Raw genomic sequence first — 53745 nt, forward strand, 5'->3', positions numbered from 1 at the left:
ACCGCATCCATGATGTTCGACTTGCCGCAGCCGTTGGGGCCGACGACGCCCACCAGTTGGCCGGGCAGCAGGAAGTTGGTGGGTTCGGCGAAGGACTTGAAGCCGGAGAGCTTGATGGAATTGAGACGCACGACTGGTCGGCCTTAAGCCTGGTTATTTGCCAAGGTGTTGATTTGCAAGGAGAAATTTGCCGGCCCGAAGCTCGAGGACCGGCGGCCACCCGAGGCGACGATGATAACGTGCGAGCCATGAGCGATTTCCCCGTTTCCCCCCGCGCCGGGCTTCGTGTATGGCTGCTGGGCAGCACCGTGGCCTTGATGGGCCTGGCCGCCTGCGGCACGACCGAGCGCGCCGAACCCTATGCCGGCAACGAGTGGCTCCAGTCCGGCGCCAACCGCATCGCCAACCTGGCGCTGCGCGACAACCTGCAGTCGATCCGGCGCGTGCAGCTCTCGCTCTACCGCCGCAATCCGCGCGAATGGCGCAAATGGGCCGCGAGCGCGGAAGACGCCATCCAGCGCACCTGGGACGCGATCTCGCAGGAAAGTCCCCTGCCGGGCCTGCAAGGCGCCACCGGCATCGATGCGATCCGGCTGGCTTTCGAAACCAAACCCAAGGCTTACGAAGGCGACCGCGTGGCCGCGCTGGTGGTCGGATGGGCATCGATGCTCAAGCAGGCCAATGGCGGCACCTGGGAGCAGAGCATGCTCGACGCGGTGAACGCGGAAAACAGCTACCGCGCCGCGCGCAACGTCGAGATCTCGCTCTGGCTCATCAGCTCCAAGACGAATCCCGAGGGCCAGCCCCTGCTGCTGGCCACCGAGATCAGCGATCGCGGCCGCAACCTGGTGGTCGATCGCGAGCTTTCGAAGGTGGTTGCGCGGCTCGATCTGATGGCCGCGCAGGCCGACGAGAAGTACCGCCGAGCCGCGCTCGACTTCAGCCAGAACTGGCTGCTCGGCAGTCTGGTGCCCTTCTTCTCGATGATCCAGCGATAGTGAGCTTCTAGTCGAACCACTCGGCGTTCGGATGGCGCTTGCGCCATGACGCAACGCTGGGGTTGGTCTGGATGTATTCGGCCAGCCGCGTTCGGTGTGCGGCAGACAGCGGCAACGCCTTCAACAGGCTCGGCCAGGTCTTCATCGCCTGTTCGACGCAGCTTGCGACGACCTCGCGCAGTTGCTTTTCAGGGATGTCCCAGGCGTTTCCGAGCTCGCGCAGCGTCTTGGGCGTGAGCAGCGTGCGCTGCGTCTGGTTTGGAAAGAACGGCAGCCCATGTCCCGAGCCGCTGAGGTACACGCCGTAGGCGACGATGTCATAGGCCTTGGACAGCTCGGGCCTGGATTGGCCGGGCGAGTACACGAGGCTGAAGTTCTTCAGATGCGCGTCATAGTTGCCCAGCAGCTCCGAGACCTTGATGCGGCGCAGCAGCTCCGCCACGTCGGCTTCGCCCTTGGCCGAGCGCCGCTTGAGCAGGAGGCCGATGGCCGCGTAGGTACCCGAATACTTGTATTCCGACGGTGTCCCCGTGACCTGGGCGAAGTCCTCCATGTGCAGGCGCCTGGTTTCGGTATCGACGTCGCGGTCGAACCTGGAGACCAGCAGGAAACTTCGCTCGTCCTTTTGCAGCGCATAGGGCAACTGGTCGGCGATGGCGGACAAGGGCTCCAGCCGGAATTCGCAGATGTTCACGCCGGCGGCAGCGGCCAGCGTCAGCGAGCTGTACTCCACTTGCGGAAGCCGGTCGTATTCGCCCGTCGGCAGCTTGCCGATGAAATGCTGCTCGTCCGATTGCTTGGACCGCATCACGTAGCGCCCGGGGCCGCCCAGAACCAGCGCCACCTTCGGCTGCACACCCGAGATCGAGGTCTGCTGGGGGGTGGGCACCTGCCCGGAGCTCATTTCGTAGCTGTCCCGGCTCTGGCCGATCAACCGGCCGAGCGCGACCTCGTCGAGCGTTTCGGCGTCCGCCCAGACGTCGCCGGGCAGATCGCCGCCGCAGGCTGCCAGCAAACCGAGTTCGTCATTCGCGTCCAGGCCCAGGTCGCCGACCAATTGCTTGCGCAGCGGCCCTTCCGGAAGCAAATTCTGGAAGAAAGGCGGCAACCCGAAATTGCCGTCGCCGCGGTTGACGTCCAGGGCCGGGTCCAGCAGCTGAGCCACCGTGGCCGCTTCGGCCTCGGCGATCGCCTGGGCCACTCTTTCGGCGCTGCCCGAGGTCGCAGGCGCGACGACATAGAGCTGCGACAGCACCGGCCGTGCCGGGTTCTTCGCATATTCGTCGTCGAATCTGAAATACACCCGCCCGTCGTCGAGCCCGAAGAGCGATCCGACGTTCGTTCTTCCCAGCCGGATCCGCAGCGAGCGTACGACGCTCATCTGCCGCGCCTCGCCGGTTTCGGCATCAAGCTGCTCACTTCATCCTGCAGGCTGGTGGATTTGGTATCGCTGCCGGCCCGGGTCAGGTCCGCGACCACCTGCGGAACGAACTGGAGTTCGAGGCCCAGGCTCTTGAGCAAGGCGAGCAAGGTGTTCAGTTCCACGTTCCCCCGCCCCGCTTCCAGAGCACCCAAGGTGTTTCTGGAGACACCTGCTTTCAGGGCGAGTTCGGAGGCCGTCATGGCGCGATCCTTTCGAGCCTGGCGCAGGAAGCTGCCGACTTCGGCGAGAGTCGTCATGTTCAACTCATTGAGCAAAAATTATATATGCACATCATATTGAGCATGTTCGCCACCAAGGTCAAGCTGATTTGCCCAATATAGTGCTCATATCATTGATTGCATATTTTATTGTGCAAGCACACGGTCAACCATAAGCCAACCCTCTCGCCCTCCCGACGACCCCTAGAATGCTTCGCACTTCTCCATCCCCAGGAACCTCATGAGCTCCCTCAATTTCATCGGCGGCGAAAAGGGCGGTGTCGGCAAATCCGTCACGGCACGGGTCTTGGCGCAGTACTTCATCGATCACAGCCGGCCTTTCGTCGGCTTCGACACCGATCGCTCGCACAGCTCCTTCACCCGCTTCTACGAGGGCTTCGCCTCGCCGGTGGTGGTGGACAGCTACGAAGGCCTCGACACGGTCGTGAACGGCTTCGAGACGAATCCGCAGCAGAGCGTGATCGTCGATCTCGCAGCGCAAACGCTGGCGCCGCTGGCGCGCTGGATCAAGGAGTCCGATCTGTTCGACGTGTTCGCCGAGCTCGGCGTGACCGTCAACTTCTGGCACGTGCTCGATGACGGCAAGGACTCGAGCGACCTGCTCGGCGCGCTGGTCGACACCTTCAGCAACCGGCCGAACTACATCGTGGTGCAGAACTACGGCCGCGGCAGCGACTTCGGCTTGCTGCTCGGTTCGCAATCGCTCGGCAAGGCAACCACGCACGGCGCCCGCGTCATCGCGCTGCCGCGCCTGCACGAGGCCAGCATGCGCAAGATCGATGGGCGCAACACCAGCTTCTGGAAGGCGGTCAACGACCGCGACGGCCAGCACGCGCTCGGGCTGCTGGAGCGCCAGCGCGTCAAGAGCTGGCTGGCGACCTCTTACGCAGCCTTCGACACACTGCCGCTCTGAGCGCTGCGGCGAAACAGCAGCACCAGCAGCAGCAGCCCGAAGACCGTGAACGCGATGAAGGACCAGTTCGCAATCGACAGGCCCAGGAAGGTCCAGTCGATCTGCGTGCAGTCGCCGCCGCCGCGGAAGATCATCGGCAGCGCGCGCTTGAGCGGGAAGGTCTCGATCATCCCGTAGAGGTCGCGCCCGCAGGACACGACCTCCGGCGGATGCCATTGCAGCCAGCTCTGGCGCGCGGCCGTGTAGGCGCCGCCGACCGCCATCACCAGGCCCAGCAGCGCGCCCGTGAGCTGCAGGCCCCGGCTGCGGCTGGCGGCCGCGAGCCCCGCGAAGACCGCCACCAGCACCAGCGCATAGCGCTGCACGATGCACATCGGGCACGGCTCGAGGCCGACCACGTGCTGCAGGTAGAGCCCGAAGGCGAGCATCGCCACGCAGGCGGCGCAGATCAGCGCAAGAGCGCGGCGCGGTGCGCCGAAATACCAATCGATCACGGAGAAACCCAATCTTCGACAAATACCCTGGCCTTGCGCGGCCTGGCGACGACGGTGTCGCCTTCCGCAAGGGCCAGGTCCCGGAACTGTTGCGCAGGGAGTTGCGCTTCGATGATGGTTCCGGAGCCAGGATTGTCTGGATTCGATTCCACCGGTTCGAGTTCCAGCCGCGCGATCGGGCCGACCACGATGGCGCGGCTCAAGGTCGCGACGATGCCGGTGGCGCCCGGGGTGTAGCGTTCGATGTCGAGGTCGTGCGGCCGCACATAGGCCAGCGCCCTGCCGTTGCGCAGCTCGCGGTGCTCGGGCGAATCGATGCGCAGGCCTTCGACATGCACCTCGCCCTCGTGCGCGCGGCCGTGGAACAGGTTGACGTCGCCGAGAAAGCCGTAGACGAAGGGGCTCGCCGGGTGGTCCCACACATCTTGCGGCGATCCGACCTGCTCGACGCGGCCGCTGTTCATCAGCACCACGCGGTCGGCCACTTCGAGCGCTTCTTCCTGGTCGTGGGTGACGAAGATGCTGGTGACGTGCAGTTCGTCGTGCAGCCGGCGCAGCCAGCGGCGCAGCTCCTTGCGCACCTTGGCGTCGAGTGCGCCGAAGGGTTCGTCGAGCAGCAGCACCTTGGGCTCCACCGCGAGCGCGCGGGCCAGCGCGATGCGCTGGCGCTGGCCGCCCGAGAGCTGCGACGGATAGCGGTCGGCCAGCCAGTCGAGCTGCACCAGCTTGAGCAGGTCGTGCACCTTGGTCTTGATCTGCGTTTCGCTCGGGCGCAGTCCGCGCGGCTTGACGCGCAGGCCGAAGGCCACGTTCTCGAACACCGTCATGTGGCGGAACAGCGCGTAATGCTGGAACACGAAGCCGACCTGGCGCTCGCGCACATGCACGTCGGTCGTGTCTTCGCCGGCAAAGAGGATGCTGCCGGTATCGGCGGTCTCCAGCCCCGCGATGATGCGCAGCAAGGTGGTCTTGCCGCAGCCCGAGGGGCCCAGCAGCGCGACCAGTTCGCCCGAATCGACGTCGAGGCTCACGTCGCGCAGGGCGTGGAAGTCGCCGAAGCGTTTGCTGACGTTGCGGATTTCAATGCTCATGATCTTTTCTCCTCAGGCCGCGACGGCGGGTTGCGGCCGTTCCGGCGGCAGTTCGGCGATGGCCTTCATTTCGCGTTCGTGGCGCCATTCGATGACCGACTTGATCACCAGCGTGACCAGCGCCAGGATGGCCAGCAGCGAGGCCACCGCGAAGGCGGCGACCGACTGGTACTCGTTGTAGAGCACTTCGACGTGCAGCGGCATGGTGTTGGTCTGGCCGCGGATGTGGCCCGACACCACCGACACCGCGCCGAACTCGCCCATGGCGCGCGCGTTGCAAAGGATCACGCCGTAGAGCAGCCCCCACTTGATGTTGGGCAGCGTCACGCGCCAGAAGGTCTGCCAGCCCGTCGCGCCGAGCACGATGGCGGCTTGCTCCTCGTCGGTGCCTTGCGCCTGCATCAGCGGAATGAGTTCGCGTGCGATGAAGGGAAAGGTCACGAACACGGTGGCCAGCACAATGCCGGGCACCGCGAAGATGACCTTGACGTCGTGTGCCGCGAGCCACGGGCCGAACCAGCCCTGCGCGCCGAAGATCAGCACGTAGATCAGGCCGGCGACCACCGGCGAGACCGCAAAAGGCAAATCGACCAGCGTGGTGAGAAAGGCCTTGCCCCGGAACTCGAACTTGGCGATGGCCCACGCGGCCGCCACGCCGAAGACCAGGTTCATCGGCACCGCGATCGCGGCCGTGATCAGGGTGAGGCGGATCGCGCTCCAGGCATCGGGTTCCTTGAGCGCTTCGATGTAGGCGTTGATGCCCTTGCGCAGCGCCTCGGTCGCCACAGCGGCCAGCGGCAGCACGAGGAACAGGAACATGAAGGCCAGCGCCAGGCCGATCAGGGTCCAGCGCACCCAGGCCGATTCGGTGGTGCCGGCCTGCGCGCGGCGAATCGTTCTCGATGAAGCCGCGCTCATGCCGATGCCCCCCTGCGGCGCTGCCAGGCCTGCAGGCCGTTGATGACCAGCAGCAGCAGGAACGAAATGACCAGCATCACCAGCGCGACCGCGGTGGCGCCCGCGAAGTCGTACTGCTCCAGCTTGCCGATGATGATCAGCGGCGTGATCTCTGAAATCATCGGCATGTTCCCGGCGATGAAGATCACCGAGCCGTACTCGCCGATCGCACGTGCGAAGGCCATCGCGAAGCCGGTCAGGAGCGCCGGCGTGATCGAAGGCAGGATCACCTTGGTGAAGGTCTGCAGCCGTGTCGCGCCAAGGCTGGTCGCGGCCTCTTCGAGTTCCTTCTCGGTGTCTTCCAGCACCGGCTGCACCGTTCGCACCACGAAAGGCAGCCCGATGAAGATCAGCGCGATCACCACGCCGGCCGGCGTGAAGGCCAGCTTGATGCCCATCGGTTCGAGGAACTGGCCGATCCAGCCGTTGCCGGCGAGCAGCGCGGTCAGCGAAATGCCGGCGACGGCCGTGGGCAGCGCAAAAGGCAGATCGACGAGCGCATCGACAATGCGCTTGCCGGGAAACTTGTAGCGCACCAGCACCCAGGCCACGAGCAGGCCGAACACCAGGTTGACCAGCGCGGCGATCAGCGAGGCGCCGAAGGTGAGCCGGTACGAGGCCATCACGCGCGGCGCGGTCACCGCCACCCAGAACTGCTCCCAACTCAGGGTGAAGGTCTTGAAGACCAGCGCCGACAACGGGATCAGGACGATCAGGCTCAGGTACAGGATCGAGAAGCCGAGCGTGATGTGAAAGCCCGGCAGCACGCGCCGCGAGGCGCCCGTGTTCCCTGCACGCGCAAGCGGCGCCGCCGCGGACGGCAGCGCCGAAGAGATGGCACCGCTCATCGTGCCCCCACGCTCTGCACTAACGTGTCATCGCTGCCCCCCGAGGGGGCTTTCGCTTGCTTGAAGCGGTTCGGCGCGGCGCTCATTTATTTGCCGCCGGGCGTATAGAGCTTGTCGAACTGCCCGCCGTCGTTGAAGTGCACCTTCTGCGCTTCGCTGAGGCTGCCGAACAGCTCCTGCACGGTGAAGAGCTGCAGCGGCTTGAAGGTCGCCGCGTACTTCTTGAGCACCGCATCGGAGCGCGGGCGCAGCGCGTGCTTGGCCGCGATTTCCTGCGCTTCGTCCGAATAGAGGTAGTCGAGGTAGGCCTTGGCCAGTTCGCCGGTGCCCTTCTTCACCACCGTGCGCTCGACCACGGCCACCGGGTTCTCGGCCAGGATGCTGATCGAGGGGTACACCGCATCGACCTTGCCGGCGCCGAACTCGCGGTCGATGGAGACCACTTCCGATTCGAAGGTGATCAGCACGTCGCCGATGTTGCGCTGCAGGAAGGCGGTGGTCGCATCGCGGCCGCCGCGCGCGAGGATGGGCACGTTCTTGAACAGCTTGCCGACGAACTCGGCCGCTTGCGCGTCGCTGCCGCCCTTCTTCTTCACGTAGCCCCAGGCGGCCAGGTAGGCATAGCGGCCGTTGCCGCCGGTCTTGGGGTTCACGATCACGACCTGGGTGCCGGGCTTGACGAGATCGTCCCAGTCCTTGATGCCCTTCGGGTTGCCGTTGCGCGTCAGGAACAGCATGGTGGACGTGGTGGGTGCCGCATTGTTCGGGAAGCGCTTGGCCCAGTCCTTGGCGACCACGCCGGCGTTGGCGAGGAACTCGATGTCGGTGCTGGTGTTCATCGTCACCACGTCGGCCTCCAGCCCGTCGGCCACGGCACGCGCCTGTGCGCTGGAGCCGGCGTGCGACTGGTCGATCTTGACCTCCTTGCCCGTGGTCTTCTTGTAGTTCGCCACGAAGGCGGCGTTGTAGTCCTTGTAGAACTCGCGCGCCACGTCATAGGACACGTTGAGCAGGGTCTGGGCCGAGGTCGCGCCGGCAGCGGCGAGCGCCAGGGCGCCGAGGATCGTCTTGATGGTTCTGGAGGTCATGGTCTTGCTTCGAGTTGGGGACGGCCGGCCATCAGGGGCGTGGGCTCGTCCGTCAGCGATTGGAGCAGAGCCAGGCCCAAAGGCCAGTCGCCATGCCCCGAATCGATGTTGATGTGGCCGGCATTCTGCATGCGAACGAATTCGCTGCCCCAGGCGCGGGCATAGGCGCCGGCCAGGCGCACCGGGCAATAAGGGTCGTTGCTGCTGGCCACCAGGATGCTGCGGTACGGCAGCCTCGCGTAGGGCACGGGCGCGAAATCGGACAGCACGGCGCGGCGCTCCGGGTCGGCCGGCGCCACCAGCAGGGCCCCGCGGATACGCGCGGCCGCCGCCTCGGACAGGTGTGCGGTCGTGATGCAACCCAGGCTGTGCGCGGCGATCACCACCGGGCCCGGGCTTTCCAGCACGAGCTTCTCGAGCGCGGCCACCCAGGCTGTGCGCTTCGGCGTCACCCAGTCGTCCTGCAGCACCCGCACCGCGCCCTGCATGCGTTCCGCCCACAGGCTTTGCCAGTGGCCGGGGCCGGAGTCGCGCCAGCCCGGAACGATGATGATGGTTGGCTTCGTCACGCAGCGCTTTATCTGTTGGGCTGCGGCGTCAGGCGCAGGTACGGCCGGACGGCGTGAAGTTGGGGGCCGTATCGCCGAGTCGCAGGGTCGCCATGGTCGCTCCGTGGATGGATGGGAGCGCCGATTCTGCAAAGCATCGCTTCGATGACAAACGAATATCTACTTGTTTCGATATGGCGTTTGGTGAATAAGAGCTTCTTACACCGTGAGCCTGAAGCCCCCGGCGCCGATGTGCTCGGCGAAGAAGTCGATCAGCTGGCGAATCGCCGGCACCAGCGCCCGGCGCGAAGGAAAGACCGCATGCAGGATGCCCGGCGGCGGCCCCCAGCCGGGCAGCACCTCGACCAGGCGGCCCGCTTCGAGATCTTCCTTGCACATGTAGTCGGGCAGCATGCTGGCGCCGACGCCTTCCACCACCGCGAATTTCAGCGTCAGCAGGTCATCCGCCAGGTAGCGCGGCGTGTGCTGCATCGTGTGCATCGCCCCGCCGGGGCCTTCCAGGCACCAGCTGGCCCGCCCGTCGGCGGCCGACTGGGAGACCGTGTCCAGGCGCCCCAGCTCATCCACCGTCCGTACCGGGCCCTGGCGCCGGAGCTGGTCCGGGCTGGCCACCAGCAAGCCCCGGGCAGTGGCGAACTGCTTGGCCACCAGCGTCGTGCTGTCCTCGATGACCGGCCGTACGCGCAGCGCCAGGTCGATGCCCTCCTCGATCAGGTCGACGGCCCGATTCAGGATGCGCATCTCGATCTGCACCGCCGGATAGCGGAGGATGAACTGCGCCACCAGCACCCCGATGCCGCTCTGCGCCAGCGTGATCGGACAGCTGATGCGCACCACGCCGCGCGGCTCGGTCTGCACCTGCGCGATGGCTTCGGCCGCCGCCTCGGCGGCGTCGCGCATCGCGATGCTGTGGCGCAGGTAGAGCTCACCGGCCGGCGTCAGCGAGAGCCGCCGCGTGCTGCGCTGAAGCAGTTGCACACCCAGCCGCGCCTCGAGATCCGCCACGCGGCGCGACAGCCGCGACTTCGGCACGCCCAGCGCGCGGCCTGCCGCCGCAAAGCCGCCCCGCTCGGCCACCTCGGCAAAGAAAACCATGTCGTTGAGATCTTGCATGGCCACGATTGTCCTACCAACAGGACGATCTGTGTCACTTTTGCCGACTTATCAATCAGTCGACTCAAAAATAGACTATCTCCCATGCCGACCGCTTCCGTGCCGGCGCAAACATCGAAAGAGAGCGATAGATCATGAAACTGCTGCACATCGATTCCAGCGTCCTGGGCGACAACTCCGTCTCGCGTCAATTGACGGCCGAAGTGGTGGCCGAATGGCGCCGCAACCACGCGGGCACCGAAGTCGACTACCTGGACCTGGCGGTTTCCGCCCCCAGCCACCTCGATGCCCACTCCCTGGGCTTCCGGGCGCCGGCAGGCACCGAATTCACCGAACGCCAGCGCAACGAGAACGCCGTCTCCGAAAAGCTGGTGAGCCAGTTTCTCGCGGCCGACGTGGTCGTGATCGGCGCGCCGTTCTACAACTTCTCGATCCCGAGCCAGCTCAAGGCCTGGATCGACCGCATCGCGCAAGTCGGCCGCACCTTCAAGTACACCGAGAAGGGACCTGTGGGCCTGGCCGGCGGCAAGACGGTGATCGTCGCCATCACCCGCGGCGGCATCTACTCGACCAGCGAAGGCGGCCAGGCGATGGAGCACCAGGAAAGCTACCTCAAGGTGGTCCTGGGCTTCCTCGGCGTCACCGACGTGCGCTTCGTGCGCGCCGAAGGTCTGGCCATGGGCGAAGCGCCGAAGGCGGCCGCACTCGGCGCCGCACGCGCCGACATTTCCAACGTGGCGGGCGAAGCCGCCAATCAGGACGTCGCCGCCCTCGCCGCCTGAGGCATTGCAGAAGAACTATGCGTGGCTCTTGATCCAGGCCACGTATTTGCCGACCCAGGTCTGCAGGAACTTCTTGGTGCCGCCCTCGGCGATGTGGCCCTTGTCGTCGAACAGGCCCTCCTTGTTCTGGAAGAAGGCCTCGGGCTGGCCCAGCGTGGGCACGTCGAGGTAGGCCAGCACGTTGCGCAGGTGCTGCTGCGCGACCGCGGTGCCGATGGCGCCGACCGACACCCCGATCACGCCGGCCGGCTTGCCGGCCCAGGCGCTCTGGCCGTAGGGTCGCGAGGCATTGTCGATCGCATTCTTGAGCACGCCGGGCAACGAGCGGTTGTATTCCGGGGTCACGAACAAGAGGCCTTGCGACGCGGCGATTTCCGATTTGAGCCGCTTGACCGCGGGCGCCTGGTTGCCGTCGTCGTCCTGGTTGTAGAGCGGCAGGTCGTCGATGCGCAGGTGCTCGAAATTGAAGTCCGAGGGCGCGAGGTGCGCGATCGCGAGTGCGAGCTTGCGGTTGAACGAATCCTTGCGCAGGCTGCCGACGATGACGGCGATTCGGGTCTGGCTCATGAAAACTCCTTTTGAACGGGGTTGACGGGAAGCGCCAGGAATTATCCGAAGCGCCTATGACCTTTTCCGGAAAGCCCAATCACGGCAGCCGGTGCTGCGGCGCGTTCTGCAGGCTCGCCTGCGTCACGCTGGCGCCGGCCGGCACGTCGTCGATGATCCAGACGTTGCCCCCGATGGTCGCGCCCTTGCCCAAGTTCACGCGGCCCAGGATGGTGGCGCCGGCATAGATCACCACGTCGTCTTCCACGATCGGATGGCGCGGCAGGCCCTTCTGCAGGTTGCCGTCGACATCGGTCGGAAAGCGCTTCGCACCCAGCGTCACGGCCTGGTAGAGGCGCACGCGCTTGCCGATCACCGTGGTCTCGCCGATCACGACGCCCGTGCCGTGGTCGATGAAGAAGCCGGCGTCGATCTGCGCGCCCGGATGGATGTCGATGCCGGTCTGTCCGTGCGCGAGCTCGGCCACGATGCGTGCCAAGAGCGGCAGGCCCAGGTCGTAGAGCTGGTGCGCGAGGCGGTGATGGATCATCGCCAGGATGCCGGGGTAGCACAGCAACACCTCGTCGACGCTGCGCGCGGCCGGGTCGCCCTGGTAGGCGGCGATCACGTCGCCGTCGAGCAGGCGGCGAATGCCGGGCAGCGCGGCTGCGAAAGCGCGCACCGCCTCCCCCGCCTCCGCATCGATCTCGGCCGCATCGCGCGGCTGGTGACGCGCGTTGTAGCGCAGCTCCAGCCGGGCCTGCGTCAACAGCGACTGCAGGGACGAGTCCAGCGTGTGGCCGACGTAGAAGTCCTCGCTCTCGTGCCGCAAGTCGGGCGGCCCAAGCCGCATCGGGAACAGCGCGCCTTTCAGCGATTCGACGATGCTGGCCAGCGCATCACGCGAGGGGAACTCGCGGCTGCCCGGTTCGCGCGAACGCTTCTGGGAATCACGCCATTCGTCGCGCACCTCGTGCAGCGCGCTGACGATTTCACTTACATCGAATCCGGCCATGGCTTGCTCCTTGTTTCCGCACATTGTTGCGGCATCGGGAGCAAACGCGGCGTCGGAAGGGTTTAGAGCTTGGCGATGGACACTTCGGTCGATTTCACCAGCGCGACCACGTCGGAGCCGGGCTTGAGCTGCAGCTCGTCGACCGAGCGCGTGGTGATGACCGAGGTCACGATGCCCCAGGCGGTCTCGACGTCGACTTCGGAGACGACGTCGCCTCGGATGATCTCGCGGACCTTGCCCTTGAACTGGTTGCGCACGTTGATGGCTTGGATGGACATGGAGGGACTCCTGTTGAAAAAGAAGGAAGAAGAAGATCAGACCGCCCAGCGCAGGACGTGCGCCGGCCCGTCGGCCCAGCGCGTGTCGTTGGCCGGCTCGCCATCGGGTTTCTGCAGCACGCGGTCGAGGATGCGTTTCTCGATCGCCGCGAAAGCCGGATCGCCCTGCGAGCGCGGCCGCGCGAGCGCGATGTTTTCGTCCAGCGCGATGCGGCCGTCCTCGATCAGGATCACGCGGTCGGCCAGCGCCACGGCTTCCTGCACGTCGTGCGTGACCAGCAGGGCGGTGAAGCGGTGACGCTGCCACAGGTTCTCGATCAGGCGATGCATCTCGATGCGCGTCAGCGCATCGAGCGCGCCCAGCGGCTCGTCGAGCAGCAGCAGCCGAGGGTGATGCACCAGCGCACGCGCCAGCGAGACCCGCTGGCGCTGCCCGCCCGACAGGCGCGCCGGCCACTCGGCCTTGCGGTCGGCCAGGCCGACCTGCGCGAGCACTTCTTCGCCGCGCACGCGCGCCGCCGTCGGCAGGCCCAGCGTGACGTTCTCGAGCACGCGGCGCCACGGCAGGAGGCGCGCCTCCTGGAACATGATCCGCGTGTCGTCGTGCAGCCCGTCGACGGGCTTGCCGTCGGTGTAGAGGCCGCCTTCGGAGGCTTCCTCGAGGCCCGCGATCAGGCGCAGCAGCGTGCTCTTGCCGCAGCCGCTGCGGCCCACGATGGCGATGAACTGGCCCGGCTCGATCGTGAGCTGCGTGTTGCGCAGCACCTCGCGCGTGCCGTAGCGCTTGTGGAGACCGCGCGCTTCGAGCCGCACGCCGGCAAAGCCTTGCTGGAGGATGGCGCTCATGTTTTTTCAGACTCCGGGGTTGAACAGCGCCACGTCGAGCGCATTGAGTTTCTTGGGCAGGAGCTTCTCGGCGAAGAAGGCATCGGCGATGCGCTGCTGCTCGGCCAGGCCGCCAACCACCACCGGACGCACCGCGTAGCTGCGCCGCGCATTGGCATGCTCGACCGTGGCGGTATCGAGCCCCCACACTGGCGCCAGCAGGGCGGCCGCTTCCGCGGGCTTGTGCTTGACCCAGAGGCCGGCCTTGTGCAGTTCGCCGTAGAGCACGCGCAGCACGTCGGGACGCGCGTTCGCGAACGGCGTTCCGCCCAGGTAGTAGCGCTGGTACGACGCGATGCCGGTGCCGTCCGCCAGCACGCGCAGCTTCGACTGGCGCTGCGCCGCGGAGAGGAACGGGTCCCACACGACCCAGGCATCGATCGCACCGCGCTCGAAGGCGGCTCGGCCGTCGGCCGGCGTGAGGTACGCGGGCTCGATGTCCTTGAACGAGAGGCCGGCCTTGTCGAGCGCGGCGATCAGCAGGTAGTGCACGCCGGCCGCCTTGGCGAAGCCGACCTTCCTGCCCTTGAGATCGGCCACCGACTGGATGGGCGAATCGGCCCGCACGACGATCGCCTGCGCGGCCGGAGACGGCGCCTCCTGCGCGACGAAGGTCAGCTTCGCGCCCGCGGCCTGCGCGAACACCGGCACGGTGTCGGCCACGTCGGCGCTGAAGTCGAGGTTGTCGAGATTGAGCGCTTCGAGCAACGGCAGGCCGCTGGTGAACTCGTGCCAGCTGATCTTGACGCCCAGCGGCGCGAGCTGCCGCTCCAGCGTGCCCTGGGTCTTGAGCACCACGGTCAGCGTCGACGACTTCTGGTAGCCGATGCGGATCGTGGACGGGGCCGCGCCTTGCGCATAGGCCATGCCACCGGCCAGTGAAGCCAATGCGCCGAGCGCGGCGCGCCGAGTGAGAGAAGTCATCTCGCCCTCCTCCTTCATTTCGCCGCCTGGTAGCCCGGATGCCAGCGCAGCCACCAGCGCTCCAGCCCGCGGGCGAACACGTCGGCCAGCTTGCCGAGCAACGCATAGAGCAGGATGCCCACCAGCACGATGTCGGTCTGCAGGAACTCGCGCGCGTTCATCGTGAGATAGCCGATGCCGGCCTGTGCCGAGATGGTTTCGGCCACGATCAGGATCACCCACATGAGGCCGAGCGAGAAGCGCAGGCCCACCAGGATCGAGGACAGCGCACCCGGCAGGATCACCTCCTTGTAGAGCTGCCAGCGCGAGAGCCCGTAGGTGCGGCCCATCTCGATCAGCTGCGGGTCCACGTTGCGAATGCCGTGGAAGGTGTTGAGATAGATCGGAAAGAACACCGACACCGAGATCAGAAACAGCTTGGCCGATTCGTCGATGCCGAACCAAAGGATCACCAGCGGAATGAGCGCCAGCGCCGGGATGTTGCGCACCATCTGGATGGTGGAATCGAGCAGGGTCTCGAAGAACTTGACCGAGCCGGTGAGCAGGCCCAGCGCAAGGCCGAGCCCGCCGCCGATGGCCAGGCCCGACAAGGCCCGGCCGGCGCTGACCCTCACGTGGGTCCACAGTTCGCCCGAGACGGCCAGCGACCACGCGGCCTTGACCACGTCGATCGGCGCCGGCAGCACGCGGGTGGAGAGCCAGCCGAGCGACGAGGCGATCTGCCACGCGACGATCAACCCCACGGGCACGAGCCAGGGCACGAGGCGCTTGGCGACCCCGAGCCCGAAGGCTTGCGCCGAGCCCAGCGAAGGTGCCGCGACCGGCAATGGCTGCACTTGTTCAGTCATGAAGAGAGTCCTTTGCCTTGATCAGCTTTGCGAAACGAGGCGCGAAGGCGCATCGAGATTGGCGACGACCTCGCCGAAGGGACCGGTCAGCGCCCCGCCCGGCAGGCTCGGGCGCCGCTTGCGCGGCAAGAGCGGGAACACCAGCTCGGCAAAGCGGTAGGACTCTTCGAGGTGCGGGTAGCCCGAGAGGATGAAGTTGTCGAGGCCCAGCGCCGCGTACTCCTCGATGCGCGCCGCCACCGTCTTCGCATCGCCCACCAGTGCCGTGCCGGCGCCGCCGCGCACCAGGCCCACGCCGGCCCAGAGGTTGGGCGCGATCTCGAGCTCGGCCCGCGTGCGCCTGGCACCACCAGCGTGCAAGGCGGCCATGCGGCGCTGGCCTTCGGAGTCCATGCGCGCGAAGGCGGCCTGGGCGCGGATCACGGTGGCGTCGTCGACGCGGCTGATCAGCTCTTCGGCAGCCTTCCACGCCGCCTCCTCGGTCTCGCGCACGATCACGTGCAGGCGGATGCCGAACTTCACCGTGCGGCCCTTGCGTGCGGCGCGTTCGCGAACGTCGGCCACTTTCTTTGCCACTTCGGAGGGCGGCTCGCCCCAAGTCAGGTAGGTATCGACCTGTTCCGCCGCGAGCTCGTGCGCCGCCGCCGAGGAGCCGCCGAACCACACCGGCGGATAAGGCTTCTGCGTCGGCGGGTACAGCAGCTTCGCGCCCTTCACGCTCAGATGCTTGCCTTCGTAGTCGAAGCTCTGGCCTTCATGGCTGCGCGCGATGATCTCGCGCCAGATGCGGATGAACTCGGCCGACTGCTCGTAGCGCTCTGCATGGTCGAGAAAGACGCCGTCGCCCTCGAGCTCGGACTGATCGCCGCCGGTCACCAGGTTCACGAGCACGCGCCCGCCCGAGAGCCGGTCGAAGGTCGCGGCCATGCGCGCGGCCAGGCTGGGCTGGTGCAGCCCGGGCCGCACCGCGACCAGGAATTTGAGTTGCCGCGTCGCGCCGATCAGGCTGGCCGCGATCACCCACGGGTCCTCGCAGGAGCGGCCGGTGGGAATCAGCACGCCCTCGTAGCCGAGCTGGTCGGCCGCGCCGGCAACCTGCTGCAGATAGGCCAGGTCGACCGGGCGCGCGCCCTCGGTGGTGCCGAGGTAGCGGCTGTCGCCGTGGGTGGGAAGAAACCAGAAGACTTGCATGGTGTGATCTCGATCAGATGGCGAATAGAAGGCGCCGCAGGCCCCACGCCAGTGCCGTGGTGCGAAGCACCCGCACGGCGCGAAGCCGCAACAGCGCGCTGTCAGGCAATACCGGCGGCCGCTGCATCGAGCACGTTGATCTTCTTGGGGATCAACCCGAGCGAGAAAAATGTGTCGGCGATCTTCTGCTGCTCCGCCAGGACCGCCTTGGTGATCGGCCTCGTGCCGTACTTCGCGCGCCCCACCACGACGTCGACCACCGGCTGCGGAATGCCCCACAGTTGCGAAAGCTCGGCCGCGAACGCGCTCTTGTTGGCCTGGCCCCATTGGTCGACCTTGTCGATCTCCTCAGTCAGGATCCGGATCACGTCGGCGTTCTTCTCTGCATAGCCGAGCGAGGAGAAGTAGTAGGCGCGGTTGCCCACCACATCCGTGGCGTCGGCGAGCACCTTGGCTTCGAGCGTCTTCTCCGCCGCGGCCAGGAACGGGTCCCAGATCACCCAGGCGTCGATCGAACCCTTCTCGAAGGCGGCGCGCGCATCCGAGGGCGGCAGGAAGGCGAGGTTCACGTCGCCGTAGCCGAGGCCGTGCTTCTCCAGCAGCTTGACCAGGAAGTAGTGGACGTTGCTGCCCTTGTTGAGTGCGACCTTTTTACCCTTGAGGTCGGCCACCGAACGGATCGCCGATCCCTTTGGCACCAGCACCGCTTCCGATTGCGGGCGCGGCACGGTCGCCGCCACATAGGCCAGCGGCGCACCCGCGGCCTGCGCGAAGATCGGCGGCGCTTCGCCGACGTCGCCGAAGTCGATCGAGCCGACGTTGAGCGCCTCAAGCTGCACCGGCCCGGCCGTGAACTCGGTCCACTTGAGCGAGACCTTGAGCGGTGCCAGCCGCTTCTCCAACGTGCCGCGGCCCTTGAGCAGGCTCAGCACGCCTTTCTGATGGCCGATGCGCAACTGCCGCGCCGGCGCCTGGGCAAGTGCCGCCAGCGAAGGCAAGGCGATCGCGGCCGCGGCGCCCTGGACCAGTTGGCGGCGCTTCGATGAATGCAATGTCATGGTGATGCTTTCGATGGATGGAGCCAGCGGCTCAGGTGGCGGTAATGAAGCCGACGATCAGCGCAATGGCGGCGACCACGACCACGCTGACGGCGAGGTCGCGCAGCGCGCGCCACAGCGGACGCGGCGGCGCATCGATGGCAAGGTCTTCGGTGCTGACAGGGTTCATGGCGGATGTCTTTCAGGCGTGAGTTGTCCCGCGCCGCGCGCCGGCGGCGAAAAACCAATGTGAAAAAAGAAGGGGGAGGCGCTCTCGCGCCGGGCCGGCCGGCCCGGGCTCAGACGCTACATCGCACGCGCGAGAAGGGCACCGGCTCGAACCCGCTGGTGGCGGGCAGCTTGAGCCCTTCGCTGGCCAGCGTCTCCACCGCATCGTCGAGCCGCTGGGCGAGCTCCTGTTGCAGCTGGTACGCGCCCTCGGGCTGCAGCGTGACCTGGCCGTCGGTCGCATACACGCCGGGCAGGATGTGCCGTGCCGCGAGCGACTGCAGCACGGGCCGCAGCGCGTAGTCGAGCGCCAGCATGTGGTGCGGGCTGCCGCCGGTGGCCAGCGGCAGCACCGTCTTGCCCTTGAGCGCGGACTGCGGCAGCAGATCCAGAAAGACCTTGAGCACGCCGCTGTAGGCCGCCTTGTAGACAGGCGTCGCGATCACGATCACGTCGGCGCGCCGCACCTGTTCGACCGCATGCTGCACGGTGGGATGCGAAGCCTCGCCCAGCAGCAGCGCATGTGCTGCCAACTCGCGGATCGCGAGACGATCGGCCGGCACGTCGCGCAGCGCGAGCCGCGCGGCCACCGCATCGAGCAGCACGGCCGAGCGCGAAGGCGCCGACGGGCTGCCGGCAATCAGGAGAACAGTCACGATTGCTTTCGTTCGAAGGTGGTTCTTTTTCAGGGGGCGGCCGGCCCGCCCCCGGTAGGGGGTTGGCGTACCGACACGAAGTGCGGGGAGCCTGGGGGCGAGCTGGTTACTTCTGCTTCGCCGTGTAGATCTGGTCGAAGGAGCCACCGTCCGCGAAGTGCTCCTTGTCCGCCTTGGCCCAGCCGCCGAAGGCCTGGTCGATGGTGAACAGCGTGAGCTTGGGGAACTGCTTCTCGTACTTGGCCTTGGCCTTGTCGGAGGTCGGGCGGTAGTAGTTGCGGCCGGCGATGTCCTGGCCTTCGTCGGAGTAGAGGTACTTGAGGTATTCCTCGGCCACGGCGCGCGTGCCCTTCTTGTCGACCACCTTGTCGACCACCGTCACCGTGGGCTCGGCCAGGATGCTGACCGAGGGCACGACGATGTCGAACTTGTCGGGGCCGAATTCCTTCAGCGCCAGGAAGGCCTCGTTCTCCCAGGCCAGCAGCACGTCGCCCACGCCGCGCTGCACGAAGGTGATGGTCGAGCCGCGCGCACCCGTGTCGAGCACCGGCACGTTCTTGTAGAGGCTGCCGACGAACTCGCGGGCCTTGGCGTCGCCGCCGTACTTGCGCTTGGCGAACTCCCATGCGGCCAGGTAGTTCCAGCGCGCGCCGCCCGAAGTCTTGGGGTTGGGCGTGATCACCTGCACGCCGGGCTTGGCCAGGTCGTCCCAGTCCTTCAGGCCCTTGGGGTTGCCCTTCTTCACGAGGAAGACGATGGTCGAGGTGTACGGTGCCGAGTTGTGCGGCAGGCGCTTCTGCCAGTCGGCCTTGACCAGGCCGCCATGCTTGACCAGCGCGTCGGTATCGCCGGCCAGCGCCAGCGTGGCGACGTCGGCGTCGATGCCGTCGATGATCGAGCGCGCCTGCTTGCCGGAGCCGCCGTGCGACTGCTTGATGCTCACGTCCTGGCCGGTCTTGCCCTTCCAGTGCTTGGCGAAGGCCTTGTTGTAGTCGACGTAGAGCTCGCGCGTCGGGTCGTAGGACACGTTGAGCAAGGTCACGCTTTGCGCGAACGACGGCAATGCCGTCAGGGCGATGCTGGCGGCAGCGGCGGCGCCGAGGGAAAGCTTGATAAAGTCGCGGCGAAAGCTCATGGTCTTGTGCTCAGGAGGGCATAACAGTGAAGCTGCGAATTCTGAAGAGCGCATAAAGAAACTGGAACGACCGAGTTCTCAGTTCTAAATAGCGAAATCAACTAAGCAACCCACACGAAGGCAATCCAAATGGCACGCATGGTCCAGTGCATCAAGCTCGGCAAAGAGGCCGAAGGGCTCGATTTCCCGCCCTACCCCGGTGAACTCGGCAAACGCCTGTGGGAGAACGTCAGCAAGGAAGCCTGGGCCGCCTGGCTCAAGCAGCAGACCATGCTGGTCAACGAGAACCGGCTGAACCTGGCCGATGCCCGTGCCCGCCAGTACCTGGCGCGCCAGATGGAGAAGCATTTCTTCGGCGAGGGCGCTGACGTCGCGCAGGGCTACGTTCCCCCGACGAACTGATCGCCTGCCCGCGCCATGACCGAGCCGGTCGATTGGCGGGCCGACGGCGTGCCGCAGAGCGCGCGCTTTGGCGATATCTACCACTCCGAAAGCGGCGCGCTGGCGCAGGCCCGGCATGTGTTTCTGGCCGGCTGCGGCTTGCCTGAGGCCTGGGCCGGGCACCCACAATGGCGGATTCTCGAAACCGGCTTTGGTCTCGGCCTCTCTTTTCTGACAGCCTGGCAGGCTTGGCGAGCCGATCCTCAGCGCCCGCGCCTGCTGCATTTCGTCTCGGTCGAAGCGCACCCGGTGTCGCGCGACGATCTGCTGCGCGCCGCCGCGGCCTATCCGGAACTTGCCCCGCTGGCCGCCGAGTTGGGCGCGCAGTGGTGGGGCCTGCTGCCCGGCTTCCATCGACTGGTCTTCGACGAAGGCCGCGTGCTGCTCACGCTGTGCATCGGCGATGTGCAGGCCATGCTGCGCACGCAGCAGCACTTCGAGGCCGACAGCATCTTTCTGGACGGCTTCAGCCCCGAGCGCAATCCGCAGATGTGGTCGCCCGAGACACTCAAGGCCGTGGCACGTTTTGCGCGTCGCGGCACCCGCATCGCGAGCTGGACCATCGCGCGGACGGTGCGCGACGCGCTGGCGCAGCGCGGCTTCCAGCTCCGCAGGGCGCCCGGCCTGCCGCCCAAGCGCGATTGCCTGCAGGGCGTGTTCGAGCCGGCCTGGCAGATTCGACGCCGCGCGCCGCTGCCCGCGCCCATCGCGGCGCCGGGGCGCTGCGCGGTGATCGGTGCGGGACTGGCCGGTGCAGCCGTGGCGGCCAGCCTGGCGCGGCGCGGCTGGCAGGTCACGGTGCTGGATGCCGGCGATCGCCCGTCGGCCGGGGCCTCGGGCCTGCCCGTCGGCGTGCTCGCGCCGCATGTGTCACCCGACGACGCGCTGCTGTCGCGCCTGACCCGCGCCGGCGTGCGAGCCACGTGGCAGCAGCTCGAGGCGCTGCTGGCGGAAGGCAGGGATTGGCGGGCCTGCGGCGTCCTCGAACGGCGCGCCGCGGGCCAGGATCGCCTGCCCGCCGACTGGACGGCCGAAGGCCCCAATGAATCGTGGCACGCCTCGGCCGCGCAGATTCGCGAAACCGGACTGCCGGCCGATGCGCCTGCACTCTGGCATGCGCGCGGCGGCTGGGTGCGGCCGGCGCGGCTGGTTCAGGCCTGGCTGGCGCAGCCCGCCATCGAACTCGCCACCGGACGGCGCGTGGCACGCATCGAAGCGCCGCAACCCGGGCTCGCCTGCTGGACGCTGCACGACGCCCAAGGCGCCCTGCTGGCCGAAGCCGAACGCGTGGTCATCGCCGCCGGCTTCGAAAGCCGTGCGTTCGCGCCCGCGCTGGCGCTGCAGCCCGTGCGCGGCCAAGTCGCCTGGGGGCGCATGGACGACGGCACGCAGCTGCCTCGCGTGCCGATCAACGGCGACGGCCATCTCATTGCGCATGTGCCCGACGCCGATGGCGCGCTCTGGCTCACGGGCGCCACCTTCGACCGCGACAGCAGCGATGCCGCGCCACGCGGCGCCGACACCGAATCGAACCGCGAGCGGCTCGCCAGGCTCCATCCCGATGCTGCGCTGCAGCTCTCGTCGGCGTTCGAGCGCGGCGACGCGAAGGCATGGGCCGGCGTGCGCTGCGCGTCGGGCGACCGCCGGCCGCTGGTCGGCCCACTCGACCCGGCATCGTCGCAGGGCGTGTGGCTCTGCACCGCGATGGGCTCGCGCGGCCTCACATTCGCCGCGCTGTGTGCCGAACTGCTTGCGGCACAGTGGCACGGCGAGCCCTTGCCGCTTTCGGCATCGCAAGCGCGGGCCCTGGATGCGCAGCGTTCCAGCGCTCAGATGTTCGCCAGCGCCAGATAGTCCAACAGCGTCGAGCCGCCCAGCGTGGCGAAAGGCAGCAGCACCGCCTTGACCAGCGGCTGCTGCCAGAACGGGGCGAAGGCGCCCATGCGCAAGCTCTCGATGCGCGACTGCAGCAGTTCGAGCTGCTTGGGTGTGGCCTCGCCGGGCGCGGCCGGCGCCTTGGCGTTCGCCCGCATCAGCGCATCCTTGACCAGGTCGAGCGCATGCCGGCGCGAGGCCTCGGCAGCAAGGCGCAGCGCCAGCGCGCAGCCCAGCGCGACGACCGCCCCGCCGACGGACAGGACGATGGTGCTCACCGGCATGGTCCACCGGTCGAACACCGCGCTCCTCGAGAGCAGCAGCAGCGAAATCACGATGAAGGGGTAGTAGATGAGGTGCGTGACGCTGCGCGTGCGCAGCGCGATGAACTGCAGGTCGACCCAGTTGTCCAGGTGGGCCCGCGGGATGCCGGTCTGCGCCTCGAACAGATCCAGCGTGGCTTCGGGCCAGTTCGCGGCCTGCTCGCGCAGGCCACGCACGAAGCCGACGCAGAAGGCGGTCGCATCGACGACGAAGAACACCAGGAAGTACATCGCCACCAGCGACGGAATGCGCAGGCCGTCGTGCACCGCGAGGGACAGATCGCCGCGGTACGGCACGGAGCGCTCTTCGTCGAAGGCCAGCACGATCAGGTAGCTCCATGGCAGCGCCGCGGCCACATAGGCCGTGGTGCGCAACAGCCGCGCGCTGAGCCTGTTCTGCGCCACGTAGCGCTTCCAGAAGTCGAGCGCGGGTGCCAACATGCCGTGCGCGGCCTGCTTTGAGCGGCTGGCGGCGGGCACGAAGCGCATCGAGAACACCTGGGCCAGCTTCTGCCACCAGCGCAGCCGCGCCTGGGCCTCGCGCTGCTCGGCAATCAGTTCGCGGCGCGTGCGGCCCAGGTGGAATTCGCGCGTGATCTCGTCGAGGTTGCGCGTGAGCGCGCCCCAGCCCCGGAAGAGCAGGTACAGGCACAGCACCAGATTGAGCACGCGAATGGCTTCCGTCGGCCAGAGACTGATGCCTTCGAACGCAGTCAGCGGCTTGCCTTCGCGCGTGAGCCACTCGGCAAAGGGCTGCCAGTGGGCGGCCAGCCAGAGCGGCAGCTCGAGCTGCAGCAGCACGGCAAGCACCGCCAGTGCCGCATAGCGCGCGAGCAGCGCGGAGCCGTCAGGTGCGCGGGCGACGAAGCGCCCCAGGAAGCGCCGTGCGCCGAGGCTGATGAAGAGCGCGGGCGCCCACAGGGCGAGCACGAGAAGGCTCGCGATCAGGACCAGCGTGGCCTCCCGCGGCATCGGATAGCGGGCCGATGCGGGCGGATGGACGTCTTCGCATGCGGTCCAGCCCTCGCCCCGGCACGGATTCGATGTGGCCTTCTGCGGGCCCTCGTTCGCCGGACGACCGTAGAACTCGAAGGCCTCGGTGCGGCCGATCTCGAAGACCCGCGGTGTCTTGAACCACCGGGCAATGGCCGCCTGCGATAACGGCCGCGTGGGATGCCGCGCGTCGTCCATGGCGATCCGTGTCGTCAGGAAGGTGGACACCTGGTAGCTGTCGCGAAACGGCGGTGCGCCGCCTTGCAGCTCGTCCCGGAGGCGCAGGCCGAAGTTGGAGGCGACGATGAGGTTGCGTGTCCAGGCCTGCTCGCGCGGATGCAGGAAGCGCGCATCCAGATCGGTGGTGAAGAAGATGGCGTTCGGAAACTCCGGCTTGAGCGCCTGCAGCACCAGCAGCTTGTCGTGCACATCGTTGCCCAACACGCCGATCGCGCGCAGACCCATGCCGTCGGCACTGGCGGCACGTACGCGTCGGTCCTTCTCGCGCATCTGCACGGCGAGACGGCGCAGATAGTCGAACTGGCTCTGGCCTTCGGCGCGCTCGATGAAGGTACCGTCCTTGCGACGGGTCGCATCCTTGTCGCCTGGCGCCTGCTTGCCGCCGCTGGCGGAATCCGACGCGCCCTGGCCGCCCGCAGGCAGTTGGCCATCGAGTCCGCGCACATAGTTGAAGGAGTTGATGCAGAAACCGCGCTCGTTCGCCGCGGGCCGGAATTCGCGCCGCAGGCTGCGGCCGTACAAGGTGTCCCATTCGGCCACCACGGCAACATGGCTCGGCGCAGGGTCCGGCTTCTCCCCGTCGCTCGGACGGCAGGCTTTCCGGTAGGCCTCCACCTCTTGCTGCGCCGTCAGCGTCGGGGGCGGATCCGATTCGCCGCGGTCCGGCCCCAGCGCCTCGATCGTGAGCGGCCTCAGGCCGCGCAGCTCCAGTTCATCGATCAGCCTGGTGGCGAGACCTCCGTCGTTGCCGATGGTGCGCACCAGCAGCGCGCCCCTGGACTCGAAGAAGTCGGCAAGGCTCGACTCGGCGTCCGGAAGCAGGACATCGTCGGGCACGGTCGCGTACGGCGAATAAAAGCGCATCGGCGGCGCGGGCACCTTGCCCTTGAGGCTGGACTTCGCCGCTTCGTCGATCATGGCCTTGAGCCCGTCCGAACCGTTCGGTCCAATGACGCGCCAGCTCGCGCCGGATTCGAGAAAGGGCCGCGCCAGTTCCGCCATCCGCGCGAACGGTGCATTGTCGAAAGCCTCGCTCCGAAGCCACATGACGAGCACGCGCCGAAGATCATCGTTGTTCCCGCGCGCATCCAGTGTGGGTTCGAACCACTCGTAGGGTATGGGCTCCGGCGATCTCGCGTACGGACCGGGACGAACCGGCGGAAAGAAGTAGCCCAGATGTTCGGTATCGACGGGCGAGAGCCGGCTTGCGTTGAGGCCTGCCAGCACCGCATAGCGTCCTCGCCTGCGACTTTCCACGTTCTCCGAGTAGGGTCCGCCCGGCAGCATGACCGCGAGGATCTCCACCGGCTGCCTGGACCGGATCTCCCGGGCCAGGTCGGCGGCGGTGCGCCGCGCGTCGTCCGCCTCCGCCCTTTTCGCGTCGTTCTTCCTGGCCTCCACCCGGCCCTTGGCGACGGCGCCGAAGGGATCCTGCCAGAGCCGCGCGTCGACATCCTGCAGCGAGAAATGCTGCGCGAAGCGCGATTCGCCGGCCGGCAGACGGGTGGTTTCGAGCGGTGCCTCGCGCACGAACAACACACCGGCGAGCAGCAGCATCACCGCGATGAGGCCGTTGCCTGAAAGACCGCCCAGCCCGGACTTGGAATCCTTTTCCATAGGACCCCCTTCGCTGTGCAGTCTAGGGACGCGCTTCGACTTCACAATGTGTCGTTCGGCGGAAAGCGCCCTTCAAACGGACGGTGTCTACCTCATACACGGTAGACAATTCGCCATGCCCATCCGCTACGACATCACCCACACCACGATCTACCGCTACAACCAGCCGGTGAGCTTCGGCCTGCATCGCGTGATGTTCAGGCCGCGCGACAGCCACGACCTGCGCGTGCTGGCCACCGACCTGCAGGTCAGCCCCGAGGCCTACGTGCGCATGATCCAGGACCCGCACTCCAATTCGGTGGCGCTGGTGCAGCCGATGGGCGAGGCGACCGAGTTGCGCATTGTCTGCGCCTTCACCATCGAGCACGTGCCGGCGCCGATGAACGAACTGCCGCTGGAACCGGCCGCCGAGTACCTGCCCTTCGCCTATTCGGTGCAGGAGCGGCTCGACCTCGAACACTATCTGCGCCCGCACCACGACGACCCCGAAGGCACGCTGATCCGCTGGGCCCACCAGTTTCTCCACACCGACAAGCCCAACAGCACGCGCGAGGTGCTCACGCGCATGAATGCACACATCGGCCGGAGCCTGACCTACGCGGCCCGCGACGAGGAAGGCACGCAGACGCCGCTGGAAACGCTGGCGCTGGGCAGCGGCAGCTGCCGCGACTACGCACTGCTCATGATGGAGGCCGCGCGCCGGCTCGGCGTGGCCACGCGCTTCGTCTCGGGCTATATCTACGATGCCGCGCTCGACACCGGCAGCGTCGAGCCGGGCTCATCCGTCTCCGGCGCCGGATCGACGCATGCCTGGCTGCATGCCTACCTGCCCGGCGCCGGCTGGGTCGCTTTCGATCCCACCAACAACCTTCTGATGGGCAGCGGCCAGCTGATCCGCGTCGGCGTGGCGCGCGACCCGTCGCAGGCCGCGCCGATCAGCGGCAGCTGGTATGGCAAGGCGGAAGCCTATGAAGGCCTGGAAGCGACGGTTCAGGTGAAGCGCACCGCGGGCTGAAGTTCGACTTTGGCAGGAGCGTGTCATGACACTGTATTTTTATACAGATAATATGGGGCGCCCTCCAAGAAAAACCCAAGGCGCCCGGCCATGTCATTCCCTCATCTTCCGAGCCCTGCTCCCCGGCAAGTCCCTCGTCTCTTCCTGATCACGCCGACCTCGCGGCGCCCGCGCTCGAACCCCGCGCCCTCACCGCACACGGACATCCGGCGCCATGCGGCGCGCGTGATCGCGGTCACCGTGCGTCACTGGTGGCCCTGAGCGGCTCCAGCCCGGTCTGCGCCGCTGCCACCACCGCCTCGGTGAGACGGTCGAGCATCGGGATCTTCAGGCGCACGTGATGCCAGTAGAGCGGCACCCGCAGGTCCACGCCTGGCACCAGCTCGACCAGCGAGCCGTCGCGCAGCTGCGCTTCGACCAGGCTCGCCGGGTTCGTGCCCCATCCGATGCCCGCGACGCAGGCCGCCACGAAGGCCTGCGGCGAAGGCAGCCAGTGCCGCGGCGTTTCGACCGGCTTGCCGCAGGCCGCCCGCAGCCATTGCGCCTGCAGCTTGTCCTTGCGGTTGAAAACCAGGCTCGGTGCCGCGGCCAACGCCTGCGCGGTCACGCCGTCCGCGAAGTACTTCTTCTTGAAGGCCGGGCTCGCGGTGGCGAAGTAGCGCATGTGGCCGAGCGGCACGCTGCGGCAGCCCTGGCCGGGCTTGGCGCTGGCGGTCACGGCGGCCAGCACGGCGCCGGTGCGCAGCCACTCGGCCGTGTGCTCCTGATCGTCGAGGCTCAGGTCGAGCAGCGCCGGCTCGCTCGCGCTGAAGGCCGCGATCGCGGGGACGAACCAGGTGTCCAGGCTGTCGGCGTTGACCGCCACGCGCAAGGTGACGCGCTGATCGCCGGCGTCGAGCGCGCCGAGCGCAGGCATGGCGCGCTGCAGATCGCGCTCGAGCATGCCAACCTGCTCTACATGCCGGCACAGCCAGGCACCCGCCTCGGTCGCCACGCAGGGCGAGCCGCGCACGATCAGCGCAAGACCCAATCGATCTTCGAGCAGCTTGACGCGTTGCGACACCGCCGACGGCGTCACGTGCAGCGCGCGCGCCGCCCGTTCGAAGCTGCCTTCGCGCACCACCTGCGCAACGGCGGCCAGGGACAGGTAGTCGAGCAATGAAGTATTCCTAATGCAGCCGCAGAAAAGTTAACTGGACTGATTCTGCCGCAGCGCCAATCATCGGCGCATGACCCCCTTCGCCTTCCCCGCATTCGCCACCGGCTTCGGCCTGACCCTGGGCCTGATCGTCGCCATCGGCGCGCAGAACGCCTTCGTGCTGCGCCAGGGCCTGCGGCGCGAGCATGTGTGGCCGGTGATCCTGTTCTGCGCGCTGGCCGACACGGTGCTGGTCGCCGTCGGCGTGGTCGGCATGGGCCAGGTGCTCGACCGCCTGCCGCTCGTGGCGCCGGCGCTCACCGTCGGCGGTGCGCTGTTCCTGCTGGTCTATGCCGCCTTCGCCTGGCGCCGTGCGCTGCGCCCTGCTGCGCTGCATGCGGCCGCGGGCGGTGCGGGCCGGAACTCGCTGCGCCGCGTGATGACGCAGACCGCCGCCTTCACGCTGCTCAATCCGCACGTGTACGTCGACACGCTGCTCCTGGTCGGCGCCGTCGGCGCGCAGCAGGCCGGCCTCGGCAAGGGCGCCTTCGTGGCGGGCACCGCGCTGGCCAGCGCGAGCTGGTTCGCGGGGCTCGGCGCCGGTGCGCGGCTCTTGGCACCGCTGTTCGCGAAGCCGGTGGCCTGGCGCTGGCTCGATGCGCTCGTGGGCCTGGTGATGCTGGTGCTCGGCGTGGTGCTGGCCGGGCAGGCGGTCTCAGCGCTGCGGGGCTGAAGCGGCCCGGGCCTCGAGTTCGGCCACCAGGGCGCGCGCCTCGTCGCCTTCAGGAATCGGCCGGCCGCTGTCGCGCCATGCAACCGCACTCTTGAAGCCCTCGACCTCGGCCTGGCGGCGGAACCACATGCCTTCGGGGTTGTGGCGCGTGATGCCGTCGAACACGGTGGCGAACATCTGGCTCTGCTCCAGCCCCATCGAGAGCCAGACCTGGTTGACCACCAGCTTGTGCATCATCAGGTGCGAGCGCGGCACGCCGGCGATGCGCTCTGCCAGCTTCAGCGTGGCCGCGTCGAGCTCTTCGGCCGGCACCGCGAAGTTGGCGAGGCCCCATTCGGCGGCCTGCGTGCCGTCGATGGTGTCGCCGGTGAACATGAGCTGCTTGGCGCGCAGCGCGCCCAGCCGGTAGGTCCACATCGCGGTCGTCGGGCAGCCCCAGACGCGCGTGGGCATGTAGCCGATCTTCGCGTCCTCGGCCATCACCAGCAGGTCGCAGCACAACGCGATGTCGCTGCCGCCGGCCACCGCGTAGCCGTGCACCTTGGCGATGGTGGGCTTGGTGCAGCGCCAGAGCGACATGAAGTCCTCGGTGTTGCCCTTCATCGCGGCGTAGTCGAGCATCGGGTCCCACGGCGTCTTCTCCTGCCTGCAGGGATGGTCGGCCGTGCCGTCCTTTGCCTTGCCCTCGGCGTATTCGCCCAGGTCGTAGCCGGCGCAGAAGGCGCGGCCCGCGCCTTCGACCACGATCACGTGCACCTCGTCCTCGGCTTGCGCCCACTCGACCGCGTGGCGGATGTCGGCCGGCGTGGTGTTGCCGATGGCATTGAGCTTCTCGGGCCGGTTGAGCACCAGGCGCGCGATGCGCGGGTGCTGCGGGTCCTTGTCGATCAGAACGGTGTTGAAGGTGGGCATGGGTGTCTCCTTGTGGATTCCATCCTATGGCGGCGGCCCGCGCGGCGGTAGGCCTTCCGGCGATCCCGCGCATGCGCTACGGCCAACGCCTAAATCCAACGGTGGATGCGCAAGGCCGCCGATCGGCGTCTGATGTCATGACGGCGCAGCAAAGTCGCGGCCCACTCGACGACACATCAATTCAGGGTGACCACCATGTACCAGGGCGAACGCTTCAACGGATACAGCCATCTGCTCGGGCTGATGCTGGCCACGGCCGGCTCCGCCCTGCTGCTGGCCAAGACGATGCCGGTCAACGACCCGGCCAAGACGGCGAGCGCGCTGGTGTTCGCGCTGTCGATGGTGACGCTCTACGCGGCATCGGTCCTGTTCCACAGCACGCGCGGCCGCATGAAGCTGTTCTGGCAACGCGTCGACCACTGTGCGATCTACCTACTGATCGCCGGCAGCTATACGCCCTTCGCCCTGGTCACGCTGCAGGGCGCCTGGGGCTGGGCGCTGCTGATCGCGGCCTGGAGCGCGGCGCTGTTCGGCATCGCCCGCGAGCTGCGGCCCGGCAACCCGCCTGCGCCCTCGCTGGCACTCTACCTGGGGATGGGCTGGCTCGGCGTGATCGCCGCCGTGCCATTGATCGCGCGGCTCGACAGCACCGGCCTCGCCTGGCTGATGGCCGGCGCCGTGCTGTACTCGGCCGGCACGATCTTCTACCGCAACCCCCTCGGCTGGCGCCATGCGCACGGCACCTGGCATCTGTTCGTGCTGGCCGGCACCGCGAGCCATTACGTCACGGTGGCGCACTTCGTGTTGTAGCAACGCGCGCCGCCTTGCGGGCGGCGGCAGTGCTTCGGGCTTGGGTAACATGCCTCGCCCAGAAGCATTCGCATGAAAAGCCAGAACTTCTCCTTCCACCACCCGATCGCGTTCTGGGCCGGTTGCATCGCCATCATCGGCGGCGTGCTCGCGCACGTGCCGATGTTCATGATGGGCCGGCACACGGGCTACCAGATGGTCGGCATGGAGATGGACGCCACCATGCTGACCGGCATGGCGATGATCCCGCTTGGCGTGCTCTTGGCCATGTACGGCCTGATGCCGCGCATCGCGCAGATGCACAAGAGCCTGCACGGCGACAGCCACCTGCAGTTCCATGTCGCCGACGGCGTGCCGCTGAACGGCGAACACTGGAAGCTGGTGATCGTGCTGGTGATCGCGCTGGCGGTCGACGTGCTGAAGCCGGCCACGCTGGGCTTCGTGATGCCGGGCATGACCACCGAGTACGAGATCAGCAAGCAGACTGCCGGCGTGCTGGCGCTGGTGGCGCTCACGGGCACGACAGTGGGTTCGGTGGTGTGGGGCCGGCTGGCCGACATCTTCGGCCGGCGCGCGGCCATCCTGCTGTCGGCGCTGATGTTCATCGGCACCGCGATCTGCGGCGCGATGCCGGCCTTCGGCTGGAACCTTGCCATGTGCTTTCTGATGGGCGCCTCGGCCGGCGGCCTGCTGCCGATCACCTTCACGCTGATGGCGGAAACCGTGCCCGCCGCGCACCGCGGCTGGCTGCTGGTGGCGCTGGGCGGCGTCGGCACCTCGGCCGGCTATCTGCTCGCGGCCGGCTCGGCCGCGCTGCTGGTGCCGGAATTCAGCTGGCGCGCGCTGTGGCTGCTGGGTTTGCCGACCGGCCTGGTGATCATCTTCCTGGGCCGCTACATCCCGGAATCGCCGCGCTTTCTTTCGAACGCCGGGCTCGACAACGAGGCTCGCGCGGTGCTGGCGCGCTTCGCCGGCACGGGCGCAGCGGCGGCAGCGAATGCGCAGGCGGCCGTGGTCGTCGCCGAGCAGGAGCCACCGGCCGGCGGCATCGCGCAGCTGCTGCGCGGCAGCCATGCGCGCATCACCTGGGGCTTGATCGTCTGCGGCGTGGCCTGGGGCCTGGTGAACTTCGGCTTTCTGCTGTGGCTGCCGACCAACCTCGGCAGCATGGGCATGGACGCCACGGCCGCGAGCGCCCTGCTCGCGCGCTCGGCGCTGCTGGCGCTGCCCGGCATCGCGATCGTGATCTGGCTCTACCACCGCTGGAGCAGCATCAAGGCGCTAGTGCTGTTCATCGCACTCACGACCGCGACGCTGCTGGTGTTCTTCGGCCTTGGCCTGGCGCAGGTGCAGTCGACCTTGGCGATGGTGCTCACCACAGCCCTGCTGCTCGTGAGCTCGAGCGGCGTGATTGCGATGCTCATCCCCTATGCCGCCGAGATCTACCCGGTGCACCTGCGCGGCACGGGCTCGGGCGTGATCGCGGCCAGCTCCAAGTTCGGCGGCATCCTGGGCGCGGGCTTCGGCGTGCTGGGCGTGTTCGGCCACTTCACCGTCTCGGCCCTGTTGATTGCTGTGCCGATGGCGGTCGCGGCGCTGATGCTCATCAAGAGCGGCATCGAGACGCGCGGGCGCGGCCTCGAAGACATCCAGGACCTGCTGGATGCCGGGCGCGGGACGGCGTCTTAGACGCTCGAAGTACATCTAAAGCAAACATCGCTTAAAAGTGTGAAGTTTTCGCACCTCGAATCGGGCTGCTGTCTGCGAACCTTGCGACATGACCCATTCGAGTGCCGATCTCGCCCTTCTCGAAAGCGCCCTGGCCGCCGTGGAGCGGCTGCTGCTCGCGGAGGGCAGTCGCGCGAGTCCCGCGCAGTCCAGCCTTCACATCTGTCTCAACTCGGCCGCCGCGCTGCTGGATGCCAGCCGCTCCTTGATGCGAACGCCGCGTGTCGACGCCGCGCCTGACGAACTGGAGCACGAATGGAAGACGCTGATTGAGCTGACGAAATCAGCCAGCCGATCGGTCTATCGTGCGACGCTCATCATGGCAGCGCAGAGGAATCTCGTCGCGGCGCAGCTTCCACAAGCAGCACGCGACGATGCGACTGCGCACTGAGGGCCTTTAGCAATGGCCCTGATCTGCCCCCAATGCAAGACAAAGAATCGATCTGCCGCCAAGTTCTGCATCGAATGCATCGGCACGCTTCCCACTGCGTTCGCCAGCGCTGACGCGCCGCGCGCCAGCGCCGCGAATTCCCTGTTCGGTTTCATGCGGAGAGCCGAGCAGTCGCAGGGGCCTGCTGCCGTTGGCGCGGCCCCTGCAGTTGCCGAGGCAGCGCAAACTTTTTCCAAGGGGATGTGGGTCAGCATTGCTGCCCTCAGCGTCGCGTTGATCGTGGGGGCCGCGGGCTGGCTGATGGCGGGTGCCGGCGGCTGGTATCTCTACACGGCGGGCAAGGCACAGGTGCATCCCGTTCGCACGGACCCTTCGACGCAGGCGGAGGCACGTGCTGCCTCACCCGCCGCCACGGCCGAAGCGCCTGCCATGGTCACGGAACCACAGACCGAAAAGGTGCAACTCGCGCCAACGAAAGCGCCGGATCCGGTCCGAGCGACAAGCGAGCCGGCACAGGCGAAGTCCGTCAAAGCTCCGCGCAGCGCGGCCGCCACCGCGCCCGGCCAGGCATGCTCGGGCATGAACTTCGTCGTGGCGGCCCGATGCATGGCCGCCCAATGCGAGAAAGCAGAGTTCAGGGCGCACGCACAATGCACCGCGGTGCGCCGGCAGCAACTTCTCGAAGAGCAAAAGAGAAATCCAGCTGCTCCGTAGCCGGCCCTTTGTCGACGGCGGCATCACGGCCACTCAGTGAGTGCCGGGCAAGGCGCCGCCGGCCTTCCTAGAATCAACCGGTGTTCGACGCGCGGCAACCGCCGCCGGCCTTATCCCGAATAAGCAACGCATCGCCCGGCAACCCGCATGGGGACTGGCGAATAAGCTTATCCGCATAAGGCGCGAACCAAAAAATAGTTTGTTTCCATAAGGCGCGCTTTTACATTCCCCGGCTCGCGTTGACGGGCCGTGGACGCACCGCCTTCCAGCAACTGACACACGATGTACCAATACACAGATTTCGACCGCCAGTTCGTGCACCAGCGCGCCGCGCAATTCCGCGACCAGCTGGAGCGCTGGCAGACCGGCAAGCTCTCCGAAGACGAATTCCGGCCGCTTCGGCTGCAAAACGGCTGGTACGTGCAGCGCTACGCGCCGATGCTGCGCGTCGCGGTGCCCTACGGCGAACTCTCCAGCGCCCAGCTGCGCGTGCTGGCCCGCATCGCGCGCGAGTACGACGAGCCCGAAGCCGAGGTCTACAAGACCGCGCTGAAGACACAGGGCAAGCTCGGCACGCACAAGCTGCCCACGCACTACGGCCACTTCACAACGCGCCAGAACGTGCAGTACAACTGGATCCCGCTGGCCAAGTCGGCCGACGTGATGGACCTGCTGGCCTCGGTCGACATGCACGGCATCCAGACCAGCGGCAACTGCATCCGCAACATCACGAGCGACGAGCGTGCCGGCGTCGCGATCGACGAGGTCGCCGATCCGCGGCCCTTCGCCGAGATCATGCGGCAGTGGAGCACGCTGCATCCGGAGTTCGCCTTCCTGCCGCGCAAGTTCAAGATCGCGATCACCGGCGCGGCCGAAGACCGCGCCGCCACCGGCTGGCACGACGTGGGCCTCAAGCTCGTGAAGAACGAGGCCGGCGAGCTCGGCTTCCGCGTGCAGGTGGGCGGCGGCATGGGCCGCACGCCGATCATCGGCACCGTGCTGCGCGAGTTCCTGCCGTGGAACCAGATCATGAACTACCTCGAGGCCGTGGTGCGGGTCTACAACCGCTACGGCCGGCGCGACAACATCTACAAGGCGCGCATCAAGATCCTCGTGAAGGCCGAAGGCCAGCGCTACATCGACGATGTCGAGGCCGAGTACAAGCAGATCCTCGAGCACGACGGCGCGCCGCACACCATCACGCAGGCCGAGTACGACCGCGTGGCCGCCTCCTTCGTGCCGCCCACGCTCGCGACCCGCGTATTCCAGAGCGCCGAAGAGACCGATGCCGAGCTGCGCGCGCAGGCGGCCGACGACGTGATGTTCGCGCGCTGGCTGCAGCGCAACGTGGCGCCGCACCAGAACCCGGCCCTGCGCGCGGTCACGCTCTCGTTCAAGCGCATCGGGCAGGCGCCCGGCGACGCATCGGCCGCCCAGCTCGATACCGCCGCACGGCTGGCCGACCGCTTCAGCGCCGGCGAGGCACGCGTCACGCACGACCAGAACCTGCTCCTGCCCTGGGTCCATGCCGAAGACCTGCACGCGCTGTGGCTCAGTGCCCGCGAGGCCGGCTTCGCCAGCGCCAACGTGCACCTCTTGACCGACATGATCGCCTGCCCCGGCGGCGACTTCTGCGCGCTGGCCAACGCGCGCTCGATCCCGATCGCCGAGGCCATCACCGAGCGCTACCAGGATCTCGACGAGCTCGACGACCTGGGCGAGATCGACCTGCACATCAGCGGCTGCATCAATTCCTGCGGCCACCATCACAGCGGCCACATCGGCATCCTCGGCGTCGACAAGGACGGCAAGGAGTGGTACCAGGTCACCTTGGGCGGCTCCGACGGTTCGGCGCTGTCGGGCGCGGCGCAGCCCGGCAAGGTGGTTGGCCCCTCGTTCTCGGCGGCCGAAGTGCCGGACGTGATCGAGGCCGTGCTCAACACCTACCGCGATACGCGCCTTGTGATCGATGGACGCGGCGAGAGCTTCATCGACGCGCTGCGCCGCGTCGGCATCGAGCCTTTCAAGGCCGCGGCCAACGGTGCGCGCTTCAAGGTGGAGGAGGCGGCATGAACAAGACGCTGCGCATCCTTTCAGCGGAAGAACACGTGGACGACGGCGAGCCGAACGTTCTGCAACTGCCCAACGACGCCGACCCGCTGGCCATCGAGGTCTGCCTCGACGACGTCGACCGCATCGACCTGAACTTCCCCAAGTTCACCGATGGCCGCGCCTACAGCCAGGCCTTCCTGCTGCGTCGCCGCCTCGGCTTCAAGGGCGACATCCGCGCCACCGGCGACGTGCTGATCGACCAGCTGGTGCAGATGGAACGCACCGGTTTCTCCAGCGCCGTGCTCAGGGAAGGCGTCGACGCCACCGCCGCGCAGCGCCAGTTCGACCGCTTCTCCGCCTTCTACCAGGGCGACGCGGTGCAGACCACGCCTCTTTTCAAGCGCGAAACGGCCTGAACGCCATGAACGCCATCTCGCTCTACGCCAAGCCCTCCGCCGATTTCGAGACCAAGCTCGCCGAAAGCGTGGCGCTGCTGCGCGGTGCGGCGCAGGAGTTCGCGCCGATCACGCAGGCCTCCAGCCTGGGCGCCGAGGACATGGTGGTGACCGACCTGCTGCACCGCTTTCAGGTGCAGTCCGGCATCTTCGTGCTCGAAACGGGCAAGCTGCATGCCGAGACGCTCGAACTGCTCGAACGCCTGCAGGCCCACTACGGCCGCGAGGTCGAGATCTATCGCCCCGTCGCGGAAGCGGCGGCCGCTTTCGTGGCCGAGAACGGCGAGGAAGCGATGTACCGCAGCCTGGAGCTGCGCAAGTCCTGCTGCCATATCCGCAAGATGGAGCCGCTGGAGCGCGCGCTCGCGGGCAAGCGCGGCTGGATCACGGGCCTGCGGCGCGAGCAGTCCGGCGCGCGAGCCGAGGTCGAGCTCATCGAAGAGCAGGCGGAGCGCGTCAAGATCAATCCGCTGGCGAACTGGACCTGGGGCGACGTCTGGCACTACATCGCCACGCACCAGGTGCCCTACAACCCGCTGCACGACCAGTTCTATCCCAGCATCGGCTGCGCGCCATGCACCCGCGCCGTGACCCTGGGCGAAGACTTCCGCTCGGGCCGCTGGTGGTGGGAGCAGGAAAGCGCCAAGGAATGCGGCCTGCATGTCGACGGCGCCGTGTCGTCGGTCATTCCGATTCGCGCCATTGCCTGAACCTCATTTTCTGATCTCCGAATACTCCTCATGAACGCCCGCACCGAATACGATCTGCTGCTGCAAGGCACGCACCTGCCCGCGCGCCTGTCCAACACGCAGCTCGACGCGCTGGAAGAAGAAACCATCTTCATCCTGCGCGAAGTCGCCGCCTCCTTCGAGCGCCCGACGCTGCTGTTCTCGGGCGGCAAGGATTCGCTGGTGCTGCTGAAGTGCGCCGAGAAAGCCTTCGGCGCCGGCCGCATTCCCTACCCGCTCTTGATGATCGACACCGGCCACAACTTCCCCGAAGTGACGGCCTTCCGCGACCACCGCGCGCAGGAACTCGGCGCCGAGCTGATCGTGCGCAGCGTCGAAGACTCGATGGCGCGCGGCACCGTGCGCCTCGCCCATCCGGGCGAATCGCGCAACGTGCACCAGTCGGTCACGCTGCTGGAGGCGATCGAGGAATTCCGCTTCGATGCGCTGATCGGCGGCGCGCGCCGCGACGAAGAAAAGGCCCGTGCCAAGGAGCGCATCTTTTCGCATCGCGACGCCTTCGGCCAATGGCAGCCCAAGGACCAGCGGCCCGAACTCTGGACCCTGTTCAACACCCGCCTGGCGCCCGGCGAACACTTCCGCGTGTTCCCGATCTCGAACTGGACCGAACTCGACGTCTGGCAGTACATCGAGCGCGAGCACGTCGCCCTGCCCTCGATCTACTACACGCACCAGCGCGAAGTGGTCGAACGCCGCGGCCTGCTGGTACCGGTGACCGAACTCACGCCGCCGCGCGACGGCGAGAAGGTGGAGGTGCGCGACGTGCGCTTCCGCACCGTGGGCGACATCACCTGCACCTGCCCGGTCGACAGCCTGGCAGCCGACGCCGCCGACGTGGTGGTGGAAACGCTGGCAGCCGAAGTCAGCGAGCGCGGCGCCACGCGCATGGACGACAAGACATCCGAGGCTTCGATGGAGAAGCGCAAGAAAGACGGTTACTTCTGATGAGTGCGAGCACCTCCACCCCCGCCGCCGAAGCGGCAGCGATCCACGGCGACACCGGCACGGCCTTGCGCTTCATCACCTGCGGCAGCGTCGACGACGGCAAGAGCACGTTGATCGGGCGGCTCCTGGTCGACAGCAAGACCGTGCTGCAGGACCAGCTGGCCGGCGTACAGCGCGGCGGCGAGACCGACCTGGCGCTCCTGACCGACGGCCTGTCGGCCGAGCGCGAGCAGGGCATCACGATCGACGTCGCCTACCGCTACTTCTCGACCGCGCGACGCAAGTTCATCATCGGCGACGCGCCGGGCCACGAGCAGTACACGCGCAACATGGTCACGGCCGCATCGAGCGCCGATGCCGCCGTGGTGCTGGTCGATGGCACCAAGCTGGCCTGGGCCGCTGAGGTAGAAGACGGCGAAGTGGTGCGGCGCGAGCTGCTGCCGCAGACGCGCCGCCACACGCTCTTGTGCCACCTGCTGCGCGTGCAGTCGATCGTTTTCGCGGTCAACAAGCTCGACGCGATCGCCGATGCCGATCTCGCCTTCGAACGCATCTCGGGCGCGCTCGCGGACTTTGCCGAAGCTGCAGGCGTGCAGGTCGCCGCCACCGTGCCGATCTCGGCGCTCAAGGGCTGGAACGTGGCCTCGCGCCACGGCAACTGGTGCGGCTACGAAGGCCCGAGCCTGATCGAGCTGCTCGAGGAACTGCCTGTCACCCAGCAAGACGAAGCCGTGCCCTTCGCCTTCCCGGTGCAGTGGGTCGAGAAGTTCTCGGCCTCGGCCGACACGTCCCGAGGCCGCCGCGTGTTCTGGGGCCGCGTGGCCAGCGGGCATGTGGAGCCGGGCCAGCGCGTCACGGTGCTGCCGAGCAACCAGACGGCGACCGTCGCGCAGGTGCTGAGCCACACGCGCCAGCCGAAGACGGTGCACGCGGGCCACAGCGCCGGCATCGTGCTCGACCGCGAGCTCGACGTCTCGCGCGGCGACTGGCTGCTGGCGCCGGACGCCTTCGAGCCCGCGCGCGAGATCACCGCCACCATCGCGTGGCTCGACGACGAGCCGCTGGTCGCGGGCCGCGTCTACTGGGCGCTGCAGGGCCACCGCTGGGTCAAGGCGAAGGTGGCGCGCATCGTCGATCGCGTGAACATCACGACGCTCGACTCCGAGCCGGCCGACCGACTCGAAGCCAATGCGATCGGCGACGTGGTGCTCTCGCTGCAGCAGCCGCTGGCCGTGCTGCCCTTCACGCAATCGCGTGCGCTGGGTTCGCTGGTGCTGGTCGATACCGCCTCCCACAAGACCTCGGCCGCCGTGCTGGTAAGGCCCGCTCTCGCAAAAGCCTAAAATTCCCGGTTTTCCCGATCATTCCCCGCCAGCCAAGAACATGACTCACGTCGTCTCCGAATCCTGCATCCGCTGCAAATACACCGATTGCGTCGACGTATGTCCCGTGGACTGCTTCCGCGAAGGGCCGAACATGCTGGTGATCGACCCTGACGAATGCATCGACTGCGCGGTCTGCATTCCCGAGTGCCCGGTCAACGCGATCTACGCCGAGGAAGACCTGCCGGCCAACCAGATCGCCTTCATCAAGCTCAACGCCGAGCTCGCCGTGGCCGACGGCTGGAAGAGCATCACCAAGCGCAAGCCCGCGCTGCCCGATGCCGAGGAGTGGAAAGACAAGACCGACAAGATCGGGGAGTTGGTCCGCTGAGCACGACGCCGGCACCCATCGAGACCGAGGCGCTGGTCATCGGCGCCGGGCCGGTCGGGCTGTTCCAGGCCTTTCAGCTGGGCCTGCTCGAAATTCCCTGCCACATCGTCGATGCGCTGCCCTCCGCGGGCGGCCAGTGCGTGCAGCTCTACGGCGACAAGCCGATCTACGACATTCCGGGCGTCCCGGCGACCAGCGGGCGCGGCCTGGCGGAATCGCTGCTGCAACAGGTGGCACCCCTCAAGCCGCAGTTCCATTTCGAGCAGCAGGTCGCGACGCTCGAGCGCCAGGCCGATCAGCGCCTGCTGCTGGGCACCACCGCCGGCACCACCTTCCTTGCGAAGACGGTCTTCATCGCCGCCGGCGTCGGCGCTTTCGTCGCCAAGCGCATCGCGCTCGAAGGCATCCAGCGCTTTGAAGGCACCAAGCTTTTCTATCACCCCGAGGCGCTGGAGCGCTTCGACGGCCAGGCCGTGGTGGTCAATGGCGGCGACGATGCCGCGCTGGCCACCGCCCTCGCGCTGATCGGCAAGGCCCGCCAGGTCACGTTGCTGCACCGGCGCGACGGCTTCCAGGCCGACGACGCGCTCGTGGCCCGCATGCGCGCACTGGTGGCCGAGGGCGCACTGAACTTCGCCGTGGGCCAGCCCGCGGCTTTCGACGGCCAGGTGCTGCAGATCACCACGCCCGACGACCGGACCGTGACGCTGCCGCTCGACGCCCTGATCGCCTGCCTCGGCATCTCGCCGCGGCTCGGCCCCATGGCCGACTGGGGCCTCGATCTCGTGCGCAAGCAGGTGCCGGTCGACACCGAGCGCTTCCAGACGCACGAGGCCGGCGTGTTCGCGGTCGGCGACATCAATACCTATCCGGGCAAGAAGAAGCTGATCGTCTGCGGTTTCCACGAGGCGACGCTGGCGGCCTGGGCCGCCACCGCGATCGTGTTTCCGGGCAAGGCCGTGCCGCTGCAGTACACCACCACCAGCACGCGGCTGCACCAGTTGCTCGGCGTGGGCTGAACAACAAAGCAACCACCCTGAACGAAGACTGAACGCCGCATTCACGCGTTCGACACGAGACCGCCATACGATGCCGGGCATGCTCGCGTTGAACACCGCACTGTTCCAGGCCATTGGCGCTGGCCACACCCCGAATGCCGAAATCATGTGGCTCGCATCCATCGTGGCCGAGGGCGCGTCCTGGCTTTGCGTCGCCCTCATGGGCTGGGTCGCCTGGCGCCGGCCCTCGCAGCGGGTCTATGCGATGGTGACGCTCGCCGCCGCGGCCGCGGCGGCCATGCTGGCCCACGCGCTGGCGGACGCCATCGCGATGCCGCGCCCCTTCATGGTGGGCCTGAGCCCGGCGCACATCGAACATGGCGCGCGCGGCTCGCTGCCGAGTGCGCACGCCTCGGTGATGTTCACCATCGGGCTGCTGTTCTGCCTGCGGGCATCGCTTCGGAAGACCGGGCTGGCGGTCGTGGCGATCGCGGTCCTCACGGGCTGGGCGCGCATCTACGTGGGCGTGCATTTCCCGCTGGACATCGCTGCCGGCCTGCTGCTGGCCGGCGGGATCGCTGCCGCGTTCTGGACGCTTCAGCAGCTCGCACGCCGCTTCGTCCTGCCGCTCATTCGCCACGACCACTCGGGCGCGAGGCAACTGTCGGCCGCCATCGACCACTGAGGCGCCGCCCGGTCCGCGGCGACTTCACGTCGCCGTGTCGCACTCGGCCGGCGCACGGCTCTACAATCCGAACTGCTTCGCCAGCCTGAAGCAACGCTAGGGGTGCCGGCTCGCAACGCCTGTTGCAGCTTGGCTGAGAGAGTCCCTTTGAACCTGACTGAGGTAATCCTCGCGCAGGGAAGCTGGTCCGGCGACCGCCACGTTTTCTCGCGTGCCGGTCTTGCCGCCGTGGCCTCGCCCACCTGCCAAACACTTTGCGATGGAGCAAATGGATGGCAACAACACCTGAATCCAACGAGGCGCTGACGCCACTCGGCGACGCCACCCGCGTCTTCCACTGGCACGACCACATGGCGCTGTGGTTCAGCCTCGGCGTCGGCCTGCTGGTGATGCAGGTCGGCGCCTACCTGGTGCCGGCGGTCGGCACGCGCGAGGCGGCGATCGCGATCGTGCTGGGGTCGTTGATCGGCGCCGGCCTGCTGGCCTGGACCGCCCGCCTCGGCTGCGAAAGCGGGCTGGCCAGCGCGGGCCTGATGCACGCCACCTACGGCAGCGCCTTCGCGCGCCTGCCGGTGGTGCTGAACATCGTGCAACTGATCGGCTGGACAACCTTCGAGATCGTGATCATGCGCGAGGGCACCCAAGCCATCGGCAAGCAGGCCTTCGGCTGGTCGCTGGAGGGCACGCTGGGCACCGTGCTGACCACGCTGCTGTGGGGCGCGGTGCTGCTCGCGCTGCTGGCCGGCTCGATGGTCAAGCTGGTGCGGCGCTTCGTGAGCCGCTTCGGGCTGCCGCTGGTGGTGCTCTCGCTGCTCTGGCTGAGCTGGCAATTCGCGACGCAGCTTCAGGCCAAGGGCCTGGAGGCCTTCTGGTCGCGCCCGGGCAACGGCAGCATGGGCATGTTCAGCGCGCTCGACCTGGTAATCGCGATGCCGGTTTCGTGGCTGCCGCTGGTGGCCGACTACGCGCGGCACGGCAGGCGCAGCGCGGGCGGGCTCGGCGGCGCTTTCGGCGGCACCTGGGTCGGCTACGCGCTCGCCAACATCTGGTGCTACGCGCTCGGCGTGATGGTGGTGAGCGTGGCGGAACCCGGCACCAACCTCGTGGCGGCGCTGCTGCTGGCGCAGGGCGGCCTGGTCGCGCTGGGCCTGATCCTGATCGACGAACTCGACAACGCGTATGGCGACGTCTATTCGGGCTCGGTCTCGGCCCACAGCCTGCAGCCGCGCTGGAGCGTGCGGCGCTGGGGCCTGTGGCTCGCGGTCGCGTGCATCGCCTTCGCACTGGTGCTGCCGATGCATTCGCTCGAGCCCTTCCTGCTGCTCCTGAGCTCGGTGTTCGTGCCGCTCTACGGCGTGATCCTCGGACGGCTGGGTACGGGCGGCGCAGCGGTCGCGGTGGGCGCGCGCAAGATCGACTGGGTCGCGGCGCTGATCTGGATCGCGGGTATCGCCATCTACCACGCCTGCGCCAGATGGGCGCCTCAGTTCGGGTCGGCGCTGCCGACGCTCGCCCTCACCTTCGTGCTGGCATGGATCACGCGCCCGGCGACGGCAGACGGACCATCGGCACTGGCGCAAAGCCGTGGTTGAGCGGACCGTGGCCGCCACCGATCTTCACATCCGCACCGGCCGCCATGGCGGCCACGACATAGCCGCGCGCGCGCTCCACGGCATCGGCCAGTTCGTAGCCCAGCGCGAGGTGTGCAGCGATGGCCGAGGACAGCGTGCAGCCCGTGCCGTGCAGGTTGCGGCTCGCAATGCGATCGGAAGACAGCCTCAGCCGCTCGCCGCTCGCCTCCGCCAGCAGATCGACGACATCGTCTCCCGGCAGGTGGCCGCCCTTGAGCAACACCGCGTGCGCGCCCAGCGCGAGCAGTTCGCTCGCGGCATCGTCGAGCGCGTCGACGCCGTCGATGGCATGGCCGATCAGCAGGGCCGCCTCGTCGAGGTTGGGCGTGACCACGGTGGCGCGCGGGAACAGCTCGCGCACCAGCACCTGCACGGTTTCTTCGGCAATCAGCCGGTCGCCGCTGGTGGCGACCATCACCGGGTCGAGCACCACCTTGGAAAGCCTGTAGTGATCGATGGCCCAGGCCACCACCTCCACCACCTCGGGCGCATGCAGCATGCCGAGCTTGACCGCGTCGACGCCGATGTCTTCGATCACGGCCTGGATCTGCGCCTTGAGGAAGGCCGGCGGCACGCCATGGATGCCCGACACGCCCATCGTGTTCTGCGCGGTGAGCGCGGTGATGGCCGTCATGCCGTAGCAGCCGAGCGCGCAGAAGGTCTTCAAATCGGCCTGGATGCCGGCGCCGCCGCCGCTGTCGGAACCGGCGATCGAGAGCACGCGGGCGTAACGAGAGAATGCTTGGGTCATGCCAGCAAGCTTACCGAATGATCTGCCTATGAACGCTGCCACCCTTCCTTTCCGCTCCGCCGTCATCCTCGGCGCCGGGCTCATGGGCCGCCTGCTCGCGGTGACGCTGGCCCAGGCCGGCTGCAAGGTCGAGCTCTTCGACGCCGCCGGGCCGGAGGCCGACGGCGCGGCCGCGCGCGTCGCAGCCGCCATGCTGGCGCCGCTGGCCGAATCTGCGATCGCACCACCCTCGGTCGTGCGCATGGGCCACTACGCACTCAACCGCTGGCCGGTGCTGCTCGAATCGCTGGCGGCGCCCGTGTTCTTCCAGCGCGCAGGCACACTGGTGCTGTGGCACCGCCAGGATGCGCCCGAAGCCGCGCGGCTGGCGCGCATGCTGGCCCACACCGGCGAAGTGGTGCCCGAACTGCCTGCAATGAAGTCGCTCGATGCGGCTGGCATCGCCGCCTTGGAGCCCGCACTGGGCCAGCGCTTCGCGCACGGCCTGCTGCTGCCGGAAGAAGGCCAGCTCGACAACCGCGGACTGCTCGCCGCACTGCTCGCCACGCTGCAGGCCATGCCCAACGTGCAACTGCATTGGCAGGCACCGCGCAGCATCGACGACTTCGACGCCGGAGAAACCGGCCAGCCCGAACGCGTCATCGACTGCCGCGGCCTCGGCGCCCGCCCGCAGTGGGGCGCCCTGCGCGGCGTGCGCGGCGAAGTCATCCGGGTGCATGCCCCCGAAGTCGCGCTGCAGCGACCGACGCGGCTGGTGCATCCGCGCTACCCGCTCTACATCGCACCCAAGCCCGGGCAGGTATTCGTGATCGGCGGCACCGAGATCGAGTCCGACGACATGTCGCCGGCCAGCGTGCGTTCCACGCTCGAACTGCTGAGCGCCGCCTATTCGGTGCACAGCGGTTTTGCCGAAGCACGCATCCTCGAGATCGCGACCCAATGCCGGCCGACCCTGCCCGACAATCTGCCGGCCTTCCGTCAGCCGCGACCCGGCGTGATGCAGATCAACGGCCTGTACCGCCACGGCTTCATGATCGCGCCGGCCATCCTTGACGTCGCGATGGAACTGCTCGCCACCGGCCATTCCGCGCTCGCGAGCCGTTTCGATCTGGCGCCCAGCCTGGAAACCGTCTTGCCATGAACATCCTGATCAACGACACACCGCAGACGCTGCCGAGCGGCGCGACGCTGGCCGACGCGCTGGCCCTCATCCACGCGACGCCGCCCTTCGCCGCCGCGGTGAATCGCCAGTTCGTGCCGCGTTCGAACTACGCGTCGCACGCCTTGCAACCCGATGACCGCATCGAAGTGATCCGCCCCGTGACAGGCGGCTGAGGTAAAGCCATGACCACAACCCCATCCCACGACCCGCTGGTGCTCTACGGCCAGGCCTTCCAGAGCCGGATGCTGCTCGGCACCTCGCGCTACCCCTCGCCCGACGTGCTCGAAGCCGCCGTGCGGCGCGCGCAGCCGGCGATGCTGACCGCTTCGCTGCGCCGCCAGACGGCCACGCCGAACGGCGCCGGCAGCGACAACGGCTTCTGGGAGCTGCTGCGGCGGCTCCAAGTGCCCGTGCTGCCCAATACGGCCGGCTGCCACAGCGTGCAGGAGGCGGTCGCGACCGCGCAGATGGCGCGCGAGCTCTTCGACACGCCGTGGATCAAGCTCGAGCTCATCGGCGACGACTACACGCTGCAGCCCGACACGCTGAATCTGGTCGATGCCGCATCGCAGCTGATCCGCGACGGCTTCCACGTCCTGCCCTACTGCACTGAAGACCTGGTGCTGTGCCGGCGGCTGGTCGACGTCGGCTGCCAGGCCGTGATGCCCTGGGCCGCGCCGATCGGCACCGGCCGCGGGCCCGTCAATCCCTATGCCTTGCAGGTGCTGCGCGAGCGGCTCAGCGTGCCGCTGCTGGTCGATGCCGGCCTCGGGCTGCCCTCGCATGCCTGCCAGGTGATGGAATGGGGCTACGACGGCGTGCTGCTCAACACCGCCGTCGCGCTCGCGCAGGATCCGGTCGCGATGGCCGGCGCCTTCGCCGATGCGGTGCAGGCCGGCCGCAGCGCCCACCTTGCGGGCGCGATGGCCGCACAGGAATCGGCACAGCCGAGCACGCCGGTGCTCGGCACGCCGTTCTGGCACCACGCTGCATCGCAGTGACCCCGTCATGAGCAACACCACCGCCCCCCAAAACATCGCGCAGGCCATCGTCGCGGCGCATGCGCCGCGCTTCGGCGAGACGGCCCAAGCGCCCGCGTCCTTCTCGTCCGACGACGCCGTCTATCGCGGCGCCAAGACGGCCTGCGCCGCACTCGGCTTCATCGAGGTCGATGCCGAATGCCTGGCCCGCGCCTGGCGGGCGCAAACGCAGCGCACGGGCAGCTTCGATGCGCATGCCTGGCCCGAACTGCCGGCGGACTTCGGCATGCTGCCCTTTCCGCCTACCGAACGCCGCAATGCCTTCCCACCCTGTCCCCAGAAGCTGGGTCTCTATGCGGTGCTGCCCGACGCCGCCTGGGTCGGCCGCATGGCGCGCGCCGGCGTGCCGACGGTGCAACTGCGCTTCAAATCCGACGACACGGAAGCCATTGCGCGTGAAGTACACGCGGCCGTCGAAGCGGTGCGCGGCACCGGCGCCCTGCTCTTCATCAACGACCACTGGCGCGCCGCCATCGCGGCCAAGGCCTACGGCCTGCACCTGGGCCAGGAAGACCTGGACGCGCTGACGCCGCAGGAGCTGCAGACGATTCGCGCCTCCGGCCTGCGCCTGGGCATCAGCACCCATGGCTACGCAGAAATGCTGCGCGCCGATGCCGTGAGCCCGAGCTACATCGCGATGGGCGCGGTGTACCCGACCACCTTGAAGCAGATGGCGACCGCACCGCAGGGCGCGGCGCGGCTCGGCGCCTATGCGCGCCTGCTGCGCGGCTATTCGCAGGTGGGCATCGGCGGCATCGACGAAGCGCGCCTGCCCGACGTGCTGGCCACCGGCGTCGGCTCGGTCGCAGTGGTGCGCGCCCTGGTGGCCGACCCGGAGCCCGAGGCCGCCGCGGCGCGGCTGATGGCTGCTGTCGAAGGTGCTACCCGCCAATGAAGTCACGAATCACATGATCGAGCCCGGCCGGAAGGCCTCAAAAACCACGCTATAATTTGAGGCTTGTTCCTCGATAGCTCAGTCGGTAGAGCGCCGGACTGTTAATCCGTAGGTCCCTGGTTCGAGCCCAGGTCGAGGAGCCACTACAAGCCGCATAGGCACAAAGGCCCTGCTATCCAATCGGTAGCAGGGCCTTTCTCTTTCGCGAATGGAAAATCGCCGCGCGTTGCGTGTGGTTGCTTCCTACAGATCGTGGTGGGCCATGGTCCATGGGCCATGCTTGCGCCAATGAAGAACACCACCAACACTTCATCCGAGCGGCGGAATTTCGCGATGTTTCAGGTGCGAGTGAGCGCTCGTGAAAAAGCGCTGTTCGCAGAGGCCGCCGCGGCCGCCCGCAAGTCGATGGCGACTTGGGCGCGCGAGCACCTGGAAGCGGCCGCGGTTCGAGACTTGAGATCCGCGAGTCGACCCGGCTGATGCTCGAACGTTGTGGCAGCCGCTGGCTGCTACTGCAAATCCGCCAGTCCCACGGGCCCACAGCCCGCGATGAAGCTGAGAAGATCGTCGCAAGCCGGCCCGTACTCGTGCGCATCCACCGCAGCGATCAGCTGAAGGCTGCTCGCGCGCACATGGCCGCTGCTGCCGCGGGTGAAACGGACGGCGATCTCCGGGTCGCGGCCATCGTTGCCGCGGTCGGACATGCAGACGACCACCATCTGCCCGACGAGCGACGGATCGCCGCCACCCAGCACCAGCGCCAGGTCGCCGCGGCGAAACGGGCGCGGCGCGTGCGCCGGCCGGAAAGCCATCGGCTTGTATGAGGCAATTTTGCGTACTTGCGCAATGTTCGGCAGAGCCATGGTGGTACAGATCCTTTGTAGCGATTGCGTGTTGCGATCGGACAGTCACGATGGTGTCTCACTACCGTGTTCAGCGCCTTCTTTTGCCCCAAATAAAGGCACACGATGTGCATTCCGTCCTGCCGGCCCAGAGGGGGCGAGTTTGGACTGTTCTGGCCGCGCCGGATGTCAGCCGGATTCCCGCACTTGATCGCGGCCACGTCCGGCGCTCGCCAACGCGCGCCGCGCGACACTGGGGCCACACACAGACTCAGGAGACGCGCAAATGGCAGATGACTTGAGCAATCGCGGCCCGCAGGACCGATCGCGCGTGAACGTCAACGAGACCCACGAGCTGCGGTACTGGACCAAGGAACTGGGAGTCACCGAGGCCCAGCTCCGGGCGGCCGTCGCCGCCGCCGGCACTTCGGCGCAGGCGGTGCGCAACTATCTCGGGAAGTAAGAGGTGGGAAATCTGCCGCGCGGAGCGCGCCATGCCAAGGAGCGTCGTGTTCGTCTATCGGGGCTATCACTTTCTCTGTACCGCGGAGAAGGAGAAGCCCGCGCAGTTTCGACCGGTGCTCATCCGCCAGCTGGGATGGCCGAGCGAAAAAACGGTTGTCCTGCTCGGCGACACCGACCTCTGTAGAACCGAAGCGGAAGCGCTGCGGCACGCGGAGCAGCAAGCCATGAAATGGGCGGACAGTCGGACGACGGCCGAGATGTCCTGAGGCCTTGCACCGGCCGTCCGATTGCGCAGAATTGGCAGTTCTCCGTCGTCCGAAAGGAGACCCCATGCCGATGGAACTTCTTCGGCACATCGCAGACCAGAAGCTGCCCTACACGGTCTACGCACCGGCCGACATCGACAAGCTGCGCGTGCTGCGCGCCGCCGAACTCGTCAGCGCCTTCATTCCGCCCGCCGAAACGCTGCCCTGCGGCGAGAGCCACAAGCCGGCGCAGGTGCTGGCCATCACCCCCAAGGGGAAGAAAGCGCTGCAGGACCAAGCCGAGGGCATCGTCGATCCTTAGCACTCGCTCGAACGCCGCATCCATCCCTATTTGCCTAAATTAGGGAAGTCACTGATCAATCAGTGCATCCAAGTATCGAAATCAGCTTGGCGAGTACCAATTCCGCAAGCAAGAGTCTCCAGAATCCGGGCACGGCGATCGCCTCGTCGCCGACCACAAGGAGACATCACATGAAACGTTTTCTGAAGGCGGGCCTGGTGCTCGCGCTCGCGGGCGCCGGCCTCGCCCACGCCGCGACCGAACTGGTCATCGCCACCGTGAACAACGGCCACATGATCGAGATGCAGAAGCTCACACCCTTCTTCGAGAAGGCCAACCCCGACATCAAGCTCAAATGGGTCACGCTGGAGGAAGGCACGCTGCGCCAGCGCGTCACGACCGACATCGCGACCAAGGGCGGCCAGTTCGACGTCATGACCATCGGCCTCTATGAAGCGCCGATCTGGTCCAAGAAGGGCTGGCTGCAGCCGATCGCGACCGACGCCGCCTACGACGCCGACGACCTCCTGCCCGCCATCCGCGACGGACTGTCGCACCAGGGCAAGCTCTACGCCGCGCCCTTCTACGGCGAGAGCTCGATGCTCATGTACCGCAAGGACCTGGCTGACAAGGTCGGATTCAAGATGCCCGAGCAGCCCACCTGGGCGCAGGTCAAGGAACTCGCGGGCAAGATCCACGACCCGAAGGCCGGCGTCTACGGCATGTGCCTGCGCGGCAAGCCGGGCTGGGGCGACAACATGGCCTTCCTCACGACCCTGGTCAACACCCACGGCGGCCAGTGGTTCGACATGAGCTGGAAGCCGCAGATCGACACCAAGCCGTGGAAGGACGCGATCACCTTCTACGTCGACATCATGAAGGCCTACGGCCCGCCGGGCGCCTCGGCCAACAGCTTCAACGAGAACCTTGCGCTCTTCAACGAAGGCAAGTGCGGCATGTGGGTGGACGCGACCATCGCCGCGTCCTTCATCAGCGACCCGAAGCAGTCGAAGGTGGCCGACAAGGTGGCCTTCGCGCAGGCGCCGGTCGCGGTCACGCCCAAGGGTGCGAACTGGCTATGGTCCTGGAACCTCGCGATTCCCGCCAGTTCGACCAAGTCCGAAGCGGCGCAGACCTTCGTCAAGTGGGCGACCTCCAAGGACTACATCAAGCTGGTGGCCAAGGAACACGGCTGGGCCACCGTGCCCACGGGCACGCGCAAGTCGACCTATGCGAATCCCGAGTTCCAGAAGGTCGCCAAGTTCGCCGAGTCCGAGAAGAAGGCCATCGACACGGCCAACCTGACCGACAGCACGCTGCCCAAATCGCCCTACGCCGGCGTGCAGTACGCGGCCATCCCCGAGTTCCAGGCCATCGGCGTGGCGGTGGGCCAGCAGATGAGCGCGGCACTGTCGGGCAAGGTCACGATCGACCAGGCGCTCAAGACCTCGCAGACGGCGGCCGAACGCGAGATGAAAAAGGGCGGGTATTACAAGTAAACCCCCAGGCTGCGCGTACTTCGTGTCGCTTCGCCACCCCCTGCAGGGGGCACTGCCTGCGGCCCGGCAAAGCCGGTTCCGCGGCAGTTCACGAAGCTAAAGACCTGGTGGCCATGATATGAATCGATTCCTCCCCCGGGCGCTGATGGCGCCGGCCGTGGTCACGCTCATTCTCTGGATGATCGTGCCGCTGGCGATGACGATCTACTTCTCGTTCGTCACCTACAACCTGATGCAGCCCGGCGATCATCCGTTCGCGGGCCTGGACAACTTCCACTACTTCGTCACCGACCCGGACTTCTGGGCCTCCGTTGCGAACACCCTGAACCTGATCGGCAGCGTGATCGTGATCACCGTCGTCTTCGGCGTGCTGCTGGCGCTGCTGGTGAACGAGCCCTTCCCGGGCCGCGGCATCGTGCGCGTGCTGCTGATCTCGCCCTTCTTCGTCATGCCGGCAGTCAATGCGCTGCTGTGGAAGCACATGATGATGAATCCCATCTACGGCGTGCTGGCCGACGTGTGGCGCGCCTTCGGCGCCGAGCCCATCGACTGGATGACCGACGTGCCGCTGCTGTCGGTGATCATCATGGTGGCCTGGCAGTGGCTGCCTTTCGCCTGCCTGATCTTCATCACCTCGCTGCAGTCGCTCGACCGCGAGCAGATGGAAGCGGCCCGCATGGACGGGGCCGGCGCGTTCCAGCGCTTCTACTACCTCATCCTGCCCCACCTGGCGCGGCCGATGGCGGTGGTGATCATGATCGAGATGATCTTCCTGCTCTCGGTCTTCGCCGAGATCGCCATCACGACCAACGGCGGCCCCGGCAACGAAAGCACCAACCTCACCTACCTGATCTTCAAGCAGTCGCTGATGAACTTCGACGTCGGCGTGGCTTCGGCGGGTGCGCTCTTCGCGGTGGTGCTGGCCAACATCGTGGCGGCCTTCCTGATCCGCATCATCGGCAAGAGCCTCGACTGAGGGCCACGGCATGCAACCCACTTTTCTGTTCACTTCCTTGCGCGCCGCCGGTGCGTGGGTGGTCACGCTGCTGCTGTTCTTTCCATTGGGCTGGCTGGTGCTGACCGCATTCAAGACCGAGCTGCAGGCGATCGCCGTGCCGCCGCTCTTCGCGTTCGAGCCCACGCTCGGCAACTTCGAAGAGGTGCAGCGGCGCAGCGACTACGTGCTGTTCGCGCGCAACTCGCTGATCACCAGCCTTGGCTCCACCATCATCGGCCTCTTGATCGCCGCGCCGGCCGCCTACTCGATGGCCTTCTTCCGCACCAAGCGCACGCGCGACATCCTGATGTGGATGCTGTCGACCAAGATGATGCCGGCCGTGGGCGCGCTGGTGCCGATCTACGTGATCGCACAGACCGCCGGCCTGCTGGACTCGCTGACGGCACTCACGATCGTCTTCACGCTGTCCAACCTGCCGATCATGGTCTGGATGCTCTACAGCAGCTACAAGGACATCCCGCACGAGATCCTCGAGGCCGCACGCATGGACGGCGCCAATCTCTGGACCGAGTTCCGCCACGTGGTGCTGCCGCTCTCGGTCGGCGGCCTCGCCTCCACCGGACTGCTGTGCCTGGTGCTGAGCTGGAACGAAGCCTTCTGGGCGCTCAACCTCAGTTCCGCCAAGGCCGGCACGCTCGCCGTCCTCATCGCCTCCTATTCGAGCCCCGAAGGACTCTTCTGGGCCAAGCTCTCGGCCGCTTCGCTGATGGCCATCGCGCCGATCGTGGTCTTCGGCTGGTTCTGCCAAAAGCAACTGGTGCAGGGCCTGACCTTCGGCGCCGTCAAGTAAGGAACGGAGACATTCCATGGCATACCTCCAACTCGACAGCATTCAGAAAAGCTTCGGCGACGCCCACATCATCAAGGGCGTAAACCTGGAAATCGACAAGGGCGAGTTCATCGTCTTCGTCGGTCCCTCCGGCTGCGGCAAGTCGACGCTGCTGCGGCTGATCGCCGGACTCGAACCCATCACCAGCGGCCAGCTCATGCTCGACGGCAAGGACATCACGCACATCCCCTCGGGCAAGCGCGACCTGGCGATGGTGTTCCAAAGCTACGCTCTCTATCCGCACATGAGCGTGTACGACAACATGTCCTTCGCGCTCAAGCTCGCGAACGTGGCCAAGGACACGATCAAGACCAAGGTCGACCACGCGGCCAAGACGCTCAACCTCACGCAGTACCTCACGCGCACGCCGAAGGAGCTCTCCGGCGGCCAGCGGCAGCGGGTGGCAATCGGGCGCGCCATCGTGCGGGCGCCCAAGGTGTTCCTGTTCGACGAACCGCTCTCCAACCTCGATGCGGCACTGCGCGGCAACACGCGCGTCGAGATCCACAAGCTGCATCGCGCGCTGGGCGCCACCAGCATCTACGTCACGCACGACCAGGTCGAGGCCATGACGCTGGCGGACCGCGTGGTGGTGCTGCGCGACGGCCTGATCGAGCAGGTCGGCACGCCGATGGAGCTCTACGACCGCCCGGCCAACCAGTTCGTGGCGCAGTTCATCGGCATGCCTTCGATGAACATGGTGGATGCGCGCGCGATCCCGAGCTTCTCGGCGCAGACGGGCGGGCGGCTGCCGAGCGACGGCTTCCTCGGCGTGCGGCCCGAGGGCCTGCGCGTGCACCGCGACCACGGCGCCGGCGCGCCGGGCAAGGTCGAGCTGATCGAGGCCCTCGGCGCCGACACCCTGATCCACGTCGAAGTCGGCGGCGTGCCGCTGGTCGCACGGCAGAACGAGCGCACGGAGCTGCAGGCCGGCGACGTGGTGAGCGTCGAGCTCGATCCCTCGGTGCTGCATTTCTTCAACCGTGAAGGCCGCAAGGTTGCCGCCTGAGTTCCATCACGCCATGCCATCTTCCACTCCATCCGAATTCGTGGTGCTTCACCTCGGGCTCGGCTCCTTCCATCGTGCACACCAGGCGGTCTACCTGCAGCAGCTGATCGAGGCCGGCGACACGCGCTGGTCCATCGCCGGTGCCAACCTGCGGCCCGACATGGCCGAGGTGCTCGCCGCCCTGCGCGCGCAGGGCGGTTGCTACACGCTGGAGACCGTGTCGCCCGCGGGCGAATACCGCTACCAGCGCATCGAATCGATTCGCGAGGTGCTGGACCACGACCCAGCGCTCGACACAGTGATCGCGCGCGGCGCCGATGCGCGCACGCGCGTGATCTCCTTCACCGTGACCGAAGCGGGCTACTACCTCGATCCGCAGGACCGGCTCGATTTCACGTCCACCGAACTCGCCGAGGACCTCGCACGCGCGAAGCGCGGCGAAGCCGGCAGCACGATCTACGGCGCGGTCTGCGCGATCCTGCGTGCGCGCCGCGCGGCCGGCGCAGGGCCGGTGACGCTGCTCAACTGCGACAACCTGCGCCACAACGGCGAGCGCTTTCGCAAGGGGCTGCTGGAATTCATCGAGCAGGCCGGCGAACAGGATCTGCTCGGCTGGGTGCGCGCGCACACGACCTGCCCCAACGCGATGGTCGACCGCATCACGCCGCGGCCGCCGCCCGAGCTGCGCGAACGCGTGCGGGCCGCGACCGGCTGGAACGATGCCGCACCTGTCATGGGCGAGAGCTTCATCCAGTGGGTGATCGAGGACGACTTCGCGAACGGGCGGCCCGATTGGGCGCGCGTCGGCGTGCAGCTGGTCGATTCGGTGCTGCCCTACGAAGAGGCCAAGATCCGGATCCTCAATGCAAGCCACAGCTGTATCGCCTGGGCCGGAACGCTGGTCGGGCTGGAGTTCATCCACCAAGGCACGCAAGACCCGCTGATCCGGCAGATGGCCTACGACTACGTGACGGACGACGTCATCCCCTGCCTGAACGCACCTGGACACGCCAGCCCGGTCGACCTGCCGGCCTACCGCGACCTGGTGCTCGAGCGCTTCGGCAACCCGGCCATCCGCGACACCAACCGGCGCGTGGCGATGGACGGCTTCTCGAAGATCCCGGGCTTCATCGCGCCGACCGTGCGCGAACGCCTGGCGCAGGGCGAGCGCATCGCCAGCGTGGCGATGCTGCCGGCCCTGTTCCTGGCTTTCCTGCGGCGCTGGCATCAGGGCACCCTGCCCTACACGTACCAGGACCAGGGCATGGACGAGGCCACTGCGCGCGCGATCTGCGACGCGGTCGATCCGGTTGCAGCGCTCTGTGCCGATGCCGGCCTCTGGGGCGATATCGCGGGCGACACGCGCCTCACGCAGGCCGTGCGCGAAGCCGGCGCGCGCGTTCGAACACTCGTCGAAGGAGTAAGACCATGACGGACCGCCTCGCACAGCGCCACGTGCTGGTGACCGGCGCCGGCGGCGGCATCGGCCTGGCGATCGCCGAGGCCTGCCTGGCCGAGGGTGCACGCTGCACGCTGGTCGACCGCTCGCCCGCGCCTTCCGACGGCGTGGCGCTGCTCCAGCGGACCCATTCGACGCGCGTGGTCTACCTGCCGGCGGACGTGACCGACACGAACGCGGTCGCGCACCTGCTCGATGCGGCGCAAGCCGCAAACGGGCCGGTCCACACCCTGGTCAACAACGCCGCCGTCTTCGACATGGCGCCGCTGCTGGAGAGCGACGAGGCCTCCTTCGACCACCTGTTCGCAGTCAACGTGAAGGGCATGTTCTTCGTGATGCAGCGCGTGCTGCAGCACATGGTCGATGCCGGCACGGCCGGTGCCTCCGTCATCAACATGGCCTCGCAGGCCGGCCGCCGCGGCGAAGCGCTGGTCTCGCACTACTGCGCGACCAAGGCCGCCGTCATCAGCTACACGCAGAGCGCAGCGCTCGCGATGGCGCCGCACGGCATCCGCGTCAATGCCATCGCACCCGGCGTGGTGGACACGCCGATGTGGGGCCATGTCGATGCGCTGTTCGCGAAGTACGAGGGGCGCCAGCCCGGCGAGAAGAAGCGCCAGGTCGGCCTCGAGGTGCCACTCGGCCGCATGGGCACGCCGGACGACATTGCCGGCGCCGCCGTGTTCCTGGCCAGCGACGAGGCGCGGTACATCACCGCGCAGACGCTCAATGTCGACGGTGGTAATGTCATGAGCTGACGAGGACACGGCCATGACATCGGTGCGCCACCGCCACCTCCCCCGCCACCGGGAGC

General features: G+C 67.5%; 61 protein-coding genes, 1 tRNA gene and 1 riboswitch (2 of these 63 cut by a window edge). Of the genes, 36 read left to right on the forward strand and 26 right to left on the reverse strand.

The features are described 5' to 3' along the window. Positions 1-131: the beginning of a chromosome segregation protein SMC gene (gene smc / locus BLS74_RS19255; RefSeq protein ID WP_093108757.1), read on the reverse strand. Its footprint begins 3385 nt before the window's first position; only the first 131 of its 3516 coding nucleotides appear in the window; its start codon is at positions 129-131; the stop codon falls past the left edge of the window. Between the two features lie 117 nt (positions 132-248). Between smc and BLS74_RS19260 the strand changes: the two genes are divergently transcribed. After that, the gene (locus BLS74_RS19260) at positions 249-998 is read left to right on the forward strand and encodes a hypothetical protein (protein ID WP_093108758.1); all 750 of its coding nucleotides are present in this window, start codon (positions 249-251) and stop codon (positions 996-998) included. A 7-nt stretch (positions 999-1005) separates the two neighbouring features. On the opposite strand, the gene BLS74_RS19265 is transcribed toward BLS74_RS19260, so the two are convergent. Beyond that, complete coding sequence (locus tag BLS74_RS19265; protein ID WP_093108759.1) at positions 1006-2379, reverse strand: type II toxin-antitoxin system HipA family toxin; 1374 nt, start codon at positions 2377-2379, stop codon at positions 1006-1008. Beyond that, entirely contained in the window at positions 2376-2678 is a 303-nt protein-coding gene (locus BLS74_RS19270; RefSeq protein WP_093108760.1) for a helix-turn-helix transcriptional regulator, read from the reverse strand. Before BLS74_RS19270 ends, BLS74_RS19265 begins: the two co-directional genes overlap by 4 nt. A gap of 202 nt (positions 2679-2880) precedes the next feature. Here BLS74_RS19270 and BLS74_RS19275 point away from each other — a divergent pair, with 202 nt between their 5' ends. Continuing rightward, the gene (locus BLS74_RS19275; protein WP_093108761.1) at positions 2881-3573 is read left to right on the forward strand and encodes a P-loop NTPase family protein; all 693 of its coding nucleotides are present in this window, start codon (positions 2881-2883) and stop codon (positions 3571-3573) included. Here BLS74_RS19275 and BLS74_RS19280 read toward each other — a convergent pair. From BLS74_RS19280 to BLS74_RS19310, 7 genes are all read right to left on the reverse strand, one after another. Then, a complete protein-coding gene (locus BLS74_RS19280; protein WP_093108762.1) occupies positions 3543-4067 on the reverse strand; it encodes a disulfide bond formation protein B in 525 nt (174 codons plus the stop codon). The genes BLS74_RS19275 and BLS74_RS19280 overlap by 31 nt on opposite strands. Beyond that, a complete protein-coding gene (locus tag BLS74_RS19285; RefSeq protein WP_093108763.1) occupies positions 4064-5158 on the reverse strand; it encodes a sulfate/molybdate ABC transporter ATP-binding protein in 1095 nt (364 codons plus the stop codon). Before BLS74_RS19285 ends, BLS74_RS19280 begins: the two co-directional genes overlap by 4 nt. Positions 5159-5170: 12 nt before the next feature. Beyond that, a complete protein-coding gene (gene cysW, locus BLS74_RS19290) occupies positions 5171-6076 on the reverse strand; it encodes a sulfate ABC transporter permease subunit CysW (RefSeq protein ID WP_093108764.1) in 906 nt (301 codons plus the stop codon). Next, a complete protein-coding gene (cysT, locus tag BLS74_RS19295; RefSeq protein ID WP_093108765.1) occupies positions 6073-6963 on the reverse strand; it encodes a sulfate ABC transporter permease subunit CysT in 891 nt (296 codons plus the stop codon). Before cysT ends, cysW begins: the two co-directional genes overlap by 4 nt. Positions 6964-7049: 86 nt before the next feature. Beyond that, positions 7050-8051: a sulfate ABC transporter substrate-binding protein gene (locus tag BLS74_RS19300; RefSeq protein ID WP_093108766.1), complete on the reverse strand. Its 1002-nt coding sequence runs from the start codon at positions 8049-8051 to the stop codon at positions 7050-7052. Then, positions 8048-8620, reverse strand: a complete 573-nt coding sequence (locus BLS74_RS19305; RefSeq protein ID WP_093108767.1) for an RBBP9/YdeN family alpha/beta hydrolase — start codon at positions 8618-8620, stop codon at positions 8048-8050. Before BLS74_RS19305 ends, BLS74_RS19300 begins: the two co-directional genes overlap by 4 nt. A 198-nt stretch (positions 8621-8818) precedes the next feature. Further along, positions 8819-9733, reverse strand: coding sequence for a LysR family transcriptional regulator (locus BLS74_RS19310; protein ID WP_093108768.1), 915 nt, complete (start codon positions 9731-9733; stop codon positions 8819-8821). A 134-nt stretch (positions 9734-9867) separates the two neighbouring features. Between BLS74_RS19310 and BLS74_RS19315 the strand changes: the two genes are divergently transcribed. Continuing rightward, positions 9868-10515 carry an FMN-dependent NADH-azoreductase gene (locus BLS74_RS19315; RefSeq protein WP_093108769.1) on the forward strand — a complete coding sequence of 216 codons (648 nt, stop codon included), beginning with the start codon at positions 9868-9870 and terminating at the stop codon, positions 10513-10515. A gap of 15 nt (positions 10516-10530) precedes the next feature. On the opposite strand, the gene BLS74_RS19320 is transcribed toward BLS74_RS19315, so the two are convergent. The 11 genes from BLS74_RS19320 to BLS74_RS19365 all read right to left on the reverse strand — a co-directional run bounded on the left by BLS74_RS19320 (position 10531) and on the right by BLS74_RS19365 (position 19258). Then, the gene (locus BLS74_RS19320) at positions 10531-11082 is read right to left on the reverse strand and encodes an NADPH-dependent FMN reductase (protein ID WP_093108770.1); all 552 of its coding nucleotides are present in this window, start codon (positions 11080-11082) and stop codon (positions 10531-10533) included. Between the two features lie 79 nt (positions 11083-11161). Further along, positions 11162-12076: a serine O-acetyltransferase EpsC gene (epsC, locus tag BLS74_RS19325; protein WP_093108771.1), complete on the reverse strand. Its 915-nt coding sequence runs from the start codon at positions 12074-12076 to the stop codon at positions 11162-11164. 62 nt (positions 12077-12138) lie between these two features. Further along, the gene (locus tag BLS74_RS19330) at positions 12139-12354 is read right to left on the reverse strand and encodes a TOBE domain-containing protein (RefSeq protein WP_028250350.1); all 216 of its coding nucleotides are present in this window, start codon (positions 12352-12354) and stop codon (positions 12139-12141) included. A 36-nt stretch (positions 12355-12390) separates the two neighbouring features. After that, complete coding sequence (locus BLS74_RS19335) at positions 12391-13200, reverse strand: ATP-binding cassette domain-containing protein (RefSeq protein WP_093108772.1); 810 nt, start codon at positions 13198-13200, stop codon at positions 12391-12393. Between the two features lie 6 nt (positions 13201-13206). After that, positions 13207-14163 carry an aliphatic sulfonate ABC transporter substrate-binding protein gene (locus BLS74_RS19340; protein ID WP_093108899.1) on the reverse strand — a complete coding sequence of 319 codons (957 nt, stop codon included), beginning with the start codon at positions 14161-14163 and terminating at the stop codon, positions 13207-13209. A gap of 14 nt (positions 14164-14177) precedes the next feature. Then, complete coding sequence (gene ssuC / locus BLS74_RS19345) at positions 14178-15011, reverse strand: aliphatic sulfonate ABC transporter permease SsuC (protein WP_093108773.1); 834 nt, start codon at positions 15009-15011, stop codon at positions 14178-14180. 21 nt (positions 15012-15032) lie between these two features. Continuing rightward, the gene (ssuD, locus tag BLS74_RS19350) at positions 15033-16202 is read right to left on the reverse strand and encodes an FMNH2-dependent alkanesulfonate monooxygenase (RefSeq protein ID WP_093108774.1); all 1170 of its coding nucleotides are present in this window, start codon (positions 16200-16202) and stop codon (positions 15033-15035) included. A gap of 101 nt (positions 16203-16303) precedes the next feature. After that, a complete protein-coding gene (locus BLS74_RS19355) occupies positions 16304-17260 on the reverse strand; it encodes a sulfonate ABC transporter substrate-binding protein (RefSeq protein ID WP_093108775.1) in 957 nt (318 codons plus the stop codon). A gap of 31 nt (positions 17261-17291) precedes the next feature. Beyond that, positions 17292-17429 carry a hypothetical protein gene (locus BLS74_RS34480; RefSeq protein WP_170855655.1) on the reverse strand — a complete coding sequence of 46 codons (138 nt, stop codon included), beginning with the start codon at positions 17427-17429 and terminating at the stop codon, positions 17292-17294. Positions 17430-17538: 109 nt separating this feature from the next. After that, positions 17539-18123 carry an NADPH-dependent FMN reductase gene (ssuE, locus tag BLS74_RS19360; RefSeq protein ID WP_093108776.1) on the reverse strand — a complete coding sequence of 195 codons (585 nt, stop codon included), beginning with the start codon at positions 18121-18123 and terminating at the stop codon, positions 17539-17541. A gap of 106 nt (positions 18124-18229) precedes the next feature. Next, complete coding sequence (locus BLS74_RS19365; protein WP_093108777.1) at positions 18230-19258, reverse strand: sulfate ABC transporter substrate-binding protein; 1029 nt, start codon at positions 19256-19258, stop codon at positions 18230-18232. Between the two features lie 129 nt (positions 19259-19387). On the opposite strand from BLS74_RS19365, the gene BLS74_RS19370 reads away from it, so the two are divergent. Next, positions 19388-19660 (forward strand): oxidative damage protection protein, encoded by a 273-nt coding sequence (locus BLS74_RS19370; protein ID WP_093108778.1) that lies wholly within the window; start codon positions 19388-19390, stop codon positions 19658-19660. A gap of 15 nt (positions 19661-19675) precedes the next feature. Further along, positions 19676-21553: a bifunctional tRNA (5-methylaminomethyl-2-thiouridine)(34)-methyltransferase MnmC2/FAD-dependent 5-carboxymethylaminomethyl-2-thiouridine(34) oxidoreductase MnmC1 gene (gene mnmC / locus BLS74_RS19375; protein WP_093108779.1), complete on the forward strand. Its 1878-nt coding sequence runs from the start codon at positions 19676-19678 to the stop codon at positions 21551-21553. Here mnmC and BLS74_RS19380 read toward each other — a convergent pair. Beyond that, positions 21529-24747: a hypothetical protein gene (locus tag BLS74_RS19380; RefSeq protein WP_093108780.1), complete on the reverse strand. Its 3219-nt coding sequence runs from the start codon at positions 24745-24747 to the stop codon at positions 21529-21531. The two genes, mnmC and BLS74_RS19380, sit on opposite strands and share 25 nt — an antisense overlap. Positions 24748-24862: 115 nt before the next feature. Between BLS74_RS19380 and BLS74_RS19385 the strand changes: the two genes are divergently transcribed. Beyond that, entirely contained in the window at positions 24863-25762 is a 900-nt protein-coding gene (locus BLS74_RS19385; protein ID WP_093108781.1) for a transglutaminase family protein, read from the forward strand. 235 nt (positions 25763-25997) lie between these two features. On the opposite strand, the gene BLS74_RS19390 is transcribed toward BLS74_RS19385, so the two are convergent. Continuing rightward, positions 25998-26921: a LysR family transcriptional regulator ArgP gene (locus BLS74_RS19390; protein ID WP_093108782.1), complete on the reverse strand. Its 924-nt coding sequence runs from the start codon at positions 26919-26921 to the stop codon at positions 25998-26000. Between the two features lie 70 nt (positions 26922-26991). Between BLS74_RS19390 and BLS74_RS19395 the strand changes: the two genes are divergently transcribed. Next, a complete protein-coding gene (locus BLS74_RS19395; protein WP_093108783.1) occupies positions 26992-27633 on the forward strand; it encodes a LysE/ArgO family amino acid transporter in 642 nt (213 codons plus the stop codon). Here BLS74_RS19395 and BLS74_RS19400 read toward each other — a convergent pair. Then, a complete protein-coding gene (locus BLS74_RS19400; RefSeq protein ID WP_093108784.1) occupies positions 27616-28545 on the reverse strand; it encodes a crotonase/enoyl-CoA hydratase family protein in 930 nt (309 codons plus the stop codon). The genes BLS74_RS19395 and BLS74_RS19400 overlap by 18 nt on opposite strands. A 195-nt stretch (positions 28546-28740) precedes the next feature. Between BLS74_RS19400 and BLS74_RS19405 the strand changes: the two genes are divergently transcribed. The 13 genes from BLS74_RS19405 (at position 28741) to BLS74_RS19465 (ending at position 41377) form a co-directional block, all read left to right on the forward strand. Then, complete coding sequence (locus BLS74_RS19405) at positions 28741-29355, forward strand: PAQR family membrane homeostasis protein TrhA (RefSeq protein ID WP_093108785.1); 615 nt, start codon at positions 28741-28743, stop codon at positions 29353-29355. A gap of 72 nt (positions 29356-29427) precedes the next feature. Beyond that, on the forward strand, positions 29428-31044 hold the full coding sequence (locus tag BLS74_RS19410; RefSeq protein ID WP_093108786.1) for an MFS transporter: 1617 nt from the start codon (positions 29428-29430) through the stop codon (positions 31042-31044). Positions 31045-31132: 88 nt separating this feature from the next. Continuing rightward, the gene (locus BLS74_RS19415; protein WP_093108787.1) at positions 31133-31474 is read left to right on the forward strand and encodes a hypothetical protein; all 342 of its coding nucleotides are present in this window, start codon (positions 31133-31135) and stop codon (positions 31472-31474) included. A gap of 12 nt (positions 31475-31486) precedes the next feature. Beyond that, entirely contained in the window at positions 31487-32188 is a 702-nt protein-coding gene (locus tag BLS74_RS19420) for a hypothetical protein (RefSeq protein ID WP_093108788.1), read from the forward strand. A gap of 282 nt (positions 32189-32470) precedes the next feature. Then, positions 32471-34261 carry a nitrite/sulfite reductase gene (locus tag BLS74_RS19425; RefSeq protein ID WP_093108789.1) on the forward strand — a complete coding sequence of 597 codons (1791 nt, stop codon included), beginning with the start codon at positions 32471-32473 and terminating at the stop codon, positions 34259-34261. Beyond that, positions 34258-34656 carry a DUF934 domain-containing protein gene (locus BLS74_RS19430; protein ID WP_093108790.1) on the forward strand — a complete coding sequence of 133 codons (399 nt, stop codon included), beginning with the start codon at positions 34258-34260 and terminating at the stop codon, positions 34654-34656. The genes BLS74_RS19425 and BLS74_RS19430 overlap by 4 nt, the downstream gene beginning before the upstream one ends. Positions 34657-34661: 5 nt before the next feature. Next, the gene (locus tag BLS74_RS19435; protein WP_093108791.1) at positions 34662-35405 is read left to right on the forward strand and encodes a phosphoadenylyl-sulfate reductase; all 744 of its coding nucleotides are present in this window, start codon (positions 34662-34664) and stop codon (positions 35403-35405) included. A 30-nt stretch (positions 35406-35435) separates the two neighbouring features. Next, on the forward strand, positions 35436-36389 hold the full coding sequence (gene cysD / locus BLS74_RS19440) for a sulfate adenylyltransferase subunit CysD (protein WP_093108792.1): 954 nt from the start codon (positions 35436-35438) through the stop codon (positions 36387-36389). Beyond that, positions 36389-37732 (forward strand): sulfate adenylyltransferase subunit 1, encoded by a 1344-nt coding sequence (locus BLS74_RS19445; protein WP_093108793.1) that lies wholly within the window; start codon positions 36389-36391, stop codon positions 37730-37732. Before cysD ends, BLS74_RS19445 begins: the two co-directional genes overlap by 1 nt. 40 nt (positions 37733-37772) lie before the next feature. Continuing rightward, complete coding sequence (gene fdxA, locus BLS74_RS19450; protein ID WP_093108794.1) at positions 37773-38102, forward strand: ferredoxin FdxA; 330 nt, start codon at positions 37773-37775, stop codon at positions 38100-38102. After that, positions 38060-39121 carry an NAD(P)/FAD-dependent oxidoreductase gene (locus BLS74_RS19455; protein ID WP_093108795.1) on the forward strand — a complete coding sequence of 354 codons (1062 nt, stop codon included), beginning with the start codon at positions 38060-38062 and terminating at the stop codon, positions 39119-39121. Before fdxA ends, BLS74_RS19455 begins: the two co-directional genes overlap by 43 nt. Positions 39122-39200: 79 nt before the next feature. Beyond that, complete coding sequence (locus BLS74_RS19460; protein WP_170855656.1) at positions 39201-39785, forward strand: phosphatase PAP2 family protein; 585 nt, start codon at positions 39201-39203, stop codon at positions 39783-39785. An 88-nt stretch (positions 39786-39873) separates the two neighbouring features. Beyond that, positions 39874-39982: riboswitch (TPP riboswitch) on the forward strand. 75 nt (positions 39983-40057) lie between these two features. Next, the gene (locus BLS74_RS19465) at positions 40058-41377 is read left to right on the forward strand and encodes a purine-cytosine permease family protein (RefSeq protein ID WP_093108797.1); all 1320 of its coding nucleotides are present in this window, start codon (positions 40058-40060) and stop codon (positions 41375-41377) included. On the opposite strand, the gene thiD is transcribed toward BLS74_RS19465, so the two are convergent. After that, entirely contained in the window at positions 41322-42167 is an 846-nt protein-coding gene (gene thiD, locus BLS74_RS19470) for a bifunctional hydroxymethylpyrimidine kinase/phosphomethylpyrimidine kinase (protein ID WP_093108798.1), read from the reverse strand. The two genes, BLS74_RS19465 and thiD, sit on opposite strands and share 56 nt — an antisense overlap. Before the next feature lie 28 nt (positions 42168-42195). On the opposite strand from thiD, the gene BLS74_RS19475 reads away from it, so the two are divergent. The 6 genes from BLS74_RS19475 to BLS74_RS33920 all read left to right on the forward strand — a co-directional run bounded on the left by BLS74_RS19475 (position 42196) and on the right by BLS74_RS33920 (position 45744). Further along, positions 42196-43308, forward strand: coding sequence for an FAD-dependent oxidoreductase (locus BLS74_RS19475; RefSeq protein ID WP_093108799.1), 1113 nt, complete (start codon positions 42196-42198; stop codon positions 43306-43308). Beyond that, complete coding sequence (gene thiS, locus BLS74_RS19480; RefSeq protein ID WP_093108800.1) at positions 43305-43502, forward strand: sulfur carrier protein ThiS; 198 nt, start codon at positions 43305-43307, stop codon at positions 43500-43502. The genes BLS74_RS19475 and thiS overlap by 4 nt, the downstream gene beginning before the upstream one ends. Positions 43503-43511: 9 nt before the next feature. Next, positions 43512-44330: a thiazole synthase gene (locus tag BLS74_RS19485; RefSeq protein ID WP_093108801.1), complete on the forward strand. Its 819-nt coding sequence runs from the start codon at positions 43512-43514 to the stop codon at positions 44328-44330. A 7-nt stretch (positions 44331-44337) separates the two neighbouring features. Continuing rightward, a complete protein-coding gene (locus tag BLS74_RS19490) occupies positions 44338-45264 on the forward strand; it encodes a thiamine phosphate synthase (RefSeq protein ID WP_093108802.1) in 927 nt (308 codons plus the stop codon). A 67-nt stretch (positions 45265-45331) separates the two neighbouring features. Continuing rightward, positions 45332-45407: transfer RNA gene (locus BLS74_RS19495), tRNA-Asn, on the forward strand. A 145-nt stretch (positions 45408-45552) separates the two neighbouring features. Next, positions 45553-45744 (forward strand): hypothetical protein, encoded by a 192-nt coding sequence (locus BLS74_RS33920; protein ID WP_139191717.1) that lies wholly within the window; start codon positions 45553-45555, stop codon positions 45742-45744. A 29-nt stretch (positions 45745-45773) separates the two neighbouring features. Here the strand turns inward: BLS74_RS33920 and BLS74_RS19500 are convergent, their stop codons facing one another. Further along, positions 45774-46127: a hypothetical protein gene (locus BLS74_RS19500; RefSeq protein ID WP_093108803.1), complete on the reverse strand. Its 354-nt coding sequence runs from the start codon at positions 46125-46127 to the stop codon at positions 45774-45776. Positions 46128-46392: 265 nt separating this feature from the next. On the opposite strand from BLS74_RS19500, the gene BLS74_RS19505 reads away from it, so the two are divergent. From BLS74_RS19505 to BLS74_RS19550, 10 genes are all read left to right on the forward strand, one after another. Next, positions 46393-46569, forward strand: a complete 177-nt coding sequence (locus tag BLS74_RS19505) for a DUF3606 domain-containing protein (protein ID WP_093108804.1) — start codon at positions 46393-46395, stop codon at positions 46567-46569. 31 nt (positions 46570-46600) lie between these two features. Next, positions 46601-46837, forward strand: coding sequence for a hypothetical protein (locus tag BLS74_RS19510; protein WP_093108805.1), 237 nt, complete (start codon positions 46601-46603; stop codon positions 46835-46837). 64 nt (positions 46838-46901) lie between these two features. Then, positions 46902-47138, forward strand: a complete 237-nt coding sequence (locus BLS74_RS19515) for a hypothetical protein (RefSeq protein WP_093108806.1) — start codon at positions 46902-46904, stop codon at positions 47136-47138. A gap of 170 nt (positions 47139-47308) precedes the next feature. Beyond that, positions 47309-48616 carry an ABC transporter substrate-binding protein gene (locus BLS74_RS19520; RefSeq protein WP_093108807.1) on the forward strand — a complete coding sequence of 436 codons (1308 nt, stop codon included), beginning with the start codon at positions 47309-47311 and terminating at the stop codon, positions 48614-48616. A 118-nt stretch (positions 48617-48734) separates the two neighbouring features. Further along, positions 48735-49592: a carbohydrate ABC transporter permease gene (locus tag BLS74_RS19525; protein WP_093108808.1), complete on the forward strand. Its 858-nt coding sequence runs from the start codon at positions 48735-48737 to the stop codon at positions 49590-49592. 10 nt (positions 49593-49602) lie between these two features. After that, entirely contained in the window at positions 49603-50424 is an 822-nt protein-coding gene (locus BLS74_RS19530; protein WP_093108809.1) for a carbohydrate ABC transporter permease, read from the forward strand. A gap of 16 nt (positions 50425-50440) precedes the next feature. After that, entirely contained in the window at positions 50441-51472 is a 1032-nt protein-coding gene (ugpC, locus tag BLS74_RS19535; RefSeq protein WP_093108810.1) for an ABC transporter ATP-binding protein, read from the forward strand. Positions 51473-51485: 13 nt separating this feature from the next. Further along, positions 51486-52904, forward strand: a complete 1419-nt coding sequence (dalD, locus tag BLS74_RS19540; protein WP_170855657.1) for a D-arabinitol 4-dehydrogenase — start codon at positions 51486-51488, stop codon at positions 52902-52904. Next, positions 52901-53689 (forward strand): L-iditol 2-dehydrogenase, encoded by a 789-nt coding sequence (locus BLS74_RS19545; protein ID WP_093108811.1) that lies wholly within the window; start codon positions 52901-52903, stop codon positions 53687-53689. The genes dalD and BLS74_RS19545 overlap by 4 nt, the downstream gene beginning before the upstream one ends. A gap of 13 nt (positions 53690-53702) precedes the next feature. Continuing rightward, a protein-coding gene (locus tag BLS74_RS19550; RefSeq protein WP_093108812.1) for an AraC family transcriptional regulator crosses the window boundary here: on the forward strand, positions 53703-53745 show its start. 896 nt of this gene lie beyond the right edge of the window; only the first 43 of its 939 coding nucleotides appear in the window; its start codon is at positions 53703-53705; its stop codon lies beyond the right edge, outside the window.

The organism is Variovorax sp. CF079, assembly GCF_900101545.1.
Taxonomy (GTDB): Bacteria; Pseudomonadota; Gammaproteobacteria; order Burkholderiales; family Burkholderiaceae_C; genus Variovorax.

Excerpts from the sequence above, each read along its gene's own strand:
- BLS74_RS19260 (WP_093108758.1), top strand. The coding sequence starts at position 249 with ATGAGCGATTTCCCCGTTTCCCCCCGCGCCGGGCTTCGTGTATGGCTG.
- BLS74_RS19265 (WP_093108759.1), bottom strand. The coding sequence starts at position 2,379 with ATGAGCGTCGTACGCTCGCTGCGGATCCGGCTGGGAAGAACGAACGTC.
- BLS74_RS19270 (WP_093108760.1), bottom strand. The coding sequence starts at position 2,678 with ATGACGACTCTCGCCGAAGTCGGCAGCTTCCTGCGCCAGGCTCGAAAG.
- BLS74_RS19275 (WP_093108761.1), top strand. The coding sequence starts at position 2,881 with ATGAGCTCCCTCAATTTCATCGGCGGCGAAAAGGGCGGTGTCGGCAAA.
- BLS74_RS19285 (WP_093108763.1), bottom strand. The coding sequence starts at position 5,158 with ATGAGCATTGAAATCCGCAACGTCAGCAAACGCTTCGGCGACTTCCAC.
- cysW (WP_093108764.1), bottom strand. The coding sequence starts at position 6,076 with ATGAGCGCGGCTTCATCGAGAACGATTCGCCGCGCGCAGGCCGGCACC.
- cysT (WP_093108765.1), bottom strand. The coding sequence starts at position 6,963 with ATGAGCGGTGCCATCTCTTCGGCGCTGCCGTCCGCGGCGGCGCCGCTT.
- BLS74_RS19300 (WP_093108766.1), bottom strand. The coding sequence starts at position 8,051 with ATGACCTCCAGAACCATCAAGACGATCCTCGGCGCCCTGGCGCTCGCC.
- BLS74_RS19310 (WP_093108768.1), bottom strand. The coding sequence starts at position 9,733 with ATGCAAGATCTCAACGACATGGTTTTCTTTGCCGAGGTGGCCGAGCGG.
- BLS74_RS19315 (WP_093108769.1), top strand. The coding sequence starts at position 9,868 with ATGAAACTGCTGCACATCGATTCCAGCGTCCTGGGCGACAACTCCGTC.
- BLS74_RS19320 (WP_093108770.1), bottom strand. The coding sequence starts at position 11,082 with ATGAGCCAGACCCGAATCGCCGTCATCGTCGGCAGCCTGCGCAAGGAT.
- epsC (WP_093108771.1), bottom strand. The coding sequence starts at position 12,076 with ATGGCCGGATTCGATGTAAGTGAAATCGTCAGCGCGCTGCACGAGGTG.
- BLS74_RS19330 (WP_028250350.1), bottom strand. The coding sequence starts at position 12,354 with ATGTCCATCCAAGCCATCAACGTGCGCAACCAGTTCAAGGGCAAGGTC.
- BLS74_RS19335 (WP_093108772.1), bottom strand. The coding sequence starts at position 13,200 with ATGAGCGCCATCCTCCAGCAAGGCTTTGCCGGCGTGCGGCTCGAAGCG.
- BLS74_RS19340 (WP_093108899.1), bottom strand. The coding sequence starts at position 14,163 with ATGACTTCTCTCACTCGGCGCGCCGCGCTCGGCGCATTGGCTTCACTG.
- ssuC (WP_093108773.1), bottom strand. The coding sequence starts at position 15,011 with ATGACTGAACAAGTGCAGCCATTGCCGGTCGCGGCACCTTCGCTGGGC.
- ssuD (WP_093108774.1), bottom strand. The coding sequence starts at position 16,202 with ATGCAAGTCTTCTGGTTTCTTCCCACCCACGGCGACAGCCGCTACCTC.
- BLS74_RS19355 (WP_093108775.1), bottom strand. The coding sequence starts at position 17,260 with ATGACATTGCATTCATCGAAGCGCCGCCAACTGGTCCAGGGCGCCGCG.
- BLS74_RS34480 (WP_170855655.1), bottom strand. The coding sequence starts at position 17,429 with ATGAACCCTGTCAGCACCGAAGACCTTGCCATCGATGCGCCGCCGCGT.
- BLS74_RS19365 (WP_093108777.1), bottom strand. The coding sequence starts at position 19,258 with ATGAGCTTTCGCCGCGACTTTATCAAGCTTTCCCTCGGCGCCGCCGCT.
- BLS74_RS19370 (WP_093108778.1), top strand. The coding sequence starts at position 19,388 with ATGGCACGCATGGTCCAGTGCATCAAGCTCGGCAAAGAGGCCGAAGGG.
- mnmC (WP_093108779.1), top strand. The coding sequence starts at position 19,676 with ATGACCGAGCCGGTCGATTGGCGGGCCGACGGCGTGCCGCAGAGCGCG.
- BLS74_RS19380 (WP_093108780.1), bottom strand. The coding sequence starts at position 24,747 with ATGGAAAAGGATTCCAAGTCCGGGCTGGGCGGTCTTTCAGGCAACGGC.
- BLS74_RS19385 (WP_093108781.1), top strand. The coding sequence starts at position 24,863 with ATGCCCATCCGCTACGACATCACCCACACCACGATCTACCGCTACAAC.
- BLS74_RS19395 (WP_093108783.1), top strand. The coding sequence starts at position 26,992 with ATGACCCCCTTCGCCTTCCCCGCATTCGCCACCGGCTTCGGCCTGACC.
- BLS74_RS19400 (WP_093108784.1), bottom strand. The coding sequence starts at position 28,545 with ATGCCCACCTTCAACACCGTTCTGATCGACAAGGACCCGCAGCACCCG.
- BLS74_RS19405 (WP_093108785.1), top strand. The coding sequence starts at position 28,741 with ATGTACCAGGGCGAACGCTTCAACGGATACAGCCATCTGCTCGGGCTG.
- BLS74_RS19410 (WP_093108786.1), top strand. The coding sequence starts at position 29,428 with ATGAAAAGCCAGAACTTCTCCTTCCACCACCCGATCGCGTTCTGGGCC.
- BLS74_RS19415 (WP_093108787.1), top strand. The coding sequence starts at position 31,133 with ATGACCCATTCGAGTGCCGATCTCGCCCTTCTCGAAAGCGCCCTGGCC.
- BLS74_RS19420 (WP_093108788.1), top strand. The coding sequence starts at position 31,487 with ATGGCCCTGATCTGCCCCCAATGCAAGACAAAGAATCGATCTGCCGCC.
- BLS74_RS19425 (WP_093108789.1), top strand. The coding sequence starts at position 32,471 with ATGTACCAATACACAGATTTCGACCGCCAGTTCGTGCACCAGCGCGCC.
- BLS74_RS19430 (WP_093108790.1), top strand. The coding sequence starts at position 34,258 with ATGAACAAGACGCTGCGCATCCTTTCAGCGGAAGAACACGTGGACGAC.
- BLS74_RS19435 (WP_093108791.1), top strand. The coding sequence starts at position 34,662 with ATGAACGCCATCTCGCTCTACGCCAAGCCCTCCGCCGATTTCGAGACC.
- cysD (WP_093108792.1), top strand. The coding sequence starts at position 35,436 with ATGAACGCCCGCACCGAATACGATCTGCTGCTGCAAGGCACGCACCTG.
- BLS74_RS19445 (WP_093108793.1), top strand. The coding sequence starts at position 36,389 with ATGAGTGCGAGCACCTCCACCCCCGCCGCCGAAGCGGCAGCGATCCAC.
- fdxA (WP_093108794.1), top strand. The coding sequence starts at position 37,773 with ATGACTCACGTCGTCTCCGAATCCTGCATCCGCTGCAAATACACCGAT.
- BLS74_RS19460 (WP_170855656.1), top strand. The coding sequence starts at position 39,201 with ATGCTCGCGTTGAACACCGCACTGTTCCAGGCCATTGGCGCTGGCCAC.
- BLS74_RS19465 (WP_093108797.1), top strand. The coding sequence starts at position 40,058 with ATGGCAACAACACCTGAATCCAACGAGGCGCTGACGCCACTCGGCGAC.
- thiD (WP_093108798.1), bottom strand. The coding sequence starts at position 42,167 with ATGACCCAAGCATTCTCTCGTTACGCCCGCGTGCTCTCGATCGCCGGT.
- BLS74_RS19475 (WP_093108799.1), top strand. The coding sequence starts at position 42,196 with ATGAACGCTGCCACCCTTCCTTTCCGCTCCGCCGTCATCCTCGGCGCC.
- thiS (WP_093108800.1), top strand. The coding sequence starts at position 43,305 with ATGAACATCCTGATCAACGACACACCGCAGACGCTGCCGAGCGGCGCG.
- BLS74_RS19485 (WP_093108801.1), top strand. The coding sequence starts at position 43,512 with ATGACCACAACCCCATCCCACGACCCGCTGGTGCTCTACGGCCAGGCC.
- BLS74_RS19490 (WP_093108802.1), top strand. The coding sequence starts at position 44,338 with ATGAGCAACACCACCGCCCCCCAAAACATCGCGCAGGCCATCGTCGCG.
- BLS74_RS33920 (WP_139191717.1), top strand. The coding sequence starts at position 45,553 with ATGAAGAACACCACCAACACTTCATCCGAGCGGCGGAATTTCGCGATG.
- BLS74_RS19500 (WP_093108803.1), bottom strand. The coding sequence starts at position 46,127 with ATGGCTCTGCCGAACATTGCGCAAGTACGCAAAATTGCCTCATACAAG.
- BLS74_RS19505 (WP_093108804.1), top strand. The coding sequence starts at position 46,393 with ATGGCAGATGACTTGAGCAATCGCGGCCCGCAGGACCGATCGCGCGTG.
- BLS74_RS19510 (WP_093108805.1), top strand. The coding sequence starts at position 46,601 with ATGCCAAGGAGCGTCGTGTTCGTCTATCGGGGCTATCACTTTCTCTGT.
- BLS74_RS19515 (WP_093108806.1), top strand. The coding sequence starts at position 46,902 with ATGCCGATGGAACTTCTTCGGCACATCGCAGACCAGAAGCTGCCCTAC.
- BLS74_RS19520 (WP_093108807.1), top strand. The coding sequence starts at position 47,309 with ATGAAACGTTTTCTGAAGGCGGGCCTGGTGCTCGCGCTCGCGGGCGCC.
- BLS74_RS19525 (WP_093108808.1), top strand. The coding sequence starts at position 48,735 with ATGAATCGATTCCTCCCCCGGGCGCTGATGGCGCCGGCCGTGGTCACG.
- BLS74_RS19530 (WP_093108809.1), top strand. The coding sequence starts at position 49,603 with ATGCAACCCACTTTTCTGTTCACTTCCTTGCGCGCCGCCGGTGCGTGG.
- ugpC (WP_093108810.1), top strand. The coding sequence starts at position 50,441 with ATGGCATACCTCCAACTCGACAGCATTCAGAAAAGCTTCGGCGACGCC.
- dalD (WP_170855657.1), top strand. The coding sequence starts at position 51,486 with ATGCCATCTTCCACTCCATCCGAATTCGTGGTGCTTCACCTCGGGCTC.
- BLS74_RS19545 (WP_093108811.1), top strand. The coding sequence starts at position 52,901 with ATGACGGACCGCCTCGCACAGCGCCACGTGCTGGTGACCGGCGCCGGC.